The following is a 57,671-nucleotide window of genomic DNA, read 5'->3' as shown; positions in this document are numbered from 1 at the left end:
ACCAAAGAAATTTATCCAGCCAAAATTTAGGTATTTATGCTGTTATGAGAGCAAATAAGACGTTTAAACATATTTTTTGATATTATTTTGAGCGGTTTTAATATTAAAGTATATGTTTAAATAGATTTTTGAGATGTGTTTTTTTAAAATGCAGCAATAATTAAGTTTTAATGTAAAAACGGTATCAAAAGATACTATTTTGTTATTAATGTCCTATTTTTTTAGCCATTTTAGTGTTTGACTATACATATTGGTTATTTGGCAGCCAATTCAGTCAGCGCGTTAACTGCTATCCACTTAGCCGATTTATGATTTTGTTTTAAAATATTTTGGGCTGTTTGTATGGCTTCCAATTTTAAAATACCGTTTCTTTTCCCTATTTGGCGCAAGGCCCAGTTCACTGCTTTTTTAACAAAGTTACGGTTGTCCCAGGCCTCACGTTCCATAATGGGGAACAGCGCTATAAATGTTTCGTTAGATGCGTTCTTATTGTGCACTGCATATTCGGCCATTAAAACAAAGCCTGCCCGTTTAACAAACTCATTATCATGCGCACTAAACTCAATTGCTTTTGAAATGGCGAACGGAGTACGGTCAAACAAGTTACCGCATACCTGATCGCACAGGTCCCAGGACGTAAAATCACCTGTCCAGTTATCTATCTGTTTTTCGGTTACCATAGTTGGCTCATCTATCATAGAGGCCAGCATCCGTGCCTCATGCAAACCAGTATCCCAAAGCTCAAGTGCAAGGGTATGATCTTTTTTTATGGTTTTAGCCAGTTTGCGCAATTCAGGGAGCGGACCCCAATAGCATGCGCGGTATCAATAGCATAACGCTGCATACCTGCAAGGTAAACAGGATCGGCTTTTTGTTTTAATAGCTCAATGATGTATTTAGCCTGCATCGGCTCAGTCGGTTATGCTTTTGTTTTGCAGTTTACTGTGTATGTTGGTTACCTCCATCAATGCAGCCGAACAATAAAAAGGGTGTAGCTCCATAATTAAAGTGCCCGCCTTAATGGCAGGGTCGGTTTCGGTTAGTTTTTTGGCTTCCTCCAGGGTTTCCACATTAAAAATAAATATCCCCCGTATTGGCTGATCATCTAAAAACGGGCCCGCCACAACTAACTTACCTTCGTTAGCCAGGCGTGTAATATTTTTTAAGTGCGCCATTTGCAGCTGCATCCTTGCCGCCGAATCCTGCAGGCGGTTTGGCCCTGATTTTAAAAAGGCCATCACATACTTTTTCATACCATACTGATCGGCACCTAATTTTTTAGCAAGTGAAGCATCATAAACAGGTTTAGTGCAGGTGCATTTTGTGCAAAACAGTTGATACTTAGGGTAATGATGCCAATAAACAGAATGAACTTTTTCATTTGATGGAGTATTAGGTATATCAAATATAATGAAACCAACCAACAAAAAAGCCGGGCATTTGCCCGGCTTAATTTTTTACTTTTTGTCTTATATCTCGGTTCTTTTCTCTTTATTCTCTTACAGATTTCCCCTTATCTCCTGTTCGCGCTCAATGGCTTCAAATAATGCTTTAAAATTACCGGCGCCGAATGATTTTGCACCTTTGCGCTGAATGATCTCGAAGAACAGGGTTGGCCTGTCTTCAATAGGCTTGGTAAAAATCTGTAACAGGTAACCCTCGTCATCACGGTCAACCAGGATCCCCAGTTTTTTCAATGGCTCCAGATCTTCATCAATATGGCCAACGCGGTCGGTTAGGTCGTCGTAATAAGTGGTAGGTATGGTTAAAAACTCCACGCCGCGGTTTTGCAGGTCGGTTACAGTGGCTACAATATCGGCAGTGGCCAGGGCCAGGTGCTGCACACCCTCATCTTCATAAAACTCCAGGTATTCCTCAATCTGCGATTTCTTTTTGCCCTCTGCAGGTTCATTTATAGGAAACTTAACATAACCATTGCCATTGCTCATTACCTTGCTCATCAGGGCCGAATACTCGGTGCTGATCATTTTATCATCAAATGTTAAAATGTTTTTAAAACCCATGGTGTCCTCATAAAACCCAACCCAATCGTTCATCCGGTGCCAGCCTACATTGCCTACGCAATGATCAATATATAATAAGCCCGCAGGCGGGGGAGTATAATTATTTTCCATCTTTTGATACCCGGGTAAAAATAAACCCTTGTAGTTTTTACGCTCCACAAACAAGTGAACGGTTTCTCCATAAAGTTTTATACCACTGGTACGCACTTCACCATACTCATCTGTAAGGGTTTGCGGTTGCTGGAAAGGTATAGCACCACGTTTTGTGGTTTGCTCAAAGGCGTCGTAAGCGTCATCAACCCACAGGGCCAATACTTTTACCCCATCACCATGTTTTTTAATATGTTCGGCAATAGGATGATCGGAGTGCAGGGGAGTGGTTAATACCAGTCTGATTTTGCCTTGCTGCAATACGTACGATGCCCTGTCGCGCACACCGGTTTCCGGGCCGGCATAAGCCAGGTTCTGAAAGCCGAAAGCGGTTTTATAATAATGGGCGGCTTGCTTGGCATTACCTACATAAAATTCAACATAGTCGGTACCATTAAGCGGTAAAAAATCTGTTGTGGTTGGTTGTTTATCTATGGTTTGTGTTTGCATTGTTTGTTTAATTTAAAATTATTGAGTTACTGAATTAGTGATTGCTTTTAGCTTTCGGCTTTCAGCTTTTAGCTTACATTTGCCAGCTCTTATAATAATTTTCATCCTCAATTTTTATAGCATCTTCTGTCAGCATCAGTGGGCGGAATGGATCTATCATCACCGCCAGTTCGTCTGTTGATTCTTTACCTATCGATTTTTCGACGGTGCCAGGATGCGGACCGTGCGGTATGCCGCCTGGGTGTAGGGTGATCTGTCCTTTTACTACGCTTTTGCGGCTCATAAAATCACCGTCCACGTAGTATAAAACCTCGTCGCTATCCACATTGCTATGATTGTAAGGCGCGGGTATAGATAATGGGTGATAATCAAACTTGCGCGGTACAAAGGAGCATATCACAAAGTTATTGCCCTCAAAGGTTTGATGTACGGGTGGCGGCTGGTGCAGGCGCCCGGTTATTGGTTCAAAATCATGTATGGACAGTGCCCATGGATAATGAAAGCCATCCCAGCCAATAAAATCAAAGGGGTGGGTGCCGTATATGTAAGGATATATCAAGCCCTGTTTTTTGATCAGGATCTTGAAGTCGCCCTTTTCATCATGGGTCTTTAAATCAGCCGGGCGTTTAATGTCGCGCTCACAATAGGGCGAATGCTCCATAAGCTGCCCATACTGGTTAAGGTAACGCTTTGGCGGACGGATAGGGCTAAAGCTTTCCACAATAAATAAGCGGTTATCGGGCGTGTTAAACTCCATTTGGTATATGGTACCGCGGGGTATCACCAGGTAATCGCCATACACAAATTTAATATTGCCGAATCCTGTTTTTAAAGTACCGCTGCCCTCATGTATAAAAACTACTTCATCGGCCTGGCTGTTCTTGTAAAAATAGTCGGTCATGGATTGGCGGGGCGCGGCCAGCGAAATATGCAGGTCGCTGTTTACCAATACACGTTTGCGGCTTTGCAGATAATCGTCTTCGGGTTTAATGTTAAAACCTATCAGGCTGGTATGTTTCAGGTGCTTTTCGCGGGCAATTTTTGGCTCAACGCTATAGGGTTCGCCCAGCGTTTTTACAATAGTGGGCGGGTGAGCATGGTAAACCAACGAATAAAGGCTCGAAAAACCTTCGGTTGATACCAGCTCTTCGGCATATAATGAGCCATCGGGCTTACGAAATTGTGTATGCCGCTTTGGCGGGATAGCTCCTAATGAATGATATACGGGCATGATGTTTTAATTGGTTTACGTTTGGAATATTGAATATTGCAAGGTTAAAATGGTTTAACCCACATCATATCAGTGCAATACATACATAAAACGGTTGGGTAAGCTAAATAGTTTTAAAAGTTTAATTAGTTGAACGTTCATTGACATTTCAACTTTAAAACATTTTAGCTTACAACAAAGGGGAGGGATTAGTATTGAGCGAGTACAATTTTAGCAAGCATAGCATCCCTGAACGATGAGGCATCGCTCATGCTGGTAAGGCCCAGGGAAAAATAAAAATGCTTTTGTATACGTAACATGGTTGATACGAAATTAAAGGTAATATTTTTAATATGCAAGCATAATAAATTAACCACCCATAAAGTAAATTGCTTAGTTTTGGTTTAACCAATCACCAGTTATGATCAAAAAGAAAGCTATATGGTTAGGATTAACCATCTGGATCATCATTACTGTAGTATTTTCAACCGTTGATGCTCCTTCAGACGGATTCACCTCCGTTGGCTTTCCCTTGCATTTTTATTCATATATCGAAGGCAAAGTAGCATTGGGTAGCTGGACTGAGGTTGGATTTATTTTAACCAATTTTTTAATAGACTTTATTGCTTTGTTAGCTTTTATAATATTGTTCAGTATATTTTTATTAAATAGACGAAAGCAGCTTAAAACCAGTTAAAATAAACACATCATCCTATGAAATTAGTATCCTATAAAACTGAAGACCGAGAGCATTTAGGTATTTTTATAAATAAACATATCTATAACCTTAATTCCTGCGATAAACTGATCCCCGACAATATGAACGAGTTTTTGTGGGGAGGTGAAGAATTGATGGATCATGCTAAGCGTGTTGATGCAGCCATCAGCTCCGGCAAAATGGAAGCCAAGGAAGAACTATTTTTTGAGCTGATAGCACCTGTACCTCACCCATCATCATGCAGGGATGGATACGCTTTCAGACAGCATGTGGCAGCAGCCCGCCGTAACCGTAGGGCCGATATGATCCCTGAGTTTGATCAATACCCTATATTTTACTTTACCAATCACAACGCCATACAGGGCCCCGGCGAAATTGAGTGTATGCCCGATCATTTTAACAAGCTCGATTTTGAACTGGAGGTGGCCGTTGTGCTCAATAAGAAGGGCCGTAACATTAAAGCCGCTGATGCGGATAGCTTTATTGCCGGCTATATGATCATGAATGATATGAGTGCCCGCACCCTGCAAATGGAAGAAATGCTGTTGAACCTGGGGCCTGCTAAAGGCAAGGATTTTTCGACGGTTATTGGCCCGTGGCTGGTAACACCCGATGAGTTGGAGCAATATAAGGTTGCACCCCAACCCGGTCATACCGGTAATGCCTACAAGCTGGAAATGAAGTGTGTGGTGAACGGTAAACAGGTATCATTAGGTAATATGGCCGATATGGACTGGACCTTTGCCGAGATCATTGAACGCTGCGCCTACGGCTGCGATGTGCTGCCCGGCGATGTAATAGGCTCGGGCACGGTTGGTACCGGTTGTTTCCTGGAGCTTAACGGAACCGGTTTATTGAATGATCCGGACTATCAGCCCCAATGGCTAAAGGACGGCGATTTGGTTGAAATGGAAATTACCGGCCTGGGTATGCTGGGCAACATTATAAAAAAAGCCAATAGTGATTTTTCGATATTGGAGTTGAAAAAGTAAGAATTTATGAACTTGTCATCCTGAGGAACGAAGGATCTATTACCGAACTTTGCATGTTGGCTAATAGATGCTTCACTTTGTTCAGCATGACAAGATTTTATTGTGTTTAATAAATACTATGTTATCCTTAAAAACCGCTGATCTTTCTATCTTACAATTGCATAATTACCTTAATCATGCCATTGCGCCGCGACCCATTTGCCTGGCTTCAACTGTTGATAAAGATGGTAATGTAAACCTGAGCCCGTTTAGCTTTTTTAATGTGTTCAGCACTAACCCGCCGGTTTGCGTGTTTTCGCCATCGCGCAGTGTACGGGATAATACCACCAAGCACACGTTGGAGAATGTATTGGAAGTGCCCGAATGCGTGATCAATATTGTTAATTACGATATGGTGCAGCAGGTTTCCCTGTCGAGTGTGGCGTATGCTAAGGGGGTAAATGAGTTCATCAAATCAGGATTGACTCCTGTAGCATCTGAACTGGTTAAACCGCCGCGTGTGGCCGAGTCGTTTGTACAGCTGGAATGTGTTGTTAACCAGGTGATATCCCTGGGTAATACGCCTGGCGCAGGTAACCTGGTTTTGGCCGAAATTAAAATGATCCATATTAACGAGGATATTTTAGATGCGGATGGTAAAATTGACCAGACCAAAATTGACCAGGTGGCCCGTCTTGGTGGCGACTGGTATTGCCGCGTTACGCCAGATAATCTTTTTAAAGTAGCCAAACCCAATTTTAAAATAGGTATTGGGGTTGATGCCCTGCCGTATGGCATCCGCAATTCACGGGTACTAACGGGTAATAACCTGGGGCAACTGGGTAACCTGGAGGCTTTGCCTGCTGCAGATGCCATTGAAGCCTATATGCAAACACCTGATATAAAAGAATTGCTTGATGCCACCATCGGCGACAGCAAAACCCGCGAGTTGCAACTGCACCTAAAGGCCAAACAATTGTTGGAAGAGGGCAGGGTAGAAGAAGCGCTGATGGTATTGCTGATGGAGTGATTTTAATCCCCGCTGAAGTTTGTGACTTTGGCCTATTTGGATATTTGCGAAATAACAAAGTGAAATACAATTTTATTTTTTAAATTCGTATAACATCCTAATAATGAGTACAAATGAAACAGGAAGAATTGGATGAGAGATATTCCATAGTTGAAAAACTTGTCAGGCTGTTTAAGTTTGAAAGGTTTATTCACCTTGCTGTTACGGGTATATCCTTAATAATACTTCTTGTCGCTATTTCACTCATGATCTACAATAAAGAAGCCGGTAAAGCCGAATTATCATTAATGTTTGGGTCTTCGGGTTTAATAACCTATACAGGTGGAAGACTTTTGCGAATGTGGGATCAGGCGTTAAAAATTATAGTAACAGGTAAAATGTAAATGATGAATGAGCTTGATTACCTGGAGAGATCTTCGCGAAGATCAGCAATTATCAGTCTCATTGGGATTTTGATTTTCATTACATCGTTGGTATTTGCCAGCTATAATTTGTTCAATTCAAATAAGGAACTCAAGAGGGTAAAAGTCGAGCTCAAAAAATCAAGCGATAGCCTAAGCAAGCAAAAAAAGGCTGTAGCTGAATTAAAAAGCCGGGTAGCCGGACTAAAACTTGATGAATCGCAGCTTAATCAATATCTGATAACCTTAATTGAAAGTACACAGGCAAATCAAGGTAATGCTTTTGCAGATGGTGAAAGCATTGATTGGGGTAATGTCAAAAAAACCATTATAAGCCTTCCTTCGGGTAAAAGAAAGTTAGCATTAACAATCGCGCTTTTAACTACCTGGAAACAAATTCCTTTTGAGTTAGGTAAAAACACTCCCAGGTCAAGCTTTGATTCTCCCGGATATATACAGTATGTATTAAAACAAACGGGTGTTAATATTAGCAGGAACACTGCTGAACCACTTTCGGTAACTATTATGAAACGTTATAAAAAGGTAGATGAACCCTTACCGGGCGACCTGATATTTTATAAAGGACAGATTGGTAGTTTTGGGTTTTTTTACCTGGCTCCTGGCACTGCAAACGGGCAGGGTATTGCTATAGGTACTTTACAGGCAGCATCTCCCTTAGGTATTTATGATACCATAAATATCAACACTGAATACTTTCCTTTTATCGGTTACTACAGGGTTGAGTATGATTAAGTTATTTTTCTGCACATGTTTGGGAAAGGCTTTCTCATTTTGATCCATAAAAAAGACACATGTAATGTGTCTCTACAAAAATCAAGGTAATCCTAAAATCCTTTAATCAGGGTTCAGACAAAGGCTCAAAAAAACTATATCCCCAATACCTGTTTCAGTTTTACATAACCTGTTTTACTTACCGGTATTTTGGCACCCGATTTTAGGATGGCCAGGTGAGCGTCTTTTTCGTAAGGATCAATACGGGTTATTTGCTGTATGGCTATAATGTAGGAGCGGTGCACACGCACAAACTGGCGGGCATCAAGCGTTTGCTCAAAAAAGTTCATGGTTTTATTTTTCAGGTATGATCCTTCTTTGGTGAACACGCTTACATAATCATCATCGGCCTGCAGGTATTCAACATCAGCTACAGGGATGATCTTCACTTTGGTGCCGGTTTTTACCACAATACGCTCATGCTGTGCCGGCGATTGCGAGGCAGCGGTTTCCAGCAGTTCTTCGGTTTGTTTAGGTGTATGTTTTTCGGGCGCTGTTGCCAGGAATTTTTCAATCGCCTTGTTAAACCTATCTTTACTAAAGGGTTTTAACAGGTAATCAACCGCGTGTGCTTCAAATGCTTTTATAGCATACTCATCAAAAGCGGTAGTAAATATTACGGCAGGCGACTGCTCTACCAGTTCCAGCATCTCAAAACCGTTTATTTTGGGCATCTGCACATCCAGAAAAATTAAATCGGGTTGGTATTGTTGAATGGCTTTAAGGCCCTCAAAGCCGTCATTACATTCCTGGATCAATTCAATCTGGTCAAAATTTTGTAGGTACTCCTTTACAACCATGCGGGCTAAAGGTTCATCGTCAATAATTAAGGCTCGCCTCATAACTGTGGTATTTTTATAATGGTTGTAAATATATTATCATTTGCATGAGTTTCCATCAAATCGTTACGGGCAAAAAGTAAATATAATCTACGCTGTACTCCCCGCAAGCCAAAACCAGTGCCTTTTTGCGGGCGCGAGGTTTGCGGATCAAAAGGGTTTTGAACCATCAGTATTAAATAGTGTTCCTCAATTTCGCCGCGAATGCTAACGGTTACTTCGCCGGTAGTATCATATAAACCAAATTTTATAGCGTTTTCAACCAGGGGTTGCAACAGCATGGATGGCATTACTGCTTTATTGCATTTATCATCGCAGCTTATTTCGGTTTGCAGGCGGTGGCCAAAACGTACCTTCTCAATATCCAGATAAAGATTCAAATGCGCCAGCTCTTCGCTTAAAGGAACCTGTTGCTGATCGTCTTTTTTTAATGTGCCGCGTAAAAAGTCCGAAAGCTGGTGTATCATCCTGCGGGCCTCATCGGGTTTAAAACCAATAAGGGCATTAATAGAATTGAGGCTGTTGAATAAAAAGTGGGGTTGTAATTGTTGGCGTAAGTTATATAGTTCAGCATCACGGGCCAGCTGTTCGGCCTCGGTTTTACGCTTTTGGGTTTCTTTTTGATCAAGCTGCGAGTACCATAACAAACTGATCATGGCCATCCAGCCTATGGCCAAAAAATCGGTAAAAAAACGGATGGTTAATGATTGCACCACAAAATTAACAAACACCTTATCGGTATTAATAAGCGGAAGCAAATAGCGGCAGCCCAGCGTACAAATACCAGCCAGTGCCACACACCATATAAACAAGTTGATGTAGCTGCCCTTACCCGGCTGATAATAACGCAGGTTATTATTAATGAGCCAGCAAGCACCTGAAAGTAACACGGCACCAAGCAGCCCATCGGTTGTGGCAGTGTACCAAAAAAAACCAAAACTATGTACAATATAAGTTTGCAATGCGGCCCATACCACACCGCATACAATGAATGCGCCGTATAATTTTGAAGCTGATAATGCCGGTAATGCCAAAACTTATTTTTTATGTTTAGTGATTGGTATCAAGTAGTTAGTATCAAGTATTACGATCGAATTAAAACTTTGATACTAAAGTCTTGCTACTTGATACTAACTACTTGATACTGATTGTTATTAATTTCTTGCACCCAATAAAGCCGATTTGTGATGCGCCCAGGCAATGTACAGGTCGGCATCGGGTGTTTCGTGTATATGGTAATACAGTTCAGTGCCATCGGTAAGGTCATTGATCTGGTTTAATTCGGCCACATCAATAAACTGCCATTTAACGGTTTGTTTCTCTATGTTTTTAAAGCTATCCTGATTGGCATGGCCAATTTTGTTTGCTTTTTCATAAGCGTTCAGTTCCGTATCGGCACTGATCAACCGTAATTGTTCATCAAATTGTGCCTGATGATCGCCATCACCACTGATCACCCTGAAAACTAATTTTGCTACGTACCAGTTCATGATTGTTTTTTTTAAAGTATCAAGTAGTTAGTATCAAGTATCAAGATTTCAGGTATCTAAAGTTTCTGATTTAGTCATGATACTTGATACTAACTACTTGATACTAAATTATTAATAGCTGCGTATATCAACGCCTGCAAAAATGGAAGTACCTTTAAGTACCAGTATTTTCTCGTTATTAGCTGATGCGGTGCTCCTGATCCTTTTATCGTCAACACCGGCAAAAACAGCTGCCAGATCAGATACAACCTGCCAGTTTGATGGAACAATGATCTTGGTGCCGCCAAATATCTGGGTGATATCAATTATAACCCTGCCATTAATATCAGCCTGGGTAAAATCAAGTTCGGCACCGCCAAAAATGTTTACAATTTCGCCGCCTTTAAAACTTTTTGACAGAACGGTTTTATTAACCCCGCCAAAAATGGAAACAGTATCCAGGTAGTCGTCGCCGTTGTGATAACCAAACGGGGGGGTATACGGTTCTTTTGGCGGAACATCATCACCATCTTTTACAGCATAATCTATTTCCGGATCGGCTTTGTCAAAATTAAAATTAGCCGGCTGCTTGGTCCATTGCCCGTTTGGCTGTTTGGTCCATTGCCCGTCTTTAAAATTTTTTCCCCAGTCACCTTTGCCGCGTCTTAAAATAAGCCATATACCAAAGGCAATAATAGCTATGGGCCAAACTATACGGTGGGCATCATCAATGTTATTATTAAATAAAAAAATGACGCCTAAAAATACCATGATAGCCCATGCTGATTTTTTATAATTATGTTTAGCTCCTAAATAAAGTCCCCAGGCTATAAGCCACATGGGCCAGCTGAACAGCCAGCCAGGGATAAAAATATCAGCAAACTGCCTCAAAAGCAATATGCCCCCAATAGCCAGCAGTATGATACCTGCCATGGCTTTTCCTTTATTGGGATTATTTGGATGTTCTATATCGTTGTTCATTTGTGTGCAAATTAAATCATATCCCAAAACTAAGGTAACATTATAGATGAGCCAAACAAAAACTGGTGATATATTTAAAGAAATCGGTGGGGAGGGATGTTTTGTCGGTGAAAAAGTAGCCTGGTAATTTAAAAAGTTTTGTCGGGTAGTAAAATTTGTATGTTTCGACATGTTTGTAGTTCATTGTATTATAAAGGCCAACAACAAAAAGAGGGCCCTTACGGGTCCCTCTCTTTAACATTGACAATAAAAAAGTATTAATTACACTTCAGGTCCGGTTGTTTTATCAAAATGAAAAGTGTCTTTAGGCTTTTCAAAATAATATTCTTCTTTATGTTTTTTTGGCCTGAATATCATCCATGCACCAAAGCCCATTATGGCTACCGGCCAAACAATGCGGTCGGCATTGGCAATGTTTTCATCGAGTAAAAAGGCTACACCAATTAGCGTGATGATGATCCATGAAGCCTTGCGGAAATTATACTTGGCGCCCATATATAATCCCCAGGCTATTATCCACATCGGCCAGCTAAACAGCCAGTCGGGGATAAAGAACAGATCAAATTGCCTTGCCAGTAATATACCGCCAATGGCTAATAAAATTACCCCTGCAGCAGTTTTGCTATTATTGGGAGTAATGGTAGTTTCTATATCGTTGTTCATTGTTTTAAGTATTAAATTATACCTAAAACTACGGCACTATTGATGTTGCAACAATGAATTATAGGTGACTGAGTGGGAGAAATCGGTAAAAGTGAGGGTTTGTCCGGTGAAAAAGGATGGGGATAATAGTGGTTGGAGGAGTATGTTTTTATAATGTGTCAATTGCTATGAAGCCTCACCCAACCCTCTCCAAAGGAGAGGGCTTTAAAGCACTTTTAAAAGTCTCCCCCTTTGGGGAGATTTAGAGGGAGCTTCTTGCTTCGTCGTTCCTCCTCGCAATGACATGATTTTTTATAATCGCGTATCTTATACCTCCGGTTCCTGCTGGCTCAGGCAATGGAAACTGCCTAAACCCCATATAATATCGGTAGAATCAATACCTATAACTTCATGATCGGGAAAGCATTGCTGCAATATTTCACAAGCTTTATCATCATTTACCGAGCGATAAGTAGGTACAATAACCGATGAGTTGGCAATATAAAAATTAGCGTAGGATGCGGGTAAACGGGTATCCTCATATATCACGGCTTCGGGCATCGGCAGCTCCACAATGTTAAGCTGTTTGCCGTTTAGCAGGCGCATGGTTTTTAAGGTTTCCAGATTTTCCTGCAGTATGTGGTAATTTTCGTCGTTTTTATCTTCTTCAATTACGGTAACCACGGTATCCTCGTTCACAAAGCGGGTAATATCATCAATATGTCCATCGGTATCATCGCCTACAATGCCATCGCCCAGCCATAAAATTTGCTCTGCACCATAGTAATTACGCAGATAAGTCTCAATCTGGTCCTGGTTTAAATGCGGGTTACGGTTTTTATTAAGCAGGCAGGCAGTAGTAGTTAAAATAGTACCTTTACCGTTAAAATCAACCGATCCGCCTTCCATCACAATCCCCGGATTAAATACCGGCAGATTAAAATGCTCGCCAATTTTGGTAGGGATCACATCGTCCAGATCAAAGGGAGGGTATTTACCACCCCAGGCATTGTACCCCCAGTCTATGATGGCTTTTTGCCTGGTTACAGGATTGATCAAAAACGCTGGTCCGTGGTCGCGGCACCAGGCATCATTCGTGCCAAACTCAAACAATTCCACCCGGCTCATATCAACCCCCGCGGTTTGCAGCTGGAAAGTTACCGAAGCCTTCATGCTCTCGTCCAATACGTTGATGCGTACCAGTTCGTTGCGGGTTAAAATCTTAATAAACTCGATATATGAGGGATATATGGTATCGATCTTTCCCGGCCATGAAGCCTCTTTATGCGGCCAGCTTAACCAGGTGGCAGTATGCTTAGCCCACTCGGCAGGGAAGTAAAAGCCTTGTGAAGCAGGGGTTTGTATAATGGATGTATTTTGGCTCATAATTGGTAAAAAGTAAGTTAGTATATCCACATCGTCATTGCGAGGAACGAAGCAATCTCTAAGCTATGCAGAGCCAATGGAACGGAATATTCATATTTGACTTGCCTTCGTAGAGATTGCCTGGTACCTCGCAATGACGTGTGAAGAATTTAATCCTCGTCCAATAAACGCTTGGTTATTGGCTGATACGAATCAATCCTCCTATCCCTTAAAAAGGGCCAGTGGCTCCGGTAATAATCAGATTTATCTAAGTCAAGTTCCTGCACTACTACCTCTTCATCATCATGGGAGGTTTGGTGAATAATGGTGCCGAATGGATTGGCAAAAAATGATCCGCCCCAGAATTTTACGCCAGCTTCTTCACCAACACGGTTTACACTTACCACGTGTATGCCATTGGCCACGGCGTGCGAGCGTTGTATGGTTTGCCAGGCATTATATTGCTCTGTGTTGGTAGCTTCATCCTGCGTAGTGGCCCAGCCAATAGCTGTTGGATAAAATAATATATCGGCACCCATTAAAGCGGTAATACGGGCAGCTTCGGGGTACCATTGGTCCCAGCATATGAGTACGCCTAATTTGCCATATTTGGTTTTGAACACCTTATAGCCCAGGTCGCCGGGGGTAAAGTAAAATTTTTCATAAAAACCCGGATCATCAGGAATATGCATTTTGCGGTATTTGCCTAAATAACTTCCATCGGCATCTAAAACCGCGGTTGTGTTATGATAAAGGCCCTGCGCCCGTTTTTCAAACAGCGAGGCTATGATCACTACGTTAAGTTCGGCTGCTACTTTCGACAGTTCATCGGTTGATGGACCGGGTATGGCCTCGGCCAGTTTAAAGTTGTCGTAATCCTCAACATCACAAAAATAAAGGGAGGTAAACAGTTCCTGTAAACAAACTATTTGCGCGCCTTTTGCGGCTGCTTCCCTTACTTTAACAATAGCCTTTTGCAAGTTCTGCTGCTTATCAGCAGTGCAGCTCATTTGTACCAGGCCAACTTTTACTTTACTCATACTACTAAAATTTCCGCAAAAATAACAATTGATATGATGATTTTTACGCAATTAATTAATGATTACACGCTGCTGATGGTCAGGTTTTTTTATTGCTCTTTGCAAACTTTAGTTATATAAACAGCGTTGTTGAACCAAAGTTGTTACACTTCAAAAAAAAATTCATGTGTTAAATCAAATAATTAGCTTTGCAGCCAATGACAGAAGAAGAAATAATTGACGAAGGCGCCGAGCATAAAACCTGGAAAGGTAAGCTTTGGGGCGTTATAAAAGTTATATTGATAATTGTTGTTACCGGTGGCCTTTTATACTGGGTTTTCAGCAAAGTGCCATTCTCCAAAATTAAATACAGACTTGTACATGCCGATAAAGCTTGGATAGCCGCCGCTATTCTCTGTTATTTTACTTCAATGTTGTTTTCTGCCTGGCGTTTATTAAGTTTTTTCAAATCGATAAATTTAAGACTGGACTACCGGTTTAACTTAAGATTGTATTTTTTAGGTCTGTGTTATAATGTATTGCTGCCGGGTGGTATCGGTGGCGATGGCTATAAAATATACCTGTTACACAAGCGCTTTAAGTTACCCACCAAAAAAGTATTCCTGGCTATTTTATTTGACCGCTTGAGTGGTTTTTGGGCAATTGGCCTCATAACCGTAGCATTGATCGTCCTTATACCACATATTACCGAACTGATTGGTTTAGGTATCCCCATGGGATTACTTGTAGTAGGTTCAATTACCTATTACATAGTGGCCCGTAAATTTTTCAGAGAGTACACCCACAAATTTTTCGCGGCTCATTTAAAAGCTATCGGGGTACAGTCAACACAGCTGCTGGCTATTATGTGTTTACTTTTGGCCCAGGATTTTACCGGTAAGTTCGCCCCCTATTTACTCTCGTTCCTGATTTCGGCATTAGCGGCCGTTATTCCTTTTAGCTTAGGCGGTGGTGGGGTAAGGGATGCCATTTTTGTAAATCTGGCTAAGCCATTTCACTTAACCGAAGACATGGCCGTATACCTGAGTTTTACTTTTTATCTGATTTCCATAGCAGTGGCATTACTTGGTGTTTATTACGTGTTCCGTACCGACAGATTGCAGCGGGGCCTTCCGCCGGTTGAAGAAAGCCTCCCTGCTGTCGAAGAAAATTAAAGTTTATTCATACACCTAATTTTTTAAATTTGCGTTCCTGTTATAAACTAACAAACGTAAATGAGCCATTTTAATGATTTTAACAATCCGCAGGTTGCTGCGTTGCCCGGTCATTTAAAACAATTTATAGTCGACCAGCATTACGAGCATTACACACCCATTGACCATGCGGTTTGGCGCTATGTGATGAGGCAAAATTACAGCTATCTGAAGGATGTGGCCTACTATCCGTATATACCCGGACTAACAAAGGCGGGCTTAACCATTGAACGCATCCCTGATTTGCAGGAAATGAATGATGCATTGGTCAAAATTGGCTGGGGCGCTGTTACCGTTGATGGCTTTATACCACCCGCTGCCTTTATGGAGTACCAGGCTTATAGGGTGCTGGTTATAGCTGCAGACATCCGCCAGTCGCGTCATATTGAATATACCCCGGCTCCGGATATTATACATGAATCTGCAGGCCATGCGCCTATTATTGCTGATAAGGATTATCACGAATACCTGAGTTATTTTGGTTCGATAGGGGCAAAGGCCATGTTTTCGGCCCAGGATTTTGAACTGTACGAAGCCATCAGGGCGCTATCTATATTAAAGGAAATGCCCGATGCTGATGAAGAAGAGATCAGAAAAGCCGACGAACGGGTAGCTTATTGCCAGGAAAACATAGGCGAACCATCTGAAATGGCCCTGCTGAGCCGCCTGCACTGGTGGACGGTGGAGTACGGACTGATCGGCACGCTGGAGCAGCCTAAAATTTATGGCGCGGGCCTGCTATCGTCAATAGGCGAGAGCTCAAGCTGTATGAATCCAGAGGTCAAAAAACTATGGTACACCATTGATGCGGTTAATTACAGCTATGATATTACCAAGCCCCAGCCGCAGCTTTTTGTAACGCCAACGTTTCAAAACCTGATAGACGTACTCGAAGAATTTGCTAACACCATGTCGTTCAGGCGCGGCGGTGCTTATGGCCTGGGTAAAGCTCTTGAAAGTAAAAATACCTGTACGGCGGTTTACAGTTCGGGCTTACAGGTATCCGGTACCATTACAGAATTTAAGGTGGATGAACATGATCAACCCTATTTTATTAAAACCACGGGCCAAACGGCGTTGTCGTTAAATAACCAGCAATTACCGGGGCATGGCAAAAACTACCATCGGGACGGGTTTAGTTCGCCGGTTGGGAAACTAAAAAATATTCATACGCCTTTGGAGGACTTGTCTGACGAAGAGATGGACAACATCAACATTGCCAAAGGCAAAACCGCTGAGCTCGATTTTGAGAGTGGAATTCTGGTCAAGGGAACAGTAAAAGGTATTTTGGCATTTCAGGGCAAAACACAGCTCATTACATTTACCGATTGCACGGTTACCGATAAAAAAGGTCATATATTGTTTGACCCTTCATGGGGTGTATATGATATGGCCGTAGGCGAAAACATAATATCAGTTTTTTGCGGCGCGGCCGACAAAGAGGCTTTTGAGGAGATTGTTTATAAATCAAAGACCGCAACTCATCATGTAACATATAGTTTTAAAAACAAGGAACTCCACAAACTTTACCAGCAAGTGCGCAATTGCAGATTGAAGCAGGGTAATTACGGTTTTTTGGGTAATGTATGGCTCAAGTTGCAAAAAGACCATCATGAAGATTGGCTTTGCGCGCTGGAGATATTGGAATTGCTTGAACATGAAGGTATTGAACCTGTGCTGGCAGCTGATATCAGGCAATTTCTGCAACAAAAGGCAACAGATCAGCCCGAACTAAAAAAACTCATCAGTGATGGTTTTTATCTGATCGAGCATCCTGTTGAGCAAAAATTGGTATTTTAGGCGCGAAGAATAAGACAAAAAATCGTCATTGCGAGGAACGAAGCAATCTTTACGCAAGCAGGTCAACGATGCAAGTTCATTAGCTCTGTACAGCATAGAGATTGCTTCGTTCCTCGCAATGACGACATGATAATATTAAGGGGCACATGAATATCATTATAACAGGCGCCAGTAGCGGCGTAGGATTTGAAGCAGTAATTGAACTGATACTTTCGGGTAACCACAAGGTAATTGCACTTGCACGCTCACAGGATAAACTGGAGCGCCTGCTGGAAATTGCCCATGGCCTGAACCCAGATTGTCAGCTATATGCATTGAGTTTTGATATTGTTCACGATGACTATGAAGGTTTGCAGCAATTTATTGCCACAAATTTTGATAACCGCATTGATGTTTTAATAAACAATGCAGGTGTACTCATCAACAAGTCATTTACCCAATTACTGGAAACCGACTTTGTGGAAATGCTGCAAAGTAATTTCATAGGTCATGTACGTATTATACAAGCGCTTTTACCGTTGATACCTGCAGGTTCACATATTTTAAATATAGGCAGTATGGGCGGTTTCCAGGGTAGTGTCAAATTTCCCGGACTATCAGCTTATTCGGCCAGTAAGGCGGCACTGCATACCCTAACCGAGTGCCTGGCTCAGGAATTAATTGAACAGGATATTAAGGTAAACTGTCTGGCTTTAGGCTCAGCCCAAACCGAGATGCTGGAACAAGCCTTTCCCGGCTATCAATCGCCGGTGCTGGCATTTGAAATGGGTAAATATGTGGCCGATTTCGCACTTACCGGGCATAAATTCTTTAATGGTAAGGTGTTGCCGGTTGCAGTGAGTACGCCGTAAGGAATCAATTATAAAAACGCGGCATTGCGAGGAGCGAAACTCTATGCGATACAGAACGAATAAGCCTATCGCATACCCGCTCTTGGCCGCGGGAGGGCCAGTTACTTTTGTCGCCACAAAAGTAACCAAAAAGGCTTTCAGCAGAAATGCTTCTTTGCGCTCATGGCCTTAGCCCTGCAAAGCAGACAGAACCACGGGCTGCTAAATTTTTACTCCACTTCGTTCCCACTCACCCTTTGCTTCAGTAAAAATTGCTAATGCCCTTTCCGCGCACGAGGCCGCCATGTTCTGCCTGCTTTCACCCGAAGCTTATCTGCTGACGGGAAACAATAAAGAAATCATGGTAATCCCTTAATCCCAAAAATCCCGGTTCAGACAAAAATCAACGAAATCAAAAAAATCCCTCAAAATCAACGGTCAAAATCCTATCTTTGCCCATGCAAGAAAAAATCCTCATTCTTGACTTTGGCTCGCAATTCACCCAACTTATAGCGCGCCGTGTCAGGGAGCTCAATATTTACTGTGAGATCCACCCCTTTAATCATTATCCCGAAATTGACAGCACTGTAAAAGGTATCATCCTTTCCGGCAGCCCTTATTCTGTAAGGCAGGACGATGCTCCTCATTTTGATTTCGAACAGTTTCATACCACCCGGCCTATTCTGGGGGTTTGTTACGGGGCACAATACGTAGCACATTTTCATGGTGGCGAGGTATTGCCATCAAGCACCCGTGAATACGGTCGTGCCAACCTGGAATACATTAACAAAGAAAATCCTTTATTTAAAAATATTCCTGAAAGCTCACAGGTTTGGATGTCGCATGGCGATACCATATCAAGCATTGGCGAAAACTTTGAGGTAATTGCCAGTACCGATACTGTAAAGGTTGCAGCCTACCAGGTAACCGGCACCCAAACCTACGGTATCCAATTTCACCCCGAGGTAACCCATAGTATTGACGGCAAGCAATTGCTGGAAAACTTTTTGGTTGACATTTGCGGTTGTCACCAGGACTGGACGCCCGACTCCTTTATTGAAACCACTATAGCCGCCCTGCAGCAAAAACTGGGCGATGATAAAGTAGTGCTTGGTTTATCGGGTGGTGTTGATTCATCGGTAGCTGCTGTGTTACTGCACCAGGCTATTGGTAAAAACCTGCATTGTATATTTGTTGATAACGGCCTTTTGCGTAAGGACGAGTACGAACAAGTGCTTGATTCATACAAGCACATGGGCCTGAATATAAAAGGTATTGATGCCAAGCAACGTTTTTACGATGCGCTGGCTGGTTTAACTGATCCTGAAAAGAAACGGAAAGCTATTGGCCGCGTGTTCATTGAGGTTTTTGATGACGCCGCGCACGAGGTTCAGGATGTAAAATGGCTTGGCCAGGGTACTATTTACCCGGATGTTATTGAGTCGGTTTCAGTTAAGGGGCCATCGGCTACCATCAAATCGCACCATAACGTTGGCGGATTACCTGATTTTATGAAACTCAAAGTAGTTGAACCACTAAACACTTTATTTAAAGATGAGGTAAGGCGTGTGGGCAAGGCTTTGGGCATTGATCCGAATATTTTAGGCAGGCACCCTTTTCCTGGACCGGGATTGGCTATCAGGATTTTAGGTGATATTACACCAGAAAAAGTAGCTATATTGCAGGAAGCCGATGCGATTTATATCAACAATTTGCGGTCGTACGGTGTTTACGATAAAGTTTGGCAGGCCGGTGCTATATTTTTGCCGGTACAATCAGTAGGGGTAATGGGCGATGAACGTACATATGAGAACGTAATTTGCCTGCGTGCTGTGGAATCATTGGATGGAATGACAGCAGACTGGTGTCATTTACCTTATGACCTGCTGGCTAAGATCTCGAACGAGATCATTAATAACGTAAAAGGAATTAACCGGGTAGTATATGATATCAGTTCAAAACCACCTGCTACCATTGAGTGGGAATAAATGGTTATTGTTTTTTATAACGGCGCTGATACTGGGTGCATGTTCGCCAAAAGTGCGGCCTGTATCAACGCCCGTAAAAAAACAAACTGAAAAGCCTGAAAATAAAGCTGCCGAAAAGTCACCCGTTAAGCCCGAAACAAGAGCAGCGGTAATATCCATGATATTGCCTATGGGGCTTGATCATGTAAGGCCGCGTACATACAGCAGTGCAGGCTTAACCCAGGCCAACATGAGCGTGGAATATTACCAGGGTTTTAAGCTGGCTTTAGATTCATTGACCGCCGAAGGAGCTAATTTTAAATTACAGCTTTACGACTCCAAGGATGATGCTTCGGCAGCGCACAGCCTGGCCTACAACCCGCAGATCAGAACAAGCGATCTTGTGGTTGGTCCGGTTTTTCCTGATGGTATGAAAGTATTTACCGCTACAATGGGTACGCGTGTGCCAATTTTATCGCCACTGTCGCCTGCATCACCGGGTACTATTAACAACCCTAATTTAATTACAGTTATTCCCCCGCTGGAGTATCATGCCTGGGGTGCGGCACAATACATCAATGAAAAAATAAAACCCAAAAAAATATTTATTCTTCGTTCGGGCTTTAGCCAGGAAAACGATTATATAGTTAACTTTAAAAAAGCTATTGATAGTTTAGGTAAAAAAAAGATAAAGGTTGTAACCTTAACCATATCGCGCGGGCAATTAGGGAGCCTTATTCCGCAATTGTCAAAAACCGAACGTAATGTGTTTGTAATGCCGGCTACTGACCAGGCATTTTTAGGAGTAACCTTACGGTCTTTGGATACTTTAAGTAAAAACTATCCGGTAGTATTGTTTGGTCATCCAAGCTGGGAGAAGTTTAATTTTTTAAAGACAGATATATTGCAGCGATTGAACACGCATATTACCTCGACCGATAAAATAAATTACAAACACGGGGCTACAATTGCTTTTTTGCGTAACTATCGTAAAGCATATCACGTTGAACCTACCGATTTTGCCATAAAGGGCTTTGACGAAGGTTTATACTTTGGCAGGCAGCTTTTTGAGGGTGATGCCGGTATGGCGGAGCTTGATAAAACAGATTTTACAGGCATACATAACAGTTTTCACTTTGTAAAAAAGCCGGGACTGGGATGGGTTAACGCTCATGTAAATATATTAATGTACACTAATTTTGAGTTAAAACAGGTAGAATGAAGGCTATAAACCAGCTTAAAACGTTTCAGCGAATATTGGGTGAATACCCTGCCGATACGCCTCTAAGTAAGTTTTTACCCGGTTTTTACAGGCAAAACAAACAAATGGGCTCAACCGACAGGCGCATAGCTAACAGGTTGGTGTACAACTATTTTAGGATAGGCAGGGCTCTGCCTGATTTGCCGGCAGACGAGCGTTTGTTTGTAGCCGAATTTTTATGCAATACACAAACCAACTCCTTTTTACAGCATTTTAAGCCCGAATGGGCTGTATGTGTAGGCTTTAGTATAGAAGATAAGCTCGCCCTTGTAAAAACAGCTTACCCAGCCTTTAATTTAACTGATATATTCCCCTGGGGAGCGCAGCTATCGGCGGAGATTGATCAGGATGCCTTTTTAAAATCATTCTTTTTTCAGCCCGACCTTTTTATCAGGGTGCGCAATGGTTATGATCATTTGGTTAAAGCCGAATTAGGCAAGGCCCAGGTAGCATTTAAAGATGAAGGTAACGGATGCCTGTCATTGCCTAATGGTACCCGGCTCGAAACCATATTCCCTGTGCAGCATTGGTTTGAGGTACAGGACTTGTCATCGCAGCAAACCGGCGATTTCTTTAAACCACAGCGTTGGGATAGCTGGTGGGATGCCTGCGCGGCATCGGGCGGTAAGTCGCTGCTGCTGCATGAAGACGAGCCTAACATAAAACTCGTGGTATCAGATATCCGCGAGTCGGTACTGGCTAATCTGGATGAACGTTTTCACCTGGCCGGTCTCACCAAATATCAGAAAAAAGCGCTCGATCTAACTACCAACGTTGATCAAACCCTGCATGATTATGCTTTCGACGGCATTATCCTTGATGCCCCATGCAGCGGCTCCGGCACCTGGGGCCGAACGCCTGAAATGATAGCCCAATTTAATCCGCAGAAAATAGAATTTTTCCAGAAGCTACAGAAAAGCATCGCTCAAAACGTTGTAAAATACCTTAAACCCGGTAAACCGCTTATCTACATCACCTGCTCGGCCTTCAAAGCCGAGAACGAGGATGTAGTTGATTTTTTAATAAAAGAAGTTGGCCTAAAGCTGGAAGAAAGTAAAGTGCTGAAAGGTTACGAGCATAAAGCCGATACCATGTTTGTAGCAAGATTGAGCCCCCCGGTCTCCTAAAGGGGGGGAGTGAATAACCCTCTTTACCATGTCATTGCGAGCGTAGCGTGGCAATCTCCTATAGTCGAGCGACTATGATACGTTATCACATAATATGCTCTATATGCTTTTTTATATGTTTAAGTAAGCTCGAATTACTTTTAGTATCTTCCTCAAATTGATCAACAATGTTAATGTGATTTATTAGGCGCATGAAGTTTTCTTCTCCTATGTATCCTGTTATTGCAATATCAACAGCTAAATTTTGAGTGTCCTGACTGCCATCCACATCGGTGATTTGGATATCAGCATCAAATGTCCCATCGTCGAATTTGTATAGAATATATTTCCAATTATTGGTATCAATCAAAATTTCCTTTCCCACTTCATTTTTCATTTTCCAAATGCCTTTCCAATCTGCCTTTGGTGGTTTGGACGGGAGAAAATGCCACCCCTCACATTGGGGGGCTAAATCAATCATTTGTTGAGTGAGCTCTAATCTGGTAATATTTAAATTAGGTGAAATTGTGAAATAGTATAAACTTTCACCCCATGGCCCTATCTCCCAATCAAAATGCCCCAATTTGGAAACACGGTTGTCTAACTGGGTAACCAAGCTATTATCAGTTGGATTGGCTAACAAATCTGCAGATATGGATCTAAACCATGTCCAAAATTTATTTATTTCAGCAGCGTTAAAATTCATATCTATTTAAAAGTTGGTAAGCTCATGCTAATCAAAAACTCCCCCTTCAGGGGGCTGGGGGGCTTACAAATGCGTATTACTCCTGAACAATTTAATCGCTATTGCCAGCAAAATAATCCCGAAAGCTTTACGCAATATACTGAGACCTACAGGGCCCAATAATTTTTCGAGCCACTTTACATTTTTGAGTACGAGGTAAACAACAATTGTGTTGAGCACTATGCCTACCAGTATGTTTTGGGTTTGGTATTGTGACTTTAAAGAGAGCAGGGTGGTCATGGTTCCGGCGCCTGCAATCAGCGGGAAAGCGATGGGGACAATAGAGGCCGATTGTGGGATCTCTTCCTTAAAAAAATCTACACCCAATATCATTTCCATGGCTATGATAAAAATAACCAGCGAACCGGCTATGGCAAAGGATGCTATATCCAGGCCGATGATGTCAAGCAGCTGATCGCCCACAAATAAAAACACGATCATGAGCACCAGAACCGCTATACTGGCCTTTTCCGATTCGATATGCCCTACGCGCTGCCTTACCTGGATAATTACGGGTATTGCGCCCAAAATATCAATAATTGCGAAAAGGATCATGGTAACAGATAGTACCTCTCTGAAAATTAGTGGATGCATGGTTGTAGGATTTTTATTCGCGTGATTTTAACCGGAAACTCAGCAAAAGTGCAATTAAAATATAAAAGGAAGATAAGAAAAAAACGCCATGTACAGAAATCAAAGCCGCGAACCCAGCGGTTAAAGGACCCAGGGTTTGCCCTATAGAAGCGTAGGATTGGTTGATGCCTAATATTTTACCCTGTTCTTTGTGATCAATACGATCAGCAATGATGGCATTGATCATAGGGTTGCGCAGGCCATTAAATAATCCATAAACACAAATACCTACTGTAAAGGTAATGAAGGCGTTGGTGAGCCCCGTAATGAACATAGCTGTCATACATAGTATGGTTGACAGGAGCAGGATCATGGATTTTGATGAGCACCATTGCGTTAACAGCGGTACGCTCAATTGCATAATAATGCCGCTTACACCAAAACCCGCATATAAAATACCTATTTGGGTTGGATTTATCTTTAATACATCAACACTAAAGGTTTGAAAGCCGATAAGCATGGTGAACTGTGCCATGGTAAGCAGGAACCCGGTAAATACCGCGGTGCCAATAACCGGGCGTTTTAAGGTGGTGATCAATGCCGATAGTTTGAAATTACTTTTGCTGTCATTTTTCTTCCCGGGATTTGGCAGGTTGGTTTCACGAAGAAAAAAGATAGTGCACAGCGTACCGATGAATGAAATGCCCGCTGCGAAAAAGAACGGTACCTGCGGCCCAAACCTATTGAGCAAACCGCCTATAGCCGGGCCAATTACAAAGCCAAAACCAAATGCCGAACCCAGTATGCCAAATTTTTTCGCCCTGTTTTGAGGCGTTGCCGTATCAGATACCATGGCTTGTGCTACTGATACATTGCCGCCGGTAAAGCCGTCTAAAATGCGGGCTGCAAACAACATGAAAATACTGTTTGCCCAGGCAAACAGTAGGAAGGAGAGGCAGGTACCGGCAATGCTTATGATAAGTAATGGTTTACGGCCAAATTTATCAGACAGGGAGCCTAAAACCGGTGTTGCAAAAAACTGGGCCACTGAAAATGAGGCGGTAAGTATACCAAGTGTTTCGCCGGTTATACCAAAAGTTTTACCATAACTGTACAGTACCGGAACAATAATGCCGAAGCCCAGCGAGTTGATGATACAAACAAATACTAATACCCAAAGATTTTTATCGGCCTGCATGAATTGGTTTTATCTGTAGGTAATAAAAGAGAAGGTAACAAAAAAGGTTCTGAATTTTCAGAACCTTTTTAATTGTAATAGCAATTTTATACTGTTATTCTATAAATTTTGGATTGATAGGGTCAACAGCCGGCTCAACAACACCCTTACGCACATGTGAGCGTTTTATGCTGTAGCTAAAGTAAATTATAAAACCGATCAATAACCAAACGATTAGCCTGGCCCAGTTTTCCCAGCCTTCACTGGCTATCATACATAAGCATATCGCTGCACCTAACGGACATACGATCATATAAAGTGGTGTCTGGAACGGACGTTTAATGGTTGGATCAGTTCTGCGGAGGATAAATATACCTATACAAACCAGCACGAATGCGAACAATGTACCGATACTCACCATATCACCTACATATTTATCAGGAATAAAACCAGCAAATAAGGACACAAAAACAAAGAATAACCATTGTGACTTATACGGTGTACGATATTTAGGGTGTAATTTTGAAAATACTTTAGGTATCAAACCATCAGTGCTCATGGTATAAAACACGCGGGTTTGTCCCATCAGCATCACCAGGATAACCGAAGAGAAACCAGCCAGGATAGATACCGTAACAAATGATGCTAACCATCCGTAACCCGGCATCGCGGTTTTAATGGCATAGCTTACAGAAGCTTCTTTTCCCTGGATAAGGAAATCTTTGTAGGATACCAAACCTGTTAACACGTGTGAAAATAAGATGTAAAGTGCAGTACAGATAACCAATGATATCAGGATACCTTTTGGCATATCGCGTTGTGGGTTTTTAGCTTCCTGTGCAGCGGTTGATACAGCATCAAATCCAATAAAAGCAAAGAACACCACACTGGCGCCACGTAACACACCCAGCCAGCCGTGATTAAAGGTATCCGCATAATCAACAACACCTGTACTAACCTTAACGGTACCGGCATCAGCAGGGATCATATAAGGCGTATGGAATGCGGGATTAATAAAGTGCCAGCCTAAACCAATGATCATTAATACAATGGCCACTTTAACAATTACAATGACATTATTTACAACAGCTGATTCGGCCGTACCGCGGATAAGTAACAGAGTAAGCAGGAACAGGATCAGTATAGCCGGTAAGTTAACGACACCTCTTGTACCCAACTCTGCAGCATACATACCGGCAGTGGTGTTAGATGTCTCGAAAAACGAGTGTGTCCATTGATAGGGTATATGATAGTCAAAAAAGGTGTGTAAAAACTCGTTAAAGTATTGTGACCAGCCTATGGATACGGTAGCTGCCCCCAGTGCATATTCCAATACTAAGTCCCATCCTATGATCCAGGCTATGAACTCGCCCATAGTAGCATAAGAGTAGGTGTAAGCCGACCCGGCAATAGGTATCATACTGGCAAATTCTGCATAGCACAAACCGGCCAGGGCGCAGCCGGAAGCCGCTATAAGGAATGAAATAGTAACAGCCGGACCTGCATGTTCGCCGGCAGCAGCTGCTGTACGAACAAAAATACCAGCCCCGATAATAGCACCGATGCCAAGTGCTATAAGCGATCCAACGCCTAAAGTTCTTTTCAGCGATTTCTCTGTCTCTACCGAGGCAGCCATTAATTGCTGAATAGGTTTCTTAATAAATAACTTCATTTTAAAATAGTAAGATCAGTTGTAAAAATTTAAAAATTCACATTCCCCCAAACGTACTTAAATTTATTGAAAAGATAAAGAGCCGAATGTAACTAAGGAAGAGTAAGGAAAATCCAAATAATAGTTCGAAAAATCGAGTAAATCTATAGATAATTGGATTTTGATGTTTAACCACGTAAGTGTCTCATTTGTAGTATAAGCCGATAAAAAGCAGTGTTTGGGTAACACTAAGGTTTTTAGGGCAGTTATAGGCTAATTAGGGTGGTGAAAGGATGAAAGCTATTTTGGCTGTAAATGGGACTGGCTGAATGATATAGTCTTTCTACAGCGTTTTGTTCCTGATTAATGTTGTAAAAGGTGATTTGACCGATAAAAAATAATCGCCAATTCAAGCGGAGGACGCTTGAATTATGTATTGAGGTAAGCGTCCACGCTTATCTTTTAATAATTGGTGTAAGCGTGGACGCTTACTTTTGCTTAAGTTCAAGCGGAGGACGCTTGAACTGGCAGGTAATAACCTGCACCAATTAACGGCTGGCCTGCTACTAATTTCAGTTATTCCCTATCCCCATCTTAGGTGATATCCCCCATGTGGGTTGTTGCTTTACTTTGTTGCATGATTTTAAACACAATCAAAAAGCAATGAACAGCATATTTAAAATTTCAGTTTTTCTGTTAATGAACAATCTAAAAATAATGGCTGTAGTACATCAACTCCTATAACCTCATAATTATATACACTTTAATTTATTTATCATCTATCTATTTATCATCTACCTATGAAAAACATCAATTTAAACAGAGTTTCTGCCCCGGCTGCAGTATTGCTTATGGTTCTTTTTTTATTCCCGGCCTGTAAAAAGGACAAGAATGAAACAGCTGAAACAGCGCCATTAAAAACAACTTCCATCACGTTTTCCGGAGCTAACGAGATACCCGCAAACAACAGTACGGGTACCGGAACAGGTCAAATCTCATTTGATCCAACTGCCAAAACCATAACTTATAGTGTTACATGGCAGCTTGGATTACCCACCGCAACAACAACAGATATGCACTTTCACGGTGCCGAAGATGGTTCTGATACCAAGAGTTCGCCCGTTGTTGTTGAACTGGAGGGTTTTTCAACAGGCAATTCCGGTAAATTTTCTGGAACCACCCGCGCGCTTACTGATGCTGAAGTAAATCAGCTATTGGCCGACAAGTGGTATATGAACATCCATAGCACAACGGTAACAGGCGGGGAGTTAAGAGCGAATATTAAGTTTTAGTTTTGTTAATAGTTAGTTAAGTAGCTGCGAGTTTAGCGATAGCACAACTCATTCTTATGCAGCAGAAAAGCCGCCCTCATCAGGCGGCTTTCTCTTTTTATAAAGTTTTGTAAATTACACTTTCTTATCAGCCTTGATCACCACATGGGTGTTCATGGATTGCTTCTGCAATTGTCTTTGTATCCGTGGATTGTTTTGTACCTGGTAATTCAGATGCGGTGCAATAACCAATGAAACGATCGACATCAGCTTGATCAAAATATTCATTGACGGGCCTGAGGTATCCTTGAACGGATCGCCCACAGTATCGCCGGTTACAGATGCTTTATGCGGGTCTGATTTTTTGTAATGCATTTCGCCATTTATTTCAACCCCTTTTTCAAATGATTTTTTGGCATTATCCCATGCACCACCGGCATTGCTCTGGAAAATTCCCATCAGCACGCCTGATACCGTAACACCGGCCAGCAAACCACCCAACACTTCGGGACCGAATGCAAAACCGATAATGATTGGGGTGATCAGGGCAATTAAACCCGGGGCAACCATTTCGCGGATGGATGCTTTGGTTGATATGGCCACGCATTTTTCATACTCTGGTTTGGCTTTATATTCCATAATGCCCGGTATTTCGCGGAACTGGCGTCTTACTTCCTCAACCATGGCCATAGCCGCACGGCCCACTGCCGATATGCACAGCGCCGAAAAGATGAAAGGGATCATCCCTCCAACAAATAAACCGGCCAAAACATCGGCCTTGTAAATATCAATATGCTCAATGCCTGCAACACCCACAAAGGCCGCGAATAAGGCCAGTGAGGTTAATGCTGCCGAAGCGATGGCAAAACCCTTGCCTGTAGCAGCAGTAGTGTTACCTACGGCATCCAGATTGTCTGTACGGTGGCGTACTTCTTCGGGCAGGCGGCTCATCTCGGCAATACCACCGGCGTTATCAGCAATTGGGCCAAAAGCGTCAATAGCCAACTGCATGGCTGTAGTAGCCATCATACCTGCAGCCGCAATAGCCACACCATATAAACCCGCGAAATGATAGGAGCCGTAAATACCCGATGCTAAAACCAGAATAGGTAACACGGTTGATTCCATACCTACAGCCAAACCCCCAATAATGTTGGTAGCGTGCCCTGTTGACGACTGGCGGATAATACTCAGCACCGGGCGTTTACCCATAGCGGTATAGTATTCGGTAATGATGGACATTAAAGTACCTACTATCAGTCCCACAACTATCGACATGAAAACACCGTTTTTTGTGAATACCAGTGATCCTGCTTTTATAGCATGACTGGCATCCTCATCACGCACCATGTGGAAACTGTCATTTGGCAACATCCACTGTACTACAAAATAAGTAGCGATGGCAGTTAATATGATGGATGCCCAGTTACCTATGTTTAGCGCTTTTTGTACGCTGTCGGTTTCATTTTTAATTTTTACGAATGATGTACCAACAATAGAAAATACCAGGCCTAAACCTGCAATAACCATAGGTAACAATATAGGTGCTATACCACCAAAATTGTCATGTGATACAATTTCGCGGCCCAGCACCATGGTGGCCAGCATAGTAGCCACGTACGATCCGAATAAATCGGCGCCCATACCTGCAACGTCACCCACGTTATCACCTACGTTATCGGCAATGGTAGCGGGGTTACGCACATCATCCTCTGGGATACCGGCTTCAACTTTGCCCACAAGGTCGGCGCCCACGTCGGCAGCTTTGGTATAAATACCACCGCCTACACGTGCAAATAATGCTATTGATTCGGCACCTAATGAAAATCCTGCTAAAACATCAAGCGCTTTGGCCATGGCCTCTCCATTTACGGTGCCTCCTGTATTTTTAACATAAACGGTGTAAAAAACAATGAATAACGAGCCTAAACCAATAATGGCCAAACCCGCAACGCCCAGTCCCATTACAGTACCACCGGTAAATGATACTTTTAGCGCTTGCGCCAAACTGGTACGTGCTGCCTGCGTGGTACGCACGTTGGCTTTGGTGGCAATACGCATGCCCAGGTAACCGGCAAAAGCCGATAAAAAAGCGCCTATTACAAACGATACCGCAATAATCGGGCTTGATGTGGCTACCGTAGTGCCACTCCAGGCCAGTAATAGGCCGGCTATAAATACAAATCCACCGAGTACTTTCCACTCGGCACGTAAAAATGCCATTGCCCCATCAGCAATGTAACCGGCCAGCTTGACCATGTCGCCATCGCCGGGATCTTGTTTAGTAACCCAGGCGGCCTTAACAGCCATTACGGCTATTCCAATAAGGCCAAATACCGGGATCAGATAGATTAAGTAATCGTTCAAAAAATCCATGTTCACAAATTTGGTTTATAAAGTAGTTCAGTTTTATGTTATAAGGTAACAGATATAATAATTGGTGCTTGCAAAATAGTAATTTTATTTCTTTACAATAGCCTGCCAATTATAAAGTTTTTTGAATAGTTTAGGGGTTTAAACCCTGAATAACTTTATGGCAAAAAACTCCGGTCAACCAAAAATGAAACACGAGCTGGGCTTGCTCGATGGCACCATGTTGGTAGCAGGCTCTATGATAGGGTCGGGTATATTTATTGTAAGCGCAGATATTATACGTAATGTAGGCTCAGCAGGTTGGCTAATAGCCATTTGGGTAATAACCGGTTTCATGACCTTAACCGCTGCCTTAAGCTACGGTGAGCTAAGTGGGATGTACCCCAAAGCAGGTGGGCAGTACGTTTACTTAAAGGAAGCCTACAATAAGCTCATCGCTTTTTTATATGGCTGGAGTTTTTTCGCGGTGATTCAAACGGGAACTATCGCCGCTGTAGGGGTGGCATTCTCTAAATTTACAGCATATATAATACACCCTTTTAGTGAAGAAAATATACTGTTTAAGCTTAAAACCGGGCTTGACGCAGCCGGGCACGATAAGTTTTTTACCATCAGCGCGGCGCAAGTGGTATCAATCATTTTGATCATTATACTCACGTTTGTAAATACCCGTGGTGTTAAAGGCGGTAAGCTGATACAAACCACTTTCACCATGACCAAGCTGATTAGTCTTTTTGGATTGATAGGTTTTGGGTTTTTGGCCTTCAAAGGCGATATATGGCATGCCAACTGGACAAATGCCTGGGATTTGCATAACCTGAACAAAGATGGTACTATCACTAACTTAACCGTAGGTACCGCATTGGGGGCTATTGCTGCCGCTATGGTGGGCTCCATCTTCAGCAGCGATGCCTGGAATAGTGTAACCTTTGTTGCCGGCGAAATGAAGAACCCCAAACGTGACGTGGCACTCAGCATGATGTTCGGTACCATCATTGTTACAATTATTTATGTATTGGCCAATGTGGTTTATACGGGTGTACTTTCGTTACATGAAATTTCTGTTGCCGATAAGGATAGGGTAGCCGTTGCTGCTTCGCACGTTATATTTGGTAATATAGGTACTTACGTTATAGCGGTTATGATCATGATATCAACCTTTGGCTGTAATAACGGATTAATATTATCAGGTGCACGTGTTTATTATACTATGGCTAAGGATGGCCTGTTTTTTAAACGTACCAGTACACTGAATAAGTTTGGCGTACCACAGTTTGGCTTGTGGATACAATGTTTGGTAGCTTCATTACTATGTTTAAGCGGTCGTTATGGCGATTTGCTTGATATGATATCATTTGTAGTGGTAGTATTTTATGTATTAACCATATTAGGCATATTCATTTTAAGGGCTAAACACCCTAACGCCGAGCGCCCTTACAGGGCTATTGGCTACCCTGTTTTACCCGCATTGTATATTTTGATGGGCGTGGCCTTTTGCATATTGTTGTTTGCTTACAAACGCGATTTTGCATTGTATGGCTTATTAATTGTACTTATCGGTATCCCTATATATTATATATCGCAACGGAACGTAAAGCATGAGGATGAAACGGTTACTGATAGTTAGTTTATTTATAATTAGTGGGCAGGTTTATGCCCAGGATCTTCAGCAAAAATTATCATCAGCTTTTAGCAAGTTACAGACCGATAGCCAGTGCAATTATGCATCGGTATCATTAACCGTGCTTGATGCTAAAACCGGCGAACAGGTGTTTGCCGCTAATCCTAACATGGGGCTGGCTACTGCATCAACCTTAAAAACCATTACCAGCATTACCGCGTTTTATGTTTTAGGTACCGATTTTAAATACCAGACGCAGCTTGGTTATGTTGGTGATATAGCAGCCGACGGCACCCTGAACGGCGACGTAATTATTAAGGGTGCCGGCGACCCCACCCTGGGCAGCTGGCGGTATGAGCAAACCAAAGAAGCCCATGTACTGGCCTTAATGACCGATGCGTTGCAAAAAGCCGGTATTAAAAAAATTAAAGGCCGTATTATTGGCGACGACAGCATTTTCGGCACACAGTCAATCCCCGAAGGGTGGATATGGCAGGATATAGGTAACTACTATGGTGCCGGAACATCGGGCTTGTGCTGGCGCGAGAATCAGTTTGATATTAAGCTGCGTACGGGTGTGGTGGGTAACCCTATCGGCGTATCGCGCACTGTACCTTTAATGCCATACCTCAGTTTTAAAAGTGAACTGGTGAATGGCCCGGACAATAGCGGCGATCATGCTTATGCCTTTTTACCTGTTGGCAGTACGATGATGTACCTTCGGGGCAGCTACGCCATTGATCAGGATAAAAAAAGCATATCCGCCGCTGTACCCGATGCCGCTTATGACGCCGCGCTGCGTTTGGCCGATACGTTGAAGAAATTAGGCATAGGCATAACAAACGGCCCCGAATCTGCCGCTACTTTGGCCGCTAAAGGATTGCCCTTGCCACAAGCTACAAAAAGTTTAACCAGCATTCAGTCACCACCATTAAGCAGGATCATTTACTGGCTTAACCAAAAAAGCGTAAACCTGTATGCCGAGCAGTTGCTTAAAACCATAGCCTGGAAACAGGGCCGTAAACCTACTACAGTAAACGGTGTTGAGGAGGTTCAGAAATTTTGGAAGGCCCGCGGCATCGACCCTAATACCATTAACACATATGACGGCAGCGGCCTGTCGCCAGGCGATAGGGTGACCACCAATACTATGGCCAGGATCCTGCAATCGGCAAAAAAGGAAAGCTGGTTTGCTGATTTTTATGAAAGCCTGCCGGTGTATAATAACATGAAAATGAAAAGCGGTAGCATAAACAATGTGCTTTGTTATGCCGGTTTCCAAACCCGCAACGGCAGGGAACTTTGCTTCTCTATCATGGTGAACAACTTTAGCGGATCAAGCAGGGGCATTAAGGAAAAAATGTTCAGGGTGCTGGATGTGCTGAAGGCCCCCTAACCCCCTGAAGGGGAACTTTTTTAGATGTTTCAGGATATACTTTAAAACTTTGTAAGTTTATATGCCAGTATAAGTAGTTGATCATGAAAAAATTAAGCATTGTAATAATCCTGCTGATGTCGTCGGCCTTTTTTGCCTGCAGAGGGAATAAAGCCGGCAACGCCGCCGAAGCTGTTAAAAGTATAAGGTTAAAATTCACTGAACTGGGCCGCGAAACCATCATTAGTATTGACTGTGATAAATTTGATTACTATTTCCCCGAAAGTAAAGTTAAAATCTTAACCCAACCCAAAGCTATTGACAGCTTAATGCTCATACTGAATAACATGAAAAGGGCTGAAGACGGCTATAAACCCGATGTAAGGGGCAAAATATATATCACCCATACCAATAACACTATTGATACACTATGTGTAGGTGTTAAAGTGTTGAATTATAAAGGTTCTATTTACCAAACGCCGCAGGATCTGCTTAGGTTTATACAGAAATAAAGATAGAAAGAAACCCGCGGTCGCTCGACTCTGAGTCACAATTGTTCGGAAGATTGTAATCGCAGTAATATATTCCCTCCCTTGGGAGGGGTGTGGTGGATTGTGTAATGGCAGGGAGGGGTTTATACAAGCGATACAACCTGCAGCTTACTAAACCCCTTCCTCCCCCTTCCCCAGGGAAGGAATCGCACTAACCCTAAGCTTTCGTTTTATTCTTCAAACACTTATAGGCAAGAGACGGTGAGGGAGTATTTATCTTGTTCCAGCGTCCCAATAAAAAAGGGGCAAATCGATAGACCTGCCCCTTTTTACAATATTATAAAAGCTAAAATTTAAGCGTAAGTAACGTTTAAGGTAATGGGTACGCTCAACGCTTTTGATATGATGCAATTGGCTTTGGCACCTTCGGCAATTTCTTTAAATTGAGCTTCGCTAACACCATCAATAGTTGCTCCTTTAAGTTCCAGATGGATGCCTGTAACACTCAGGGCTACCATATCCAGATCTAATATAGCATCAGTGGTTAAGTCATTAGGAGTAAAACCTGCCTGGGTTAAAGCAGCGCCAACGGCCATGGTAAAGCAACCTGCATGTGCTGCGGCAAGCAACTCTTCGGGGTTGGTACCTATGCCATCGGCAAAACGGGTTTTAAATGAATACTGTGTTTTGTTTAATACAGTGCTTTGGGTGGTTATTTCTCCCTGACCTGCTTGTAATGTGCCATTCCAATGGGCATTTGCTGTACGTTTCATAAGTTTGGTTTTTGTGATGTTATTTGTTATTGTTGGTTAATAGTAAAGTTAGTGGTTTATAACAGCTGATGATCTCTTTATCATTTGTCTTTTCTCTAACGGTCCTTTATCTTTTCTCTAAAATTACCACTTCGCCCGTTCATATTGTACAGGCCAATTTATTTCGTGGCCCAGTTCGTGCGCGGCGCGTAGCGGGAAATGCGGGTCGCGTAACATTTCTCGGGCTAAAAATACAACATCGGCTTCACCTTCCTGTATAATTTCATTGGCCTGAAACGCTGTTGTTATTAAGCCCACCGCACCTGTAAGTATACCACTTTCTTTTTTAACTTTCTCTGCAAATTCAACTTGATAACCTGGTTTTAACGGTATCTTAGCATTGACTACATTTCCGCCGCTTGAGCAATCAAGCAGGTCAACCCCTTTATCTTTCAATATTTTTGCCAGCGCTACAGAATCATCGGCAGTCCATCCACCTTCGGTCCACTCTGTTGCCGAAATACGTATAAAAAGCGGATTTTCGGCTGGCCAAACTTCCCGTACAGCCGCAACAACCTCCAGCATAAAACGTATGCGGTTCTCAAATGAGCCGCCGTATTCATCGGTACGTTTATTACTTACCGGCGAAAGAAACTCATGCAGCAAATAACCATGGGCGCCATGCAGCTCAATCACTTTAAACCCGGCAGCTATGGCCCTTTTTGCAGCAGCCTTAAAATCGGCCTTTATTTTTTCAATACCAGCTTTATCCAGTTCAAGCGGTGCTTCCTCATTTTCTCCGAACGGAATAGCGCTTGGGGCTAATGCCTTCCACCCGTTCTTTTGATCAGATGGTATTTGTTTACCACCGTTCCAGGGTTCGGCATGACTGGCTTTGCGTCCGGCATGTGCCAGTTGTACACCCGCTATAGTTCCGTGCGAGTGAATAAAATCAGTGATCTGCTTTAATTTGGGGATATGTTCGTCATGATAAATACCCAGGTCAGCAAAAGAAATGCGGCCCTCGGCTGATACCGCGGTAGCTTCAGTAATAATTAACCCAGCGCCGCCAACTGCTTTACTACCCAGGTGTACCAGGTGCCAGTCGTTAGCAAAGCCATCTTCGCTGGAATACTCGCACATGGGCGATACAGCGATACGGTTTTTTAATTCAATGTTTTTTATTTTTAAAGGCGAAAATAGATGTGCCATAGTTTATTTTTTTGGTAAATATGGTAACTAACAGCGTTAACTACCTCACTGTTTTGTAAAACTTAAAGAAGCGGAAAAAGAAGCTTAAAGCCGAAGGCTAAAAGCTTAAAGTGCTATAAGTGCGTAATAAAGAAGCTCAAAGCACAAAGTTCTATACGTGTGTAAAAAAAAGCTTTATGCTTTCAGCCTTCGGCTTTAAGCTTTAATGTATTCGCCCGCGTTCGTCTTCGTTACCGGTGTCGCGTTTTTCGGTGCTGGTTTCTTTACCAAAACGGTAGCTTATGCCCAGTTGTACAAACCTGTTGAGCTGAAAGTTGGTGAACTTGCCGTTGATGCCATTTACCGTGGTACTTACCGCCGATGCACTGCTCCGGAACGCATCATTGAGGTTTAGGGTAATGTTCAATTTCTTTTTCATGGCCAGAGCGGTAAAACCAACATCTAATTTGTAATAGGCATCTGAGCGGCCAATATGATCAACCTCGGGAAACTGGTACCAGAAATTCACCGCCGCGGCAAAGGTTTTATCCGCATTAAAATACATGGTGTTGTTAGTGGCCACATATGCACCATAACCATTTATGCTTTTAATATACGGGATATTGGAATGTGCATCGGTATGATAAAAAGTAAACTGGTTATTATTATCCAACCAGGGAAACAGGTGGAGCGATAAATTCTCGGAAATACCCACCCGGTAAGTTTTGATAAAATTTAACGGGATAGTATAAACCAGGTTGGTATCGGCGCTGGCTACGGTCACATTATAAAAGCCATTATCGGTAATGTTTAAGAACAAGGCCGAGGTAAGCATATTTTTGTACGTATGCGATAGCTCAAAATTGCTGTTATATTCAGGTTGCAGGAAGGGGTTACCCTCGCCATAGCTATAAGCCGTGAATAGTGATTTAAAGGGGTTCAGATTCCAGAAGGTAGGGCGGTTGATTCTGCGACCAAAGCTAAATGCAAAACTGTTAGCCGTATCGGCCTGATATGATATTTGCGTGGATGGGAACAGCTTTAGATACTTATTGGTATTGGTTTGATTCAGTGTATAGGAAGTGCCTTTGGTTTCGGTGTATTCGGCCCGTAAGCCAGCCTGGTATTTCCATTTATCCTTTTCTTTATTGAGGTTTATGTACAACGATTGTGTGTTTTCAATATACCTGAATTCGTTGCTCAGGTTGGTATTGTAAGTGAGTTTATCGTTGATGTCCTTATCATAATAAAAAGCGTTGCTATAATTATTGATAAAACTGAGCTTGCCCCCGAAAGAGAATTTAGCAAATGGTGTGGGGATCTCGGCGTCGGCCTTAAAGGTGTATACTTTAATAAGTTGCTTATTGGTATCAAAAAATCGGGTATTGTTTTCGGCGATAACCTGTCCGCCGGGTAAATAGCTATTACTTTCAAAATCAGACCGGTCGTTGCGGTTATAATTAAAGTAGTCGGCATTCAGGGTTAGTTTTTTGCCTGTGGTATCAAAGTTGATAACCGCATGTGCATTGCCCGAATTACTGATAGCCACCGGATGATAAGTGGCATAAGTTATTAAAGTAGAATCAAGGCCACCATTACTGTTGTAGATAGGATTATTCACATGGTCCGATCCATCGTAAACATTATTTCCGCCTAAATAGGAAATGCCTATGGTTGTTTTTGGGCTGACTTTATAATCAACCCCGGCTACTATGTTAAAATTATGAAGGCGATAATTACCCGTATCGGTTTGCAGCCAGCTTTGTTTGGGGTAAAAAACATCAGTTTCAAAGCCTTCCAGTTCGTGGTCATGGTCGATATTTACGCTGCTATAAGCCGACCATTTGCCTGCATTATAATTGAGGTTGGCGCTGCCGCTGGCCAGCCAGTACTTGCTGGTACCAAAAACGTTGGCCGGGTTGTGCAGCCATTGCTTGTCGCTCAATTGTACATTGCCCGAAAAACCTTGTTTACCGCTATGTTTGGTAGTGATATTTATTAAGCCGGCATTCCCATCGGCATCGTAGTTGGCGGATGGGTTTTTGATCAGCTCGATTTTGGAGACCTGATTAGCCGACATCGACTTTAAATACCTAACCAGATCGGTACCCGCCAGCTGAACAATGCGATCGTTAACCATCACCTTCACCGCGCCTTTGCCTACTATACTAATCTCGTCTCCATTTACCTTTATACCCGGAACCTTGCTAATAGCTGTAAGGGCGTCACTGCCTGTAGCCGTAATGCTGGCAGATACGTTATATACCAGTTTTTCCTGATTGTTTTCGATAGTGGCTTTATTTGCTGTAACCACCACTTCGTTCAATTGGGTGCTTGATGCTTGCAGGCTGATGTTTACGATAGTGTCTTTGGTAATGGAAAGCAGGCATTGGTATTTTTCGTAGCCGGTAAATGCAACCGTGAGTTGGTATTGGCCGCTATGCAGGTAATTAAAAGTAAAGCCACCCGCTTCATCAGTTTGCAGGGATTGATTTTTATGTTCGTTGATGTTGAGCAGACTCACCCCGGCATAAGCTAAAGCGTGTTTTGAGGCATCATTTACCGTTCCGGTAAGTTTTATTTGCGCTGACAGGCCGCTGTGTAAAACGGCTAAAAGTATTAAGGTAGAAACAAATTTCAAATTATAACAGGCTTAAAAATTTGTTAATGATAAGGAAAGATATGGCAAATAGGAAATTGTGAAGAGAGATTATCTGATTTAGATGACCGAAACTATTCAGATGTTTTATTAAGCCAGATTAAACCATCCTGTATACGTCAATATAATATCCTTTTACCTTTAAACCACATATAACTGTAAAACAATACTTAGATTCGGGATGTTAAGGCTGATTTGTGAATAACCCTTTAAACTAACCTTAATTTGACTACATACACAACCCTCATTATACTCAGCGGACTGGTGATTTTTTCATACCTGTTTGATCTGCTGGCTGGTAAAACTAAGATCCCTTCGGTTATTTTATTGCTGCTGCTGGGCATAGGCCTAAAGCAAGTGGTCGACTATTTTAGTATACCCATGTTTAACGTTTCGTTAATACTGCCTACACTGGGCACGCTTGGTTTAATACTCATCGTATTTGAAGGCGCGCTTGAGTTGCGGTATAACAGCAATAAAAACGCTGTTATTAAAAAGGCATTTTTATCGGCACTAAGCATCATGTTGATTAGCGCGTTTGCCATCACCTTTATTATATATTACCTCACCGGCGAGAGTTTTTACAAGTGTTTTGTAAACGCTATCCCTTACTGTGTGGTGAGTTCGGCCATAGCTATCCCATCAGCATCTAACCTGATCAAAAGTAAAAAGGAGTTTATTATTTATGAGTCTTCATTTTCGGATATCCTTACGGTAGTGCTGTTTAATTTTATTGTGAGGAACCCGCAAATTGATGTGGTGTCATTTGCCAAGTTAGGGGGCGAGCTGGGCGGCATTATACTGGTAGCCATTATATCGTGTTTACTGCTGCTTTATGTAATAGGGCGCTTAAAACATCATATCAAATCATTCCTTATTATATCGTTGCTAATATTGGTTTATTCCATTGGCCAGTCATATCATTTATCGGCATTGATCATTGTGCTGGCGCTGGGACTATTCCTTAACAATGCCAACCAGATCCATTTGGCCTGGTTCAGGAAATGGTTTATATATCCAACCTTTCAGCATGATATTAAGCAGCTGCACCAGCTTTCGGCCGAAAGCGCTTTTTTAATGCGCACTTTCTTTTTTATTGTTTTTGGGTACACCATGAATATAGGTGAGCTTAATGATATCCCTGTTTTGTTAGGTGCCGGAGCCATTTTGCTATCTATTTATATAGTGCGGTTTTTATACATTAAACTGGCCTCAAAAACCGATCTGATGCCTGAGCTGGTTATTGTTCCTCGCGGATTGATCAATGTATTGCTATATTATAACCTGCCACCAAATTTGAGGATTCCCCAGGTTGGTGCCAGCTTACTGTTTGTAGTAGTGTTGGGGACAAGTATTATCATGAGCCTGGGTTTGTTAGTAACCAAACGACATGTAGCCAGCCACAATCAGGAATTTCAGGATGTTTGATAAATATATATTGCAACAATGACCATTACTACACGCCTCGCCACATTTAATGATATACCGGTATTACAGCAATTGATCGAATTATCGGTTCGTGGATTGAGTACTGATTATAATACACCTAACCAGATTGAAAGCGCCATCAAATATATTTTTGGTGTAGACACGCAGCTCCTTATTGACGGTACCTATTATGTAGCCGAAATTGACCAGACCATAGTTGGCTGCGGCGGTTGGAGCAAACGTAATACCCTTTATGGTGGCGACCAACATAAATCAGTAGAGGACCCATTGCTTAACCCTGAACATGATGCCGCAAGGATTCGTGCTTTTTTTGTTCATCCTGATTATGCAAGGCGGGGCATAGGTCGGCACATTATTTCGGTATGTGAGAACGCGGCGCAAAGTAATGGATTTAAAAGCTTTCAGTTGGGTGCCACACTACCCGGCGTACCACTTTACGAGGCTATGGGTTACCATGCGGTTGAGCATATAACCCAGCCTATGCCTAATGGCGAGATACTGCCTATTGTTAAGATGTACAAGGTTTTATAGTACAGCAATAAGCCTATATTTACGCATACAAACAGGCTAAACAGAGCAAGTTCCGGGTTTTATAGCGTGTGGTATCACCCTACATTTGTAGTGTAATAATTAATAAATAACATTATGAACACACAAGAAAAAATCAATTACAATCGTATTGCCGAGGCAATCAATTATATAAAGCTGAATTTTAAAAATCAACCTAATTTGGATGATGTGGCTGAAAAGGTGCATTTAAGCCCTTTCCACTTTCAGCGTTTATTTACCGACTGGGCAGGTATCAGTCCCAAAAAATTCTTACAATACCTGAGTCTTGATTACGCCAAAAGCATTTTGAAGGATAAACAAGCCACCTTGTTTGATACCGCTTTTGAAACAGGTCTGTCAGGTACCGGACGTTTACATGATCTGTTTATCAATATTGAGGGTATGACCCCTGCCGAATATAAGAACGGCGGTAAGGAGCTTGATATTAATTACAGCTTTGCCGAAACCCCTTTTGGAAACATCATTGTAGCATCAACCCCTAAAGGTATTTGCTACATGGCTTTTGCCGATGACAGGGAAGAGGCGTTTGATCAGTTGTTGCAACAATTCCCCAATGCATCTTATACACAGGTAGTGGATGTGACCCAGCAGGATGCCTTGTTTATATTTAAAAAGGACTGGTCGGAGTTATCAAGCATCAAACTGCATTTAAAAGGCACCAACTTTCAGCTTAAGGTATGGGAAACCTTGTTAAAGATACCAATGGGCGGTTTAAGCACCTATTCAGATATTTCGCAGCAGATAAAATCACCGGGCGCCAGCAGGGCGGTGGGTAGCGCGGTAGGGGCCAACCCTGTAGCATTTTTGATCCCATGTCACCGGGTTATTAAATCAACAGGCGAAACTGGTCAGTACCACTGGGGTTCAACCCGTAAATCGGCTATGATTGGCTGGGAAGCGGCTATAGTAAATAATTAAGCTATTAAATTGCTCAATATATAACCATGTCATTTCGACGAACCAAAAGGGGCATTGCGCGTTGCGTGAGGAGAAATCTTGTACAATTGGCAAAACCGTCGTTCTCTTGTACAAGATTTCTCCTCGCCCCTTACGCTCAAACCCTGGCAGGTTCGTCGAAATGACATCATTTTAAATTCAATCCTTTAGCATCAGAATAATGGAGATCAAAGAAAGAATAAACCAGCTAAACTGGGCCGATATTTCGTCCGGTATGGATAGCAGGGGATATGCCCAAATTAAAAATGTACTAACAAACGACGAGTGCGATAGCCTGACAGCGCAATATACTGACGACCAGCTATACCGTAAAACGATAGTGATGGAGCGTCATCATTATGGCAAGGGGGAGTATAAATATTTTAAATATCCCCTGCCTGCACTCGTTCAGCAATTGCGCGAAAGTGTTTATCCCCGACTTGCACCAATTGCCAACAACTGGATGCAGCTTTTAAATAAAGAGCAGCGCTTTCCAGATACCCTGGATGAACTGTTGCAACATTGCCATGAGCAGGAACAATTAAGACCGACGCCTTTGATATTGCAATATGCCAAAGGTGGTTACAATGCTATGCACCAGGATCTTTATGGCGAAGTGTTTTTCCCAATGCAATTAGTATTTATTTTGGATGAACCGGGTGTTGATTATGAAGGCGGTGAATTTATACTGATAGAACAAAAACCGAGAGAACAATCGCGGGCGATGGTATTAAAACCAACAAAGGGCGATATGCTACTATTTACCACCAGTTACCGGCCTGAAAAAGGCGGCAAAGGCTATCACCGTGTAAACATGAAACACGGCATAGGCGAAATTACCGAGGGTAAACGCCGCAGTATGGGCATTATTTTTCACGACGCCAAATGATCTCGTCAATTGCGAGGAAGCCCCCTCTAAACGGCGCAGCCATCATGAACGCAAAAAATAAAATATAATAATGTGAATAATCTCCCCCAAAAGGGGAGACTTTAAAAAGCATTTTAAAGCCCTCTCCCTTGGGGAGGGTTGGGTCAGGTTTCTTGCTTTGTACCTCGCAATGACGTGTTTTATATAAGCTGGTTCTTTAATATATTAAATCGTTGCTTATTGCGTTATATCGCAAGACCCGGATAACACTTATCATCATGCTTAAAAAAATAGCCTTAATAGTATTTATATTGATCGCAGGCAAGGTGGCTCATGCCCAAACAGCCAGTGAGGTGTATGATAAATACGCGGATTTTAATTTGGCGCTGTTACAAAACGAGCACGATAAAGCGCTTGATTTGGGCGAACAAATATTGCCAGATTCAGCCAAACTACCCCAAAAAGCACGCGTCAGTTTTTATAATGGTATAGCAAAACTTTATGAGGATGATAGTCAAAGCATAAAGGCCATAGCCTATTATAACCGGGTAGTTGCTGCCGAACCCAATTATTATGTGGCTCATCGTGCCCTGGGTTATTTATATATAAAAGACATTTCGGGTAAACCGGCTGATCAGGTTGTTGTTGATGCTGCCTATATCATTGAGATCAAAAAAGCCTTGCCACATTTAGAAAAAGCCCAGGCCTGCGACCCAAGTGATGATACACTGGCCCTGATCAAATTACTCTACAGAAACATCAAAGACGAAAGGGGTCTGAACACCTTGCCTGCCCGGCTTAATGAGTTAAAGAAAAATTGCATTGATATCCTGAGCGATCAATAGGTATCATTTGCATATCTGTCTATTTCTGCCTGAAACTATCGCCTATAAACTCCAACGCGTCGGTAATGCCGGTGCGCCAGTAGGTCCAGGTATGGGCGCCATCACGGATCCTGAATTCATGCGGTACCTTCTTTTCGGCAAGTGCAATGTGCAACAGGGAATTGCCTTTACTCAGGGCATCATCATCGCCACAGTCAATCCAGTAACGTACCGTTTTAAGTTCATCAGTAGTTTTGCTTTGTACCAGGCCAAGTATCGAGTTGTTTTTCCAGGTGGTATTTAAACGTTCACTTCCTTTCAAATCAGGACCAAATACTTTGCTGTATACTTCGGCCCAACGAGTATCTGTTATCGCCATAAAATCATCATCACTACGTACAGCCGCGCTCAATGCCGCTGCTGCCGAGAACACCTCAGGATGTTTTAAGCTGTATACCAGTGTACCAAAACCACCCATGGAAAGCCCGGCTACCGCACGGTATTTCTTGCTGGCTTTAATACGGTATTCTCTTTCAACACCGGGCATAAACTCCTTAAAAAAGAAATCCTCGTAGTTTTGTTTACCATCATATGAATTGATGTAGAAGGTTGACCCCGCATCGGGCATAACGATGATCATGGGCGGGATCTTACCCTCGGCAATAGCTTTATCAGCATAGCGGTTAACTTCGCCAAACTGTAACCAGCCGGTGTGGTCATCACCATAGCCATGTAACAGGTACACCACCGGGTAACTGCGGTTTGATGTTTCATAATCAGCCGGCAGGTATATGGCGTATTTTACATTGCGTTTTAAAATATCACTTTTTATGTTTTGTTCTTCTATCACCTTACCGGCAGGTTGTGCAAAAGCAGTGCCAGCCGAAATAAGCAAACAAAACAGTATCAATTTTTTTAACGTATTCATAGGTTATAGGTATCAGTTGGTAGTATCAAAACAGCATATTTTATATCATCTGCACATCTGAAACGGCGTAGCCCTCTTGAACACCGTTGAAAACAAATAATGGTGAAAAATTTACACATCCGCACATCTATCTATTTTTGTCTGAAACTATCGCCAATAAATTGCAGGGCATCGGTGATGCCTGTGCGCCAGTAGGTCCAGGTGTGGGCGCCATCACGTGTTCTGAACTCGTGGGGTACCTTTTTTTCGGTAAAGGCAATGTGCAGCAGGCAATTTCCTTTGGTTAAAAAATCATCGTCACCACAATCTATCCAGTAACGTACCCCGCTTAATTGTTCGGTGGTTTTATTCTGTACCAGATCCAAAACCGAATTGGCCTGCCATGCCTTGTTCAGGCGGTCCTTACCCTTAAGCCCGCGACCGTATAACTGACCAAATACATTTTCCCAATTGTCGTCGGCCATTCCAACCATCTGATCGTCAGGTAATACAGCCGCGCTTAAAGCTGCCGCTGCAGAAAACAATTGCGGGTATTTAATAGAATAAATCAGCGTACCATAACCACCCATGGATAGGCCGGCAACACCGCGGTATTTTTTCTCGGTTTTAACGCGATAGGCTTTTTCTATATGCGGCATAAATTCCTTGATAAAAAAGTCCTCATATTTTTCCTTACCATCATAGGAGTTTATATACCAGCTCGAATCAGCGTTGGGCATTACAATGATCATAGGGGGAATGGTGCCATCGGCAATAGCCTTATCAGCATAGCGGTTTATCTCTCCAAATTGTAGCCAGCCTGTATTATCATCAGTATATCCATGCAATAAGTAAACCACGGGATAGGTGCGGTTTGCTGTTTCATAATCGGCAGGCAGATAAATGGTAAACTTTACGTTGCGCTTTAAAACGCTGCTTTTAACGGTTTGTTCTTCTATCACTTTGCCTTGTTGTTGTGCAAATGCAGTACTAACACACAGCATAAAGCAAAACAGCAGAGATTTTTGGAGTATATTCATACAACAGGCGGTTTAGTTTTGGTTGATGGAAATTTAAGTAATTTTTGGTGTTACCCAAACATTTGCTAAAAATTAAGCGCTTTACCCTGTTCAGGATATAGGAGGTTTAATTGCAGTTTGTTAGCGGTTTTAAGCTGGGTTTTAATTTTAATAATGCTATTTACAGGCGGTTTAAGATGGGTAACTACTACATTTAAGCCTTTTAATTCATCCGCGCCGGTTAGGGTGGCCAGTTTATCCATCTCGGCCATGAGCCAGTGCGGTGTTAAATGGCCAAAAAGCGTTTTATCGGGCTGCTCATTAGGGAACGATACCTCAATTAAAATAGCCTTTAGCTTTTTGCTTTTTATTAATGGTGCAATAGCCTGCCACAAGTTTTGCAGGTTATTACTTTTTTCAATAGCATCAGGCCCGGTATCGCCTAAATATAAAATATAGGCATCGTTACTTTGCACTAAAAAAGCTGTGCTGGTGAGGTTAGAATGACTCAGGGAGAATGCCTGTACTTTAAAATCGGTATTTTCAATGGCGGTTTCGGTACCTGGTGCAAGTATTTGATAATGATATTTTTTTAAAGCAGGGGCCTCGCCCTGGTCTGTAAAATTGGCCCAGCTTTCCCAGGTAAAATAGTGGGTTTTTATGGTCTCAATAGTACCCTGCAGGCCAAAGATGTTTTTGGTACTGTCTTCGGGCGAATTGATAATGAGCCCTGCTATATGATCAAGATGGGCATGTGATATAAAATAACCTTTAATGTATTGTTTTAAAATTTTATCGCCAGGTATGCTAAATACCTTATTGGCTACTGCTTTTTGAATACCATAATGCAGGGTGCCGGCATCAAGGCATATATATTTATCGCTGCCGGCAGCGGCCAGCATATAGGCCGATAAGTTACTTTCATCAATACCTCCCAGCACACCTAAAGGCACTAACCTGAAGGCATTACTATTTTTAGATTGAGCCAGTGCCAAAAAAGGCAATAAAATATATAAAATAATTAGTGAGGCTTGTTTACGGTACATTTTCGGTAGATTTTCAATTGCCAGGCTTTGCAACCTATACGCTACTAAATTAATGATATACCTAACAATCAAGCAAACTAATCAGTATGAAATATTTTAAAAATGATAACGTGTTTTAAGACAACGGGCACAAAAGAATTTTTTCATTGGGAGCCAAAAGAATACTGTTTTGATAACTTTGCCTCGTTTACGCCGGATAGTTAGGATTTCTCTACATTTTTTACACCTGTAAACAGGGGGGGAAGGGGGAGTAACAAGTTGCATTAGTTTAGGGGGTATTAATACAATACAAACCTAAAAAGAAAAGCCCAAATTTTTAAGATCAACTTGTTACATGTTTGTAATTTTTTTGTTAAAAACTATCATTCTGTTTTCATTTCGGCTGCGGCAGCTTTCTTGTATTCGTAATCACCGCCCAACAGGTATCCCCATGGTTTTAAGCTTTCAATCCGGTCAAATATGATCTTGAAAATAGCAATAACCGGTATGGATAAAAACATGCCCGAAAGGCCCCATATCATTTCGCCTAAAATAATGCCTATAAATGATATCAGCGCGTTAAGCCTTACTTTTGAACCTACTATAGTTGGCAACAAAAAGTTGGCATCAATGGCGTGTATGCCCACCACACTAATAATCACAATTACCGTATCCTTAACGTTGCCGGTTGCAAACGTTATAACTGCGCTAAGCAGCAGGGCGGTGAAAATACCTATGTAAGGGATAATGTTAAACAGACCCACAATAATGCCCAGCAATGCTGCATATTTTATGCCTATCAGTAAAAAAACACTGATCGCAACCGCGGCTACAATTACCATCTCTAAAAGTAAGCCCAGTATGTATTGCCTTAATATAGATTGAATATTCTCTACAATATCCATTACCACGTGCGAGTTTTCGTCGCGAAAAACCCAGATAATGAAACGCAGTAATAAACGCCTGTAAAGCAGGGTGAAAAAGGTAAATATCATGATGAACACATAGAAGAGCATCAATGATGAAATAGCCCCAAAGGTTGTACCTAAAACCTCCGTTCCGGATGCCATGATCTTATGCGCTGTTCTGTCAACATATGATAGTTGACTTTCGGCATTGATATGAAAAGTGCTTTGTATCCAATCCTGGAGATTTTGAAGCGACTGTTTTACCTGGGTTTGCAGCATTGGCCAATCATCGGTCACTTTTGATATTTGCGAACCTACCAGGTATAATATTCCAAAAACAACCCCCACCAGTAAAAGGATGGATACCAGTGATGACATGCTGCGTGGAAGACGGCATTTTTGTTCTAAAAAATCAGAAACCGGCAATAAAAGTATGGCAAATATAAATCCGAATATCATTGGATCGAGCAGTTCTTTACCAATAACGATCAGGTATCCAAGTGCCAAAAAACCTATTAATGTTAATGCAAGTCGTTCGTAAAAGGGAGCTATCAATTTTTTTGCAGACATATTGATCTGGTTCAGCGTTTTTTTTAGTTGGTAACACTTATCAGTGTTGGATGTTTGAAGGTAAGCAATAATTGGGTACAATAATTTATCCTTTTATCTTTTTATTGTTTTGAAGTGTGCCTTATGCCGATCAATGCTACAGTTATTGGGACATTGAAAAAGCCGCTCAGACCATATTTTTGGCAGATATTTTGCATGAGTTAATATTATCTACTTAAAACTAAAACTATGGCAAAGTATTCAAAAAAAGCAGGTGAAAAAGTTGAAAAAACCATGCACGAAATGAAAGAGGGAAAACTTAAAAGCGGTAGTGGTAAAAAGGTAACCAGCAAAAAACAGGCTGTAGCTATTGGCTTATCAGAAGCTCGTAAAGAAGGTGCCAAAGTGCCTAAAAAGAAGGGTTAATAGTTTTAACACTTGTTTAAAATAATTTCTGTCATTCTGAGCATAGCGCAGAATCTATTTCGAGAGCAGATTTTTTACTTCGTTCAAGTGGGAGCTCTTCATTATGTTACCCATGATATGTTTCGATACACAATTAATAAATATGTCATTGCGAGCGTAGCGTGGCAATCTCATAGGACAAGTAGCAAACTTTGCTTATACAACCTGCATGATGAGATTGCCGCGCTACGCTCGCAATGACACCGTACTACAAGGATCAATTTTGTTGTTTGCTCTATAAATAAATTTATTTAGTAAACGCATCCATGATATCCATCAGCACTATAGCTTCTTCAATAGTGCAGGGATTGGGACCTTCGTTTTTAAAATAGGCAACTATTTTTTCGATCATCGGTTGCTGTATATGCTGGGGATGCTGAAAGGTTATCGTTTCCTCTTCAGTATCAGTTTTCCAACTTACGTAATTACCAAAAAACGGAAACGTGATCTTTCCTTCGGCCCCGATGATCTCGCAGGTATCTGTTGTAAGGCTTTCGGCTACGTTAAAACACCAGGAGCCATTAACTACTACGTTGTTTTTAAACAATATTTGCCCGCAAACATGGTCGTCGGCAGGGGTGGCGTTTGATTGATTAAGGGAAAAACCATGATACTTTTCGGGTTCACCAAAATAAAACAGCATCAGGTCGAGCTGGTGAGGGGCAAGGTCATGAAAATAACCCCCTCCTGATAGTTCGGGCTGTAGGCGCCAGTTAGTTTCTACCTTGGCTATCAGGGCCGGTTTACGGCTTTGCCACATCCTGATCTGTACCGTACGAATTTCACCGATCTTTTGTTTATCAATAAGAGCCTTAATAGCTGAAAACATGGGTACAGCACGGCGATAATGGGCAACCGTTAGTTTGGAGCTACCCTTTTTTACGGCTTCGGCTATGGCACGGGCCTCGGCAGCATTACGGGTAACTGGTTTTTCTACATATACATTCAGCCCCTTTTTTAAAGCAGCCAAAGCATATTCCAGATGCGATGAGGGAGGTGTAGCGATATAAATGGAGTTTACACCTGCTTCATCCATCAGTGTATCGGCATCGTTATACCATTTACTTACCTGGTGCCTTTGGGCATAGTCGGCAGCTTTGGCTGCGTCGCGGCGCATCACTGCAATGAGATCACTATCGGCTATTTTTTTAAATGCCGGACCGCTTTTATTTTCGGTTACATCGCCGCAACCAATTATGCCCCAATTGATGGTAGCCATTTTATTGAATTTTAAATTATTAAAAGTTCATGATTCAACTCACCCCAACATCGCTGCGCTTGTCACCCCTCTCTTCGCCTTCGGCGGAAAGAGGGGGAGAAAAGTTTTTCCAACTTGCGGTCATTAAAGAGGAATGCAAGTTAGATTCCCCCTTTAGGGGGTTAGGGGGCCAATATCGTTTCAATCTGACCTAATTCATCAGCAGAGAATTTGATATTATCTAATGCTTTTAATGAATCGGCCAGTTGCTCGGTACGGCTTGCACCAATTAAAACAGAAGTTACCCTATCATCCTTAAGCAACCAGGCCAGCGCCATCTGGGCCAGTGTTTGGCCGCGTTTAATAGCCAGGTCATTCAGTTGTTTTATCTGGCTTAATGTTTCTTCAGTTATCTGGCTTTTTTGCAGGAAACCGGTTGATTTTGCAGCTCTTGAATCTTCAGGAATACCGTGCAGGTATTTATCGGTCAATAACCCTTGTGCCAATGGCGAAAACGGGATACAGCCTACACCTTCGTTACCCAGTACATCCATCAAGCCCTCTTCCGGATCGCGTACAAACATGGAGTATTTTGGTTGATGAATAAGGCAAGGTGTACCCAGCTCTTTTAAAATGGCGATAGCTTTCGCAGCTTCTTCGGCAGGGTAGTTGGAGATACCCGCGTACAAAGCTTTACCCTGGCGAACAATTAAGTCAAGCGCAGCCATGGTTTCTTCCAGTGGTGTTTCAGGATCCGGACGGTGGTGATAAAATATATCCACATAATCAAGGTCCATGCGTTTAAGGCTTTGATCTAAGCTGGCAACCAGGTATTTTTTGGATCCCCAATCGCCATAAGGCCCATCCCACATGGTATAACCGGCTTTGCTCGATATGATCATCTCATCACGGTAGCCACGAAAATCTTCCTTTAAAATACGACCAAAATTCTCTTCGGCCGAGCCTGGGGGCGGACCATAGTTGTTAGCAAGGTCAAAGTGTGTAATACCGCTGTCAAAAGCCAGATGTAAAATTTTCCGGTAATTTTCGGTAACATCCACATGCCCGAAATTGTGCCACAAACCCAGTGAAATAGCCGGAAGTTTAATGCCGCTATTGCCACAGCGGCGGTATTGCATTTTTTGATATCTGTCTGCTGAAGGTACGTAAGTCATAGAAAAAATGTGAGGATTATGTTGTTTTTAAGAGAAGTAAAAATAGAATTTTATATAGATAACGTAAGTAAATATTTTGTTATGCAAAAAGCATTAAGGCATGGCTTCAACATGGTTTACCAGCATTTGCTCTTTAGCCCAATCCCTTAGTAATGATAAAAAGGGCAGCAGTTCTTTGCCCGTATCAGTAAGGGTGTATTCAACTTTAGGTGGTACTTCGATATAAACTTTACGGCTTATCAACCCATCATCTTCCAGTTCTCTTAATGCCTGGGTAAGCATTTTTGAGGTTACCCCGGTCACGGTTTTGCGCAGCTCTCCATAGCGTAAAGTGCCGGCCCTGAGGCGCCATAGTATACGGCCCTTATATTTACCGCCAATACGTTGAAATGCATAGTCAATTCCGCATTTAGGTAGCTGTCTTTTCACTTTTTTATTCATTGATTAAAAATAAAACAACTGATTTACAGATTGGTAACTTATTTGTAAGCAGGCTACTTTTTTGTGCCTACTTGATAAAGGTACGCAGCAAATATAACTTTGATACATGAAAAGTACCCTGCTATTAATATTTTCTGTTTTTAACAGTTATTTTGTCTTCGCGCAAAAAAATGAAGTCAAAACATCAAATTCTACACCAGCAACCATTGCCGGAACGTTTTCGTTAGTTGCTGTAGATAATGTACTTGCAGATGGCAGCAGGGTACATCTTTATGGAGATGACCCTCAGGGGATACTTATTTTGGATATTAAAGGTCGTTATTCACTGCAGATATTTAGCCAGGGACGCCCCAGGTTTGCCGCCAGTGATAAAAGTAAAGGCACCGATGAAGAGAACCGTGCAGCAGTAAAGGGCAGCAACGCACATTTTGGAACCTATAGCATTGACAGATCAGCAGGTACGATCACCTTTTATATTGATCATGCTTCTTTTCCTAATTGGGAAGGCACACAACAAAAGCGCCCCTTTACCTTTATTGGCCATATTTTTAAATATACTGTACCAGCACCAACTACCGGAGGGGCTGTAACCGGAGAAGTAGAATGGAAACGCGTGGAATGATAATCTACCTGAACGAACCCGCATTTCAGTAATTCAATAAATCATTAATTAGCTTACACCACCTCTGCCACCACAAATGTGCTGCCCCCAACAAAAACGAGATCATTATCCCTTGCCTGTTGCTGGGCCGATTGTAAAGCCGCTTTTACCGATGGATATGCCGAACCCCGTAAGCCAAAGCCTTCGGCTTGTTGTTTTAGCGTTTCCGCATCTAACCCTCTTGGAATATCTGGTTTGCAAAAGTAATAGGTGGCATCATTTGGCAGTATAGACAAAACTTTAGTAATATCCTTATCATTCACCATACCTATTACAAAATGTAAATGATGGTAATCAACAGCTGCAATATTTTTAACTACCTCTTGAATGCCATCGGGGTTGTGTCCGGTATCGCAAATGGTTAGCGGCTGGATATTTAATACTTCCCACCGGCCGTGCAGGCCGGTCAGGTTTTTTACCTGTTGTAAAGCGGTTGTAATGTGATCATCAGTTATCACAAAACCTTGTGTCCGTAATTCCTCCACTGCAGCTAAAACCGTTTTTACATTTTTAAGCTGGTAAGTGCCGGTGAGGTCAAGTTTTAAGTTCAGTGGCGGGTTGTGAGTGGCGGGTAGCGAGTTTCTTTTAATACTTAAATCAACATGCTCAAATATTTTTAACTTTTGACTTTCGACTTCTGACTTGCCTTCAATGGTCCATTCGTCTGATGCAAACGTAATGCTGCTGTTTTCCTGTTGTGCTTTATCAACAAAAACCTGCGCAATTTCTGGCTGATGTTCACCTACTATAACGGGGATGCCTGGTTTAATGATGCCGGCCTTTTCGCCCGCTATCAGTTGCAGGGTGTTGCCCAGCATATTCATGTGGTCCCAGCCTATGTTGGTAATTACCGAAAGGAGCGGGGTGATAACGTTGGTAGAATCAAGCCTGCCGCCCAGGCCAACTTCAACAATGGCTATATCAATCTTTTCCTTTGCAAAAACATCAAAGGCAAGGGCTACGGTCATTTCAAAAAAGGATGGTGCAATCTCATCAAAATCGGTATGATGATCTGCTACAAAATCAATAACGGTTTGCTCGCTTATCATTTGCCCGTTTATACGGATGCGTTCCCTGAAATCTTTTAAATGCGGCGATGTGTATAGTCCGGTTTTATAACCCGCTGTTTGTAAAATGGCTGCCAGCATGTGCGAGGTAGAACCTTTGCCATTAGTACCCGCAATGTGTACGCTTTTAAATTGATATTGCGGATTGCCCAGGCGTTTGCAAAGTTCAAGCGTATTGGTCAAATCCTTTTTAAAAGCCGACACGCCATCGCGCGTAAACATAGGGAGTTGGGTATACAGGTATTGGATGGTAGCGTTGTAGTCCATAGATCATTATTGATGGTTCATGGTAATAAAATGAACCATTCAGTTGACAAAGGTAAAGAGGATGTGCTGGAATGAAACGCTGATAAATGTAATATTCTAATATAAACCATCAAGATCCTTGAACCAAAGCTTAATTTACTTTAAATACAAAAACCACGGTACCAACCTGAGTGTCGGGTGCCGAATCGAGAGCGTTAAGTTTGGAGTTTAAAACGGCATCTTCGCATTTTTGCAATAAGGCTGCATCAGATATGGTAGTGCCACGGGCGCCTGCACGGGCGTAAACCACGTTGCCATTTTTGTCTACACGTATATCAACCATGATTTTACCGCTTTGCCTGTTATCATCAGTTACAGCCGGGCGACTCACAAAATTACGCTGATTCATGTTCAAATTACCACCGTTGCCTGATCCCGTACCATTATAATTGTTGGTGAGCGTTGTTCCGGTTGGTTTACCCTGGTTACCTGGGGTATTTCCTGTTCCATCACCTTCGCCGGTGCCGGTAGTGGCCTTGCCCTTATACAGGGCATTTTGGTTCACTGTAGGTTTGGCCGGTGTTTTAGTGGGTTGTGCAGCGGCTACAGTGTTGGTTGGTTTTTTAGTAGGCGCAGCAACTTCGGCGGCATCCTCTGTGTTTTGAGTTACTACAGCTTTATCACTGCTTTCGGGTGTTGGTTTATCTTCGCTCGGCTTTTCGGGAGTTACCTTATCGGGTTTGGTTTTATTTGCTTTTTCGGCTACAGAGGGCTCTTCGGTACTCATGTAGTCGCTACCCATGCCCTCATCAACCGTTCCGTAATTTACCAGTATGCCCCCGGTTCCATCTTCGGTTTTAGGCGGATTTTTAAACACAATAAAATAACAAGCCGCTATTAACACAGCCATAATAATGGCTGTTGCCAAAAACGCTTTTGGATAGTTATTTTCTTCCCTGTAGTCCATTTTTAATTTAGTAGCAAGTATCCAGTATCAGGTATCAGGTATCAAGTACCTTTTGCCTTTTACCTTTCTGCTTTCACCTTAGCCCTTCGGTTCCGTTGCCAAAACCAGTTTTATGTTTAATTTTTGTGCTATATCCATTACCTGTACCACATCCTGTATGGCTACTGTTTTATCAACATATAAAACTATCGTCAATTCTGTTGCCAAAGTTTTATAACCCGACAATGTGGCTTGCAGCGCATCTACCGGTACTTCCTTTTTATCAACGTAATACCGCAGATCTTTGGTTACTGATACCGTAATTGTTTTTTTTGATACCGATTGCCCGCTTGATGATTTGGGCAATACCAGTTTAATTACGTTTGGATTGGTAACCGTTGACGCGATGAGGAAAAACAAAAGCAGGAAGAACATAATATCGTTCATGGCCGATGTATGGACCTCTGCCGATGCACTTCTATGTCTTTTTCTTAAATTCATTTGCTTGGCTCCTCTAACAGGTCAATAAATTCAATAGCGTCAGTTTCCAGGCTCAATATCACTTTATCAACCATCATATTTAAAACATGGTAACATACATAGGCAACAAGACCCACCATTAAACCGGCGGCGGATGTTACCATTTTAACATATAAACCTCCTGATATAACACCCATACTGATGTTATCTGTTTTAGATATATCGTAAAATATTTTAATTACCCCGGCAATAGTACCCAGGAAACCAAACATGGGTGCAATACCCGCAACAATACCTAAAATACCAATATTTTTTTCCAGTTTAGATACTTCAAGCTTACCCACATTTTCAATGGCGCCTTCAATATCCTTTATAGGGCGACCAATACGTAACAAACCTTTCTGCAACATACGGCCAAGCGGCGAATTGTTATTGCGGCAAAGCGCTATAGCCGATTCCAGGTTACCGGAGTGGATACTTGCCCGTACCTGCACCATCAAATTCAATTCGTTTTTTGAAGCTTTACGGATAGTAAAATACCGCTCAAAAAATATTACCAAGCCCAAAACAGCCAAAATACCTATCGGCACCATTACCCAGCCCCCTTTTATCAACAGATCACCAAAGCGTAGTTCTTCGGGCTGCGTGGTTATTGGTTGGGTAATGTGACCTGCTGTGTCAGCGATGTGTTTTGCGGTATCTGCTATTTGCTGTATTAATAATAACGTCATTTCTTTTGGTTAATAATTTGGGTGTACGAGTCTTTTCTTAATTTTCCTGATTTTACTAATTTAAGTCTTAGGGTTTCGCCCTCCTTGTATGTCGCAAAACTACCAATAATTACTTTGATGAGTCTTCCTGAACCCGGACCGGTTAAAATGCGGGCATCAACGCCAATACTTTTATAATTTTTAATTGCCAGATCACTTGTAGCCACTTTTTTAAATGAACCTGCAAATATCACATACTGGGGTTTGGCCACCGTATCAGCGGCGTTTGCCACAGGTTTATTTAACGTTGTATCTGCCTTGGAAATTGCTTTTGATACGGTATCAATATGCGGTGGAGCAGTTCTATTAACGTCGGTATCGGTACTATCTGTTTTTGTTGCAGGCGGTGTTTTGGGTTGCTCTGTAACAGGTTTCGCAGCTTGTTGATCAAAATTAAACAAGGCTGGATTGTATTGATAAAGACCAAAAACCGCGGCAGCAATAACCACTATAATGATCAGTGCAATTACCCAAACACTTGCCGACCGTTTGGTTTCTTCCTGTTCGTCAGCTATATATTCCTCAGACTGATTGGCTGTTGACGCCTGTGCCGATAATGAAACAGGCAGCGGTGGCGGAAGCGGTTTTTCGGGTTCCTGATATAACTTTTTAATGGCAACAGGTGCATAGCCATAAAAATCGGCGCCATCACCACGCTGCTCATTGGGTTTAAAGGTAATTTGGCCCTCACTCGTATAAAACCAGCCCAGGTTTGCAAAAGCCACCTCTTTAGTGGTAACCTCCTGCTTTAAACCTGTAATATATTTTTCAGTGAAATATTTGGATGATGCCAGCGAGATATTTTTCTTTTCGGCAATGTATTGTACTAAGGTATCATCATTTTCTACCGGTTCCGGATAAAACTGTATTTGATAACCCGGTGGATAAAACTGGCTTTCAGCATCATTGTAATAACCATTTACACGTACCTGCGTAAAGTGACCGAGGTCCGGCACACTTATTTTGCCATGCCGGCCTAACAGTTCGCTTAAATAATTGGCTATGTCCATTCGCTAAAAATAAGGTTAATTATAAAACATCAAAGGCTTAAAACGAATACCCGACGCCGCCAAAGATATTAAATCCGTAGTTAGGATAATATAACCAGTTTTGATAACCTGTGTTTAAAATGTTATTAGCTTGTACAAATACCGATATTTTGCTGGTGGCCTTATACTCCACACTGCCGCTCAAATCAGCAAATGACCCAATAGACTTTTGGGTTAATACAAGCCCGTCAGCCGGTCCTGGCGTAAATATCCTGTCGTTAGTTGCTCCGCGGAACAGCACTGAACCAGTAATACTTACTTTGTTATTGATATGGATGGCAGTTCCGGCTGTTAACAGAAATTTAGGCAGGTTCCATGGTTGTATTTCAGAGGCAAGCTTATAATCCTTAACCTCTACACGTCCAAAAATATTCAGGTCGTCGCTGGCTTTAAAGTCAAGCTCGCCGTTAAAGCCGTTAATACGTGCCTTACCATCATCGTATATCACTTTAAACTTGTTTCCTTCAACATCAAAATTACTTACCAGTAATGGCATGTTTTTAACACTGTTGCGGAATACGGAGGCTTTAAAGCTAAGTCCGGGTGCCAGGGTGCCTTTTAGTCCGGCGCTGATGTCTAACTGATCAACCGAGTTTTTGATCTCAATATTTTGACCTATGAAAGGGTTGATATTGGCAAAATCGCGAATGGATGACCTGTTGATATCACCCTTGGCTTCCACAAACAGGCGAACATATTTCGGGATCACCTGTACCTCGAGCTTGGCAGCCGGGAAAATGTAAAACTTGCCAAAATCGCCAAATTCCTTTTCTATATTTACACCCGCGTCAATTTTATAATTGGTACCCTGAAATTTGATGTATGGGTTCAGTCGTAATATATGGTTGTTGATCTTGTAAAGGCTGTCTTTTTGAGAATTTATGTCGATGGAACCGCTTAACCCTGCGTAAAACTGTTTTACAGTTTGGTTTATAAAGCCCGAAATAACAAAATTATTTTCCCTGGCCTGGTAAGCATTGCTAAACGCGTAGCCTTTTACTTTTAAAGCATAGGTAAAATCATTCTCTACATCCTTATAGTTTTTGGCCAGTTCGGCTTCGCCACCTATGGTATTAAAGTGCTGTTTGCCTGGTACAAAGGTTGCAACCGGAGCGGCCTGATCATAACCGTAAAAATTGGTACCCATACGGTTATAAGTGATACGGCCACTTATATTGTTATCACCCAGTATGCTTTTACCAAATACACTTACATCGTCTTTACTTTGGCTTTGTTTTTCTAATGATCCTGATTGTGAAAAATGTTTCAGGTATCCGCCAACCTGTAAAGCTTCGTCACGGCCATTGGCAAAGTAAGCCTCGCCAAACAGTGTTTTTGAACTTCCGGCACCAACTTTAACATAGTTGTTAAGCAATACAGAATCCTGCTCAGGTGGCCTTTTCATGGCTTCCAATTGCCTTATCTCGGAGTTTTGCTCTTGTCTTTTATCTATTGGCGCGTAAGCCAGTGGCGCTTTAAAAGGTACTTTATCTTCCAGATCGGGGTTACGGCGTATTTTAACGGCATCGGCCAGTACTGGTTTGTAAGCCGTAGTTACTACGATCTCTTCAGAAAGACTGCCGCCATTTTGTGGGTTATTTGCATTAGCCCCACCTTTTTTGGTGGTATCCTGAGCAGCCTTTGCTGCAGCATCGCCTAAGTTTTTTGATGTATTGGTTGCTTTTTTAGGAGCCGGAGCTTTTGCCGCAGGCTTTTTCTTTGTGGTTTTAACTGCTGTTTTTACTGTTGCCTTTTTTGCCGGTTTCTTTGTTTGTGCTTGTGCAGGAACAAAGTATAATGCTATTATTAAGGTAAGCAGCGTATATGTGTATTTTAAGTTCATTGCTTGTCTTTTTATATTATTCTTTGCCATCCTGTTAGTTTTGACCGGGTGTTTTGGTGGTATCAGCCGGGGCTTTTTTAGTGGTATCAGCCGGTGCCTGTTTAGTGGTATCCGTACTATCAGCCGGCGCTTGCTCCGGCTCTGTTATTTTAACAGG

56 protein-coding genes (1 of these 56 cut by a window edge) are annotated in these 57,671 nt (G+C 42.2%); 22 read left to right on the top strand and 34 right to left on the bottom strand.

The features are described 5' to 3' along the window. Window positions 1-254: 254 nt before the first annotated feature. The 5 genes from M2273_RS16065 to M2273_RS16045 form a co-directional block, all read right to left on the bottom strand. Window positions 255-791: a DNA alkylation repair protein gene (locus M2273_RS16065; protein WP_429398582.1), complete on the bottom strand. Its 537-nt coding sequence runs from the start codon at window positions 789-791 to the stop codon at window positions 255-257. Next, window positions 767-907, bottom strand: a complete 141-nt coding sequence (locus M2273_RS16060; protein WP_429398581.1) for a hypothetical protein — start codon at window positions 905-907, stop codon at window positions 767-769. The genes M2273_RS16065 and M2273_RS16060 overlap by 25 nt, the downstream gene beginning before the upstream one ends. Before the next feature lie 4 nt (window positions 908-911). Then, complete coding sequence (locus M2273_RS16055; protein ID WP_429398579.1) at window positions 912-1,253, bottom strand: YciI family protein; 342 nt, start codon at window positions 1,251-1,253, stop codon at window positions 912-914. A 246-nt stretch (window positions 1,254-1,499) separates the two neighbouring features. Then, window positions 1,500-2,624, bottom strand: a complete 1,125-nt coding sequence (hppD, locus tag M2273_RS16050) for a 4-hydroxyphenylpyruvate dioxygenase (RefSeq protein WP_429398577.1) — start codon at window positions 2,622-2,624, stop codon at window positions 1,500-1,502. A 73-nt stretch (window positions 2,625-2,697) separates the two neighbouring features. Continuing rightward, window positions 2,698-3,855 carry a homogentisate 1,2-dioxygenase gene (locus tag M2273_RS16045; protein ID WP_429398575.1) on the bottom strand — a complete coding sequence of 386 codons (1,158 nt, stop codon included), beginning with the start codon at window positions 3,853-3,855 and terminating at the stop codon, window positions 2,698-2,700. Between the two features lie 400 nt (window positions 3,856-4,255). Here M2273_RS16045 and M2273_RS16040 point away from each other — a divergent pair, with 400 nt between their 5' ends. The 5 genes from M2273_RS16040 to M2273_RS16020 all read left to right on the top strand — a co-directional run bounded on the left by M2273_RS16040 (window position 4,256) and on the right by M2273_RS16020 (window position 7,707). Continuing rightward, window positions 4,256-4,531, top strand: coding sequence for a hypothetical protein (locus M2273_RS16040; protein WP_429398574.1), 276 nt, complete (start codon window positions 4,256-4,258; stop codon window positions 4,529-4,531). Window positions 4,532-4,548: 17 nt separating this feature from the next. Further along, a complete protein-coding gene (locus tag M2273_RS16035; RefSeq protein WP_429398572.1) occupies window positions 4,549-5,544 on the top strand; it encodes a fumarylacetoacetate hydrolase family protein in 996 nt (331 codons plus the stop codon). A gap of 118 nt (window positions 5,545-5,662) precedes the next feature. Continuing rightward, a complete protein-coding gene (locus tag M2273_RS16030; protein WP_429398570.1) occupies window positions 5,663-6,553 on the top strand; it encodes a flavin reductase family protein in 891 nt (296 codons plus the stop codon). 113 nt (window positions 6,554-6,666) lie between these two features. Beyond that, entirely contained in the window at window positions 6,667-6,936 is a 270-nt protein-coding gene (locus M2273_RS16025) for a hypothetical protein (RefSeq protein ID WP_429398568.1), read from the top strand. Then, window positions 6,937-7,707, top strand: coding sequence for an NlpC/P60 family protein (locus tag M2273_RS16020; RefSeq protein WP_429398566.1), 771 nt, complete (start codon window positions 6,937-6,939; stop codon window positions 7,705-7,707). Window positions 7,708-7,841: 134 nt separating this feature from the next. On the opposite strand, the gene M2273_RS16015 is transcribed toward M2273_RS16020, so the two are convergent. The 7 genes from M2273_RS16015 to M2273_RS15985 form a co-directional block, all read right to left on the bottom strand. Then, window positions 7,842-8,588, bottom strand: a complete 747-nt coding sequence (locus M2273_RS16015) for a LytR/AlgR family response regulator transcription factor (RefSeq protein ID WP_429398564.1) — start codon at window positions 8,586-8,588, stop codon at window positions 7,842-7,844. Next, complete coding sequence (locus M2273_RS16010; RefSeq protein WP_429398562.1) at window positions 8,585-9,619, bottom strand: sensor histidine kinase; 1,035 nt, start codon at window positions 9,617-9,619, stop codon at window positions 8,585-8,587. Before M2273_RS16010 ends, M2273_RS16015 begins: the two co-directional genes overlap by 4 nt. Window positions 9,620-9,739: 120 nt before the next feature. Further along, window positions 9,740-10,075, bottom strand: a complete 336-nt coding sequence (locus M2273_RS16005) for a DUF4288 domain-containing protein (RefSeq protein ID WP_429398560.1) — start codon at window positions 10,073-10,075, stop codon at window positions 9,740-9,742. Between the two features lie 111 nt (window positions 10,076-10,186). Then, entirely contained in the window at window positions 10,187-11,035 is an 849-nt protein-coding gene (locus tag M2273_RS16000; RefSeq protein ID WP_429398558.1) for a LiaF transmembrane domain-containing protein, read from the bottom strand. Window positions 11,036-11,296: 261 nt separating this feature from the next. Beyond that, window positions 11,297-11,698, bottom strand: coding sequence for a LiaF transmembrane domain-containing protein (locus M2273_RS15995; RefSeq protein ID WP_429398556.1), 402 nt, complete (start codon window positions 11,696-11,698; stop codon window positions 11,297-11,299). Window positions 11,699-12,004: 306 nt separating this feature from the next. Further along, window positions 12,005-13,063 carry an agmatine deiminase family protein gene (locus M2273_RS15990; RefSeq protein ID WP_429398554.1) on the bottom strand — a complete coding sequence of 353 codons (1,059 nt, stop codon included), beginning with the start codon at window positions 13,061-13,063 and terminating at the stop codon, window positions 12,005-12,007. Window positions 13,064-13,212: 149 nt separating this feature from the next. Continuing rightward, window positions 13,213-14,082 (bottom strand): carbon-nitrogen hydrolase, encoded by an 870-nt coding sequence (locus tag M2273_RS15985; RefSeq protein WP_429398552.1) that lies wholly within the window; start codon window positions 14,080-14,082, stop codon window positions 13,213-13,215. Window positions 14,083-14,279: 197 nt separating this feature from the next. On the opposite strand from M2273_RS15985, the gene M2273_RS15980 reads away from it, so the two are divergent. The 6 genes from M2273_RS15980 to M2273_RS15955 all read left to right on the top strand — a co-directional run bounded on the left by M2273_RS15980 (window position 14,280) and on the right by M2273_RS15955 (window position 22,260). Then, a complete protein-coding gene (locus tag M2273_RS15980; protein WP_429398551.1) occupies window positions 14,280-15,236 on the top strand; it encodes a lysylphosphatidylglycerol synthase transmembrane domain-containing protein in 957 nt (318 codons plus the stop codon). A gap of 60 nt (window positions 15,237-15,296) precedes the next feature. Continuing rightward, window positions 15,297-17,075, top strand: a complete 1,779-nt coding sequence (locus M2273_RS15975; RefSeq protein ID WP_429398549.1) for an aromatic amino acid hydroxylase — start codon at window positions 15,297-15,299, stop codon at window positions 17,073-17,075. Window positions 17,076-17,221: 146 nt separating this feature from the next. Further along, window positions 17,222-17,926: an SDR family NAD(P)-dependent oxidoreductase gene (locus M2273_RS15970; RefSeq protein WP_429398546.1), complete on the top strand. Its 705-nt coding sequence runs from the start codon at window positions 17,222-17,224 to the stop codon at window positions 17,924-17,926. Between the two features lie 437 nt (window positions 17,927-18,363). Beyond that, entirely contained in the window at window positions 18,364-19,893 is a 1,530-nt protein-coding gene (guaA, locus tag M2273_RS15965) for a glutamine-hydrolyzing GMP synthase (RefSeq protein WP_429398544.1), read from the top strand. After that, window positions 19,850-21,094: an ABC transporter substrate-binding protein gene (locus M2273_RS15960; RefSeq protein WP_429398543.1), complete on the top strand. Its 1,245-nt coding sequence runs from the start codon at window positions 19,850-19,852 to the stop codon at window positions 21,092-21,094. The genes guaA and M2273_RS15960 overlap by 44 nt, the downstream gene beginning before the upstream one ends. Continuing rightward, window positions 21,091-22,260, top strand: coding sequence for an RsmB/NOP family class I SAM-dependent RNA methyltransferase (locus M2273_RS15955; RefSeq protein ID WP_429398541.1), 1,170 nt, complete (start codon window positions 21,091-21,093; stop codon window positions 22,258-22,260). The genes M2273_RS15960 and M2273_RS15955 overlap by 4 nt, the downstream gene beginning before the upstream one ends. 85 nt (window positions 22,261-22,345) lie before the next feature. Here M2273_RS15955 and M2273_RS15950 read toward each other — a convergent pair whose 3' ends face one another. The 4 genes from M2273_RS15950 to M2273_RS15935 all read right to left on the bottom strand — a co-directional run bounded on the left by M2273_RS15950 (window position 22,346) and on the right by M2273_RS15935 (window position 26,406). Further along, entirely contained in the window at window positions 22,346-22,945 is a 600-nt protein-coding gene (locus M2273_RS15950) for a hypothetical protein (RefSeq protein WP_429398539.1), read from the bottom strand. 63 nt (window positions 22,946-23,008) lie between these two features. Next, window positions 23,009-23,578: a MarC family protein gene (locus M2273_RS15945; protein WP_429398537.1), complete on the bottom strand. Its 570-nt coding sequence runs from the start codon at window positions 23,576-23,578 to the stop codon at window positions 23,009-23,011. A gap of 13 nt (window positions 23,579-23,591) precedes the next feature. Then, complete coding sequence (locus M2273_RS15940; protein WP_429398535.1) at window positions 23,592-24,755, bottom strand: MFS transporter; 1,164 nt, start codon at window positions 24,753-24,755, stop codon at window positions 23,592-23,594. Between the two features lie 94 nt (window positions 24,756-24,849). Continuing rightward, window positions 24,850-26,406, bottom strand: coding sequence for an amino acid permease (locus M2273_RS15935; protein ID WP_429398533.1), 1,557 nt, complete (start codon window positions 26,404-26,406; stop codon window positions 24,850-24,852). Between the two features lie 779 nt (window positions 26,407-27,185). Here M2273_RS15935 and M2273_RS15930 point away from each other — a divergent pair. Further along, complete coding sequence (locus M2273_RS15930) at window positions 27,186-27,677, top strand: CHRD domain-containing protein (protein WP_429398531.1); 492 nt, start codon at window positions 27,186-27,188, stop codon at window positions 27,675-27,677. 114 nt (window positions 27,678-27,791) lie between these two features. On the opposite strand, the gene M2273_RS15925 is transcribed toward M2273_RS15930, so the two are convergent. After that, a complete protein-coding gene (locus tag M2273_RS15925; RefSeq protein WP_429398529.1) occupies window positions 27,792-30,032 on the bottom strand; it encodes a sodium-translocating pyrophosphatase in 2,241 nt (746 codons plus the stop codon). A 157-nt stretch (window positions 30,033-30,189) separates the two neighbouring features. Between M2273_RS15925 and M2273_RS15920 the strand changes: the two genes are divergently transcribed. From M2273_RS15920 to M2273_RS15910, 3 genes are all read left to right on the top strand, one after another. Further along, the gene (locus tag M2273_RS15920) at window positions 30,190-31,656 is read left to right on the top strand and encodes an APC family permease (RefSeq protein ID WP_429398527.1); all 1,467 of its coding nucleotides are present in this window, start codon (window positions 30,190-30,192) and stop codon (window positions 31,654-31,656) included. Beyond that, on the top strand, window positions 31,634-33,046 hold the full coding sequence (gene dacB / locus M2273_RS15915) for a D-alanyl-D-alanine carboxypeptidase/D-alanyl-D-alanine endopeptidase (protein WP_429398525.1): 1,413 nt from the start codon (window positions 31,634-31,636) through the stop codon (window positions 33,044-33,046). The genes M2273_RS15920 and dacB overlap by 23 nt, the downstream gene beginning before the upstream one ends. Before the next feature lie 83 nt (window positions 33,047-33,129). Beyond that, entirely contained in the window at window positions 33,130-33,537 is a 408-nt protein-coding gene (locus M2273_RS15910; RefSeq protein WP_429398523.1) for a hypothetical protein, read from the top strand. A 332-nt stretch (window positions 33,538-33,869) separates the two neighbouring features. On the opposite strand, the gene M2273_RS15905 is transcribed toward M2273_RS15910, so the two are convergent. From M2273_RS15905 to M2273_RS15895, 3 genes are all read right to left on the bottom strand, one after another. Continuing rightward, a complete protein-coding gene (locus tag M2273_RS15905) occupies window positions 33,870-34,289 on the bottom strand; it encodes an OsmC family protein (RefSeq protein ID WP_429398521.1) in 420 nt (139 codons plus the stop codon). Window positions 34,290-34,412: 123 nt separating this feature from the next. After that, a complete protein-coding gene (gene namA / locus M2273_RS15900; protein ID WP_429398519.1) occupies window positions 34,413-35,480 on the bottom strand; it encodes an NADPH dehydrogenase NamA in 1,068 nt (355 codons plus the stop codon). A gap of 202 nt (window positions 35,481-35,682) precedes the next feature. Then, window positions 35,683-38,100, bottom strand: a complete 2,418-nt coding sequence (locus tag M2273_RS15895) for an outer membrane beta-barrel protein (RefSeq protein WP_429398517.1) — start codon at window positions 38,098-38,100, stop codon at window positions 35,683-35,685. Between the two features lie 243 nt (window positions 38,101-38,343). Here M2273_RS15895 and M2273_RS15890 point away from each other — a divergent pair, with 243 nt between their 5' ends. The 5 genes from M2273_RS15890 to M2273_RS15870 all read left to right on the top strand — a co-directional run bounded on the left by M2273_RS15890 (window position 38,344) and on the right by M2273_RS15870 (window position 42,786). Beyond that, window positions 38,344-39,546, top strand: coding sequence for a cation:proton antiporter (locus M2273_RS15890; RefSeq protein ID WP_429398515.1), 1,203 nt, complete (start codon window positions 38,344-38,346; stop codon window positions 39,544-39,546). Window positions 39,547-39,564: 18 nt separating this feature from the next. Then, window positions 39,565-40,098 carry a GNAT family N-acetyltransferase gene (locus tag M2273_RS15885; RefSeq protein ID WP_429398513.1) on the top strand — a complete coding sequence of 178 codons (534 nt, stop codon included), beginning with the start codon at window positions 39,565-39,567 and terminating at the stop codon, window positions 40,096-40,098. 114 nt (window positions 40,099-40,212) lie between these two features. Further along, window positions 40,213-41,055 (top strand): bifunctional helix-turn-helix domain-containing protein/methylated-DNA--[protein]-cysteine S-methyltransferase, encoded by an 843-nt coding sequence (locus M2273_RS15880; protein WP_429398511.1) that lies wholly within the window; start codon window positions 40,213-40,215, stop codon window positions 41,053-41,055. A gap of 199 nt (window positions 41,056-41,254) precedes the next feature. Next, window positions 41,255-41,962: a 2OG-Fe(II) oxygenase gene (locus tag M2273_RS15875; RefSeq protein ID WP_429398509.1), complete on the top strand. Its 708-nt coding sequence runs from the start codon at window positions 41,255-41,257 to the stop codon at window positions 41,960-41,962. Window positions 41,963-42,219: 257 nt separating this feature from the next. Then, on the top strand, window positions 42,220-42,786 hold the full coding sequence (locus M2273_RS15870; RefSeq protein ID WP_429398507.1) for a hypothetical protein: 567 nt from the start codon (window positions 42,220-42,222) through the stop codon (window positions 42,784-42,786). A 19-nt stretch (window positions 42,787-42,805) separates the two neighbouring features. On the opposite strand, the gene M2273_RS15865 is transcribed toward M2273_RS15870, so the two are convergent. From M2273_RS15865 to M2273_RS15850, 4 genes are all read right to left on the bottom strand, one after another. After that, complete coding sequence (locus M2273_RS15865; RefSeq protein ID WP_429398505.1) at window positions 42,806-43,693, bottom strand: alpha/beta hydrolase; 888 nt, start codon at window positions 43,691-43,693, stop codon at window positions 42,806-42,808. A 131-nt stretch (window positions 43,694-43,824) separates the two neighbouring features. Then, a complete protein-coding gene (locus M2273_RS15860) occupies window positions 43,825-44,712 on the bottom strand; it encodes an alpha/beta hydrolase (RefSeq protein ID WP_429398503.1) in 888 nt (295 codons plus the stop codon). A gap of 65 nt (window positions 44,713-44,777) precedes the next feature. Next, a complete protein-coding gene (locus M2273_RS15855) occupies window positions 44,778-45,737 on the bottom strand; it encodes an MBL fold metallo-hydrolase (protein ID WP_429398501.1) in 960 nt (319 codons plus the stop codon). Window positions 45,738-46,099: 362 nt separating this feature from the next. Further along, the gene (locus M2273_RS15850; protein WP_429398499.1) at window positions 46,100-47,194 is read right to left on the bottom strand and encodes an AI-2E family transporter; all 1,095 of its coding nucleotides are present in this window, start codon (window positions 47,192-47,194) and stop codon (window positions 46,100-46,102) included. A 228-nt stretch (window positions 47,195-47,422) separates the two neighbouring features. Between M2273_RS15850 and M2273_RS15845 the strand changes: the two genes are divergently transcribed. Then, the gene (locus tag M2273_RS15845) at window positions 47,423-47,599 is read left to right on the top strand and encodes a DUF6496 domain-containing protein (RefSeq protein WP_429398497.1); all 177 of its coding nucleotides are present in this window, start codon (window positions 47,423-47,425) and stop codon (window positions 47,597-47,599) included. A gap of 286 nt (window positions 47,600-47,885) precedes the next feature. Here the strand turns inward: M2273_RS15845 and M2273_RS15840 are convergent, their stop codons facing one another. From M2273_RS15840 to M2273_RS15830, 3 genes are all read right to left on the bottom strand, one after another. Further along, on the bottom strand, window positions 47,886-48,857 hold the full coding sequence (locus M2273_RS15840) for a Gfo/Idh/MocA family protein (RefSeq protein ID WP_429398495.1): 972 nt from the start codon (window positions 48,855-48,857) through the stop codon (window positions 47,886-47,888). A gap of 161 nt (window positions 48,858-49,018) precedes the next feature. After that, a complete protein-coding gene (gene mgrA / locus M2273_RS15835; RefSeq protein ID WP_429398493.1) occupies window positions 49,019-50,011 on the bottom strand; it encodes an L-glyceraldehyde 3-phosphate reductase in 993 nt (330 codons plus the stop codon). 93 nt (window positions 50,012-50,104) lie between these two features. After that, entirely contained in the window at window positions 50,105-50,452 is a 348-nt protein-coding gene (locus M2273_RS15830; RefSeq protein ID WP_429398491.1) for a winged helix-turn-helix transcriptional regulator, read from the bottom strand. Between the two features lie 106 nt (window positions 50,453-50,558). Here M2273_RS15830 and M2273_RS15825 point away from each other — a divergent pair, with 106 nt between their 5' ends. Then, window positions 50,559-51,074: a lipocalin-like domain-containing protein gene (locus M2273_RS15825; protein ID WP_429398489.1), complete on the top strand. Its 516-nt coding sequence runs from the start codon at window positions 50,559-50,561 to the stop codon at window positions 51,072-51,074. 53 nt (window positions 51,075-51,127) lie between these two features. On the opposite strand, the gene M2273_RS15820 is transcribed toward M2273_RS15825, so the two are convergent. From M2273_RS15820 to M2273_RS15790, 7 genes are all read right to left on the bottom strand, one after another. After that, window positions 51,128-52,447, bottom strand: coding sequence for a bifunctional folylpolyglutamate synthase/dihydrofolate synthase (locus tag M2273_RS15820; protein WP_429398487.1), 1,320 nt, complete (start codon window positions 52,445-52,447; stop codon window positions 51,128-51,130). Between the two features lie 130 nt (window positions 52,448-52,577). Then, complete coding sequence (locus M2273_RS15815; protein WP_429398485.1) at window positions 52,578-53,393, bottom strand: energy transducer TonB; 816 nt, start codon at window positions 53,391-53,393, stop codon at window positions 52,578-52,580. A gap of 78 nt (window positions 53,394-53,471) precedes the next feature. Further along, window positions 53,472-53,873, bottom strand: a complete 402-nt coding sequence (locus M2273_RS15810) for an ExbD/TolR family protein (protein WP_429398483.1) — start codon at window positions 53,871-53,873, stop codon at window positions 53,472-53,474. Then, complete coding sequence (locus M2273_RS15805) at window positions 53,870-54,583, bottom strand: MotA/TolQ/ExbB proton channel family protein (RefSeq protein WP_429398481.1); 714 nt, start codon at window positions 54,581-54,583, stop codon at window positions 53,870-53,872. Before M2273_RS15805 ends, M2273_RS15810 begins: the two co-directional genes overlap by 4 nt. Further along, entirely contained in the window at window positions 54,580-55,632 is a 1,053-nt protein-coding gene (locus M2273_RS15800) for a hypothetical protein (RefSeq protein WP_429398479.1), read from the bottom strand. Before M2273_RS15800 ends, M2273_RS15805 begins: the two co-directional genes overlap by 4 nt. A gap of 37 nt (window positions 55,633-55,669) precedes the next feature. Further along, window positions 55,670-57,514, bottom strand: a complete 1,845-nt coding sequence (locus tag M2273_RS15795; protein WP_429398477.1) for a hypothetical protein — start codon at window positions 57,512-57,514, stop codon at window positions 55,670-55,672. A gap of 34 nt (window positions 57,515-57,548) precedes the next feature. Then, window positions 57,549-57,671: the 3' end of a tetratricopeptide repeat protein gene (locus M2273_RS15790; RefSeq protein ID WP_429398475.1), read on the bottom strand. It continues 3,027 nt past the right edge of the window; 123 of the gene's 3,150 nt are visible here — the last part of the coding sequence; the start codon falls outside the window, past its right edge — the gene reads right to left on this strand; the stop codon is at window positions 57,549-57,551.

The organism is Mucilaginibacter lappiensis, from assembly GCF_050433765.1.
Classification (GTDB): domain Bacteria; phylum Bacteroidota; class Bacteroidia; order Sphingobacteriales; family Sphingobacteriaceae; genus Mucilaginibacter; species Mucilaginibacter lappiensis_A.
This window is presented reverse-complemented; position numbering and strand designations above follow the sequence as displayed.

Excerpts from the sequence above, each read along its gene's own strand:
- M2273_RS16030 (WP_429398570.1), top strand. The coding sequence starts at position 5,663 with ATGTTATCCTTAAAAACCGCTGATCTTTCTATCTTACAATTGCATAAT.
- namA (WP_429398519.1), bottom strand. The coding sequence starts at position 35,480 with ATGGCACATCTATTTTCGCCTTTAAAAATAAAAAACATTGAATTAAAA.
- M2273_RS15850 (WP_429398499.1), bottom strand. The coding sequence starts at position 47,194 with ATGTCTGCAAAAAAATTGATAGCTCCCTTTTACGAACGACTTGCATTA.
- M2273_RS15810 (WP_429398483.1), bottom strand. The coding sequence starts at position 53,873 with ATGAATTTAAGAAAAAGACATAGAAGTGCATCGGCAGAGGTCCATACA.
- M2273_RS15860 (WP_429398503.1), bottom strand. The coding sequence starts at position 44,712 with ATGAATATACTCCAAAAATCTCTGCTGTTTTGCTTTATGCTGTGTGTT.
- M2273_RS15995 (WP_429398556.1), bottom strand. The coding sequence starts at position 11,698 with ATGAACAACGATATAGAAACTACCATTACTCCCAATAATAGCAAAACT.
- M2273_RS15800 (WP_429398479.1), bottom strand. The coding sequence starts at position 55,632 with ATGGACATAGCCAATTATTTAAGCGAACTGTTAGGCCGGCATGGCAAA.
- M2273_RS16005 (WP_429398560.1), bottom strand. The coding sequence starts at position 10,075 with ATGAACTGGTACGTAGCAAAATTAGTTTTCAGGGTGATCAGTGGTGAT.
- M2273_RS15865 (WP_429398505.1), bottom strand. The coding sequence starts at position 43,693 with ATGAATACGTTAAAAAAATTGATACTGTTTTGTTTGCTTATTTCGGCT.
- M2273_RS15990 (WP_429398554.1), bottom strand. The coding sequence starts at position 13,063 with ATGAGCCAAAATACATCCATTATACAAACCCCTGCTTCACAAGGCTTT.
- hppD (WP_429398577.1), bottom strand. The coding sequence starts at position 2,624 with ATGCAAACACAAACCATAGATAAACAACCAACCACAACAGATTTTTTA.
- M2273_RS16040 (WP_429398574.1), top strand. The coding sequence starts at position 4,256 with ATGATCAAAAAGAAAGCTATATGGTTAGGATTAACCATCTGGATCATC.
- M2273_RS15855 (WP_429398501.1), bottom strand. The coding sequence starts at position 45,737 with ATGTACCGTAAACAAGCCTCACTAATTATTTTATATATTTTATTGCCT.
- M2273_RS15960 (WP_429398543.1), top strand. The coding sequence starts at position 19,850 with ATGATATCAGTTCAAAACCACCTGCTACCATTGAGTGGGAATAAATGG.
- M2273_RS16060 (WP_429398581.1), bottom strand. The coding sequence starts at position 907 with ATGCAGGCTAAATACATCATTGAGCTATTAAAACAAAAAGCCGATCCT.
- M2273_RS16045 (WP_429398575.1), bottom strand. The coding sequence starts at position 3,855 with ATGCCCGTATATCATTCATTAGGAGCTATCCCGCCAAAGCGGCATACA.
- M2273_RS15815 (WP_429398485.1), bottom strand. The coding sequence starts at position 53,393 with ATGGACTACAGGGAAGAAAATAACTATCCAAAAGCGTTTTTGGCAACA.
- M2273_RS15970 (WP_429398546.1), top strand. The coding sequence starts at position 17,222 with ATGAATATCATTATAACAGGCGCCAGTAGCGGCGTAGGATTTGAAGCA.
- M2273_RS15880 (WP_429398511.1), top strand. The coding sequence starts at position 40,213 with ATGAACACACAAGAAAAAATCAATTACAATCGTATTGCCGAGGCAATC.
- M2273_RS16020 (WP_429398566.1), top strand. The coding sequence starts at position 6,937 with ATGATGAATGAGCTTGATTACCTGGAGAGATCTTCGCGAAGATCAGCA.
- M2273_RS15870 (WP_429398507.1), top strand. The coding sequence starts at position 42,220 with ATGCTTAAAAAAATAGCCTTAATAGTATTTATATTGATCGCAGGCAAG.
- M2273_RS15885 (WP_429398513.1), top strand. The coding sequence starts at position 39,565 with ATGACCATTACTACACGCCTCGCCACATTTAATGATATACCGGTATTA.
- M2273_RS16000 (WP_429398558.1), bottom strand. The coding sequence starts at position 11,035 with ATGAACAACGATATAGAACATCCAAATAATCCCAATAAAGGAAAAGCC.
- guaA (WP_429398544.1), top strand. The coding sequence starts at position 18,364 with ATGCAAGAAAAAATCCTCATTCTTGACTTTGGCTCGCAATTCACCCAA.
- dacB (WP_429398525.1), top strand. The coding sequence starts at position 31,634 with ATGAAACGGTTACTGATAGTTAGTTTATTTATAATTAGTGGGCAGGTT.
- M2273_RS15905 (WP_429398521.1), bottom strand. The coding sequence starts at position 34,289 with ATGAAACGTACAGCAAATGCCCATTGGAATGGCACATTACAAGCAGGT.
- M2273_RS16055 (WP_429398579.1), bottom strand. The coding sequence starts at position 1,253 with ATGAAAAAGTATGTGATGGCCTTTTTAAAATCAGGGCCAAACCGCCTG.
- M2273_RS15825 (WP_429398489.1), top strand. The coding sequence starts at position 50,559 with ATGAAAAGTACCCTGCTATTAATATTTTCTGTTTTTAACAGTTATTTT.
- M2273_RS15930 (WP_429398531.1), top strand. The coding sequence starts at position 27,186 with ATGAAAAACATCAATTTAAACAGAGTTTCTGCCCCGGCTGCAGTATTG.
- M2273_RS16035 (WP_429398572.1), top strand. The coding sequence starts at position 4,549 with ATGAAATTAGTATCCTATAAAACTGAAGACCGAGAGCATTTAGGTATT.
- M2273_RS15940 (WP_429398535.1), bottom strand. The coding sequence starts at position 24,755 with ATGCAGGCCGATAAAAATCTTTGGGTATTAGTATTTGTTTGTATCATC.
- M2273_RS15980 (WP_429398551.1), top strand. The coding sequence starts at position 14,280 with ATGACAGAAGAAGAAATAATTGACGAAGGCGCCGAGCATAAAACCTGG.
- M2273_RS15910 (WP_429398523.1), top strand. The coding sequence starts at position 33,130 with ATGAAAAAATTAAGCATTGTAATAATCCTGCTGATGTCGTCGGCCTTT.
- M2273_RS15950 (WP_429398539.1), bottom strand. The coding sequence starts at position 22,945 with ATGAATTTTAACGCTGCTGAAATAAATAAATTTTGGACATGGTTTAGA.
- M2273_RS15920 (WP_429398527.1), top strand. The coding sequence starts at position 30,190 with ATGGCAAAAAACTCCGGTCAACCAAAAATGAAACACGAGCTGGGCTTG.
- M2273_RS15845 (WP_429398497.1), top strand. The coding sequence starts at position 47,423 with ATGGCAAAGTATTCAAAAAAAGCAGGTGAAAAAGTTGAAAAAACCATG.
- M2273_RS16025 (WP_429398568.1), top strand. The coding sequence starts at position 6,667 with ATGAAACAGGAAGAATTGGATGAGAGATATTCCATAGTTGAAAAACTT.
- M2273_RS15975 (WP_429398549.1), top strand. The coding sequence starts at position 15,297 with ATGAGCCATTTTAATGATTTTAACAATCCGCAGGTTGCTGCGTTGCCC.
- M2273_RS15945 (WP_429398537.1), bottom strand. The coding sequence starts at position 23,578 with ATGCATCCACTAATTTTCAGAGAGGTACTATCTGTTACCATGATCCTT.
- M2273_RS16015 (WP_429398564.1), bottom strand. The coding sequence starts at position 8,588 with ATGAGGCGAGCCTTAATTATTGACGATGAACCTTTAGCCCGCATGGTT.
- M2273_RS15985 (WP_429398552.1), bottom strand. The coding sequence starts at position 14,082 with ATGAGTAAAGTAAAAGTTGGCCTGGTACAAATGAGCTGCACTGCTGAT.
- M2273_RS15955 (WP_429398541.1), top strand. The coding sequence starts at position 21,091 with ATGAAGGCTATAAACCAGCTTAAAACGTTTCAGCGAATATTGGGTGAA.
- M2273_RS15820 (WP_429398487.1), bottom strand. The coding sequence starts at position 52,447 with ATGGACTACAACGCTACCATCCAATACCTGTATACCCAACTCCCTATG.
- M2273_RS15875 (WP_429398509.1), top strand. The coding sequence starts at position 41,255 with ATGGAGATCAAAGAAAGAATAAACCAGCTAAACTGGGCCGATATTTCG.
- M2273_RS15805 (WP_429398481.1), bottom strand. The coding sequence starts at position 54,583 with ATGACGTTATTATTAATACAGCAAATAGCAGATACCGCAAAACACATC.
- M2273_RS15935 (WP_429398533.1), bottom strand. The coding sequence starts at position 26,406 with ATGAAGTTATTTATTAAGAAACCTATTCAGCAATTAATGGCTGCCTCG.
- M2273_RS15830 (WP_429398491.1), bottom strand. The coding sequence starts at position 50,452 with ATGAATAAAAAAGTGAAAAGACAGCTACCTAAATGCGGAATTGACTAT.
- M2273_RS15840 (WP_429398495.1), bottom strand. The coding sequence starts at position 48,857 with ATGGCTACCATCAATTGGGGCATAATTGGTTGCGGCGATGTAACCGAA.
- M2273_RS15925 (WP_429398529.1), bottom strand. The coding sequence starts at position 30,032 with ATGGATTTTTTGAACGATTACTTAATCTATCTGATCCCGGTATTTGGC.
- M2273_RS15795 (WP_429398477.1), bottom strand. The coding sequence starts at position 57,514 with ATGAACTTAAAATACACATATACGCTGCTTACCTTAATAATAGCATTA.
- mgrA (WP_429398493.1), bottom strand. The coding sequence starts at position 50,011 with ATGACTTACGTACCTTCAGCAGACAGATATCAAAAAATGCAATACCGC.